The organism is Pseudomaricurvus albidus (assembly GCF_018863235.1).
Lineage (GTDB): Bacteria > Pseudomonadota > Gammaproteobacteria > Pseudomonadales > Cellvibrionaceae > Pseudomaricurvus > Pseudomaricurvus albidus.
This window is the reverse complement of the sequence record NZ_JAHKRS010000013.1, coordinates 56,152-104,472: the sequence shown is the minus strand read 5'-3', so window position 1 is coordinate 104,472 and position 48,321 is coordinate 56,152. Positions and strand designations below refer to the sequence as shown.

The window sequence follows — 48,321 nt, the reverse complement described above, 5'->3', positions numbered from 1 at the left end:
TAATGGATCGGCTGAACAATCGTCCCAGAAAGACAAGGGGCTGTCGATCACCAAACGAATTATTTATGGGGCAGCGAGTGGATTTGCTCGCTGCGTAACGGAATTGCAGTTATTACTTGAAACTGCGAGTTTAAGGATAACTGGGGTATCGATATTGTTAAGGAAGAGGCGCCGAAAAAAGTTGGCATTAATGACAATGTCAGTGGTAGTGGCGATGTGTTGGACTTCAGTGCAATTACCGCTACTGTTCCTGGTGAAGGAAATTTGACAGTCGACCTGTACAGCTCGGTGAAAAAGGGGGCTGGTGATGCAACCAATGGTTGGCTTTATACCGAGCCGACTCCTACGCAACTGGCCAGCACGACAGAATTTTATGGCATCACGGTAAAAGAAAGAACCAACACGGTTAGAAATGCTGTCAATATTGAGCAGATAATGGGTGGAGCGGGAGAGAATACGTATACCTTCCACGATAACTGGGGGCAGACGTTTATTGACAGCAGTTTTGTTGGTCTGGAACGCACCCATAACCTGGTCATTAACGACACCAAGTCCGGCAATAAAAAGGGTACTCTGGATTTTAGCAACGTTACCCATGATCTTACCTTTGAACTGGGAAGCGGTAACCTTCTGGGGACAACCTCAACCGTAACCGTCACGGCCACCTCGGTGGTAAAAATCAAGGTTGGTACGGTCACTAAAGAAGTGACCTTTACCTACAATGTTACGGTAAATAATGTTGCCAATATTATTGGTGGCAAAGGCACCAATACCTACATCATCAAAGACAGCAAAGCACTGCAGGGAAAAATCACAACCCCTGCTGAAGGTAACAATGTACTGGACTACTCCCAGTATAAAAACACCGAAGATGCTATGGTCGATGTCCGCAATAATGCTGCCCTGGCGGCCAGTGGATTACTCAATAGCGACGCTAATAACACGACGCCGATACCGACCGCCGTTAAAGAGAAGCAGCAGTTGTTGCTGGCGCAAAATAAAACGCCGACAGTGGCTGGTGCAGCCAAACCGCCTGAGAGCTTCAAGATTTCCATCGGCGGTGTGGAAACCATTACGATTCAAAACCCCGAGGTCAAAACCGGCATGACCAAGGCGCAGGCGTCTACCCTCCTGCGCGCCGATATTGAAAACGCGTTGAATAACCTGTTTATTAAGAAAACTACGACAGGTAACACCACGCTACCACCTACTCCCGTGGCTAAGTTTTTTACCGTGACAGCGGCGGGTGGAGATGCCACCAATCATGGTTTCCAGATTGAGCTCCTGACGCCGGCGGATTATCCGGAAATGTCTCTGGTGGTGGAAAAGGTTAAGGAAGTGAAAACCTCCGGTGGGGTTTATGCCACCAATGTCACGCTGGTGTCGGAGCCCGATCAAATTACCGTCAATGGTACTACCACTACGATAGTACAGAAGGTGACCTCCAACGGGCCATTGCCTGCAGATCGTTATGTACTGACAACCACGTTGACTCGTACAGAGACGCTACTGACTGAGGTGGCTAAAGGCGTCGCCGCCATCAAAAGTGGCGGTATTGACAAAATTGACCGCCTGATTGGTGTCAATGAGGACGGAACCAGTACCGGCGGCGGTAAACGTCTAATCGTTATGGGCGACTTTGGTGTGTTGGCCAATAGCACCGGCGCCGGTAGTGACCTGTTATTTATCGATAACACGACATTGACGACGCAGGGACGTCATTGGAATGCCGGCGCGGGCGAAGATATTGTTGGCGGCACCAGTCAGGATGACATTCTATACGGCGGTGCCGGCAATGACAGTGTTGGCGGCGGCGCCGGCGATGATGTTCTCAAGGGGGATGCAGGTAACGATCGCCTGACCGGTGGTACGGGTAATGATTCCATGGATGGCGGTGTCGGTGACGATACCCTCGATGGTGGCTGGGGCGACGACCTGCTCTACGGCGGCACCGGTCATGATGTATTGATCGGTGGTGTCGGTGATGACACCCTGATCGGAGGCACAGGCTATGACCAATATGTCTTTACCGATAACTGGGGTAACGACCTGGTTATTGAGTCGAAGGCGTTTGACCTGCTCAAAAACAGTGACGGGAAAACCAAAAATGAGGCGCTGGCAGAGCGTGGCGATGCGCTCGACTTCTCGGCTGTCACTCAGAATATGACTTACCTTTTCAACAGTGGCAGTCTGGTAGCTGGTGCAGGTCTTTTCATTCAGGATCGAATGAGTCTGGCGAATCGGATACTGGGTTCGGGCACGGTCAGTGGGCGCTTTGCAGGAAATGCCAGTACGGTAACCGTTAATGATCAGGGTAATGCCAATGAAGTACAGCGGCTGTTTCTGGGGGGGGCGACCGGCGGCAACTTTACCTTGTCGTTTGATAAGTTCCTCAAGGCCGATGGCAGCTTGGCCGGCTTGCAGACAACGGGCAATATCTCCGCGGCTTCCGGTACTGCTGCGGCCATTAAAACCGAGCTTGAAGCCAAATTGCGACCATTGCTTGGTGACATAATCGGTGATCTGGTTAAGGTAACCAGTGTTGGCTCTGGCACCAGTGCTTACGATATTGAGTTCCTGAAGCCGGCCTATACCAATGTGCCCCTGTTAAAAGTGAATGGGGCTTCGCTTACGTATCCTGACCCTACCCTGGTAGTGAAAAAGCCGGGCAGTAATACTGTCGATGCGGGTAACGTTGTCACTCGGCACACCAACGGGTCTCTCACCCTGGACCTGGGGATGAGAGAGACCGGTACTTTCAGTTTTACATTTAAGTACACGAAAACCGAAAACGGGGTGATCACTCCGAATCAGTCTGTGACTGTGAGTCAGGTGACGACTACAGACCCAACCACAGGGGCACAAACCCAGACGCAGCTAAGTATGGGGGCAACGCCTTTTGATACCGCTGCGGCTATTCAGGCGGCACTGGCAGAGAAAAATATCTCTGCGATCGTCACCCTGGCCAGTGTGGGCAACAAGTTCGATATTGAGATCTTCAATCCGGAAATCAGCGATCTCTCAACTCCCACCCTCAACCATAGTGCATTGAAAGCCAAGCCGGATGTTTGGACCCAGACGCAAGGCTCTTCAGTGCGTGAGGTTAAATCGCTGGTATTGAATAATGCCAAGAGCGGTAATTTCACCCTTAAAGTGGGTAGCTACAGCACCGGGCCAATCACAATCGCAACGACGGAAGAGCAGACGCGATTGAATATTGAGGCGGCACTCAACAGTCTCAAGCGAAGCTTTTTGGGTTCAACCTATACCGTTGAAGTTAAGAAAGTAGCGTATACCGATGATCTGAAAGAGTGGCAGATTACGTTCACAACTCCGGATTCCAGCAATGTTGCCGATATGCTGGTCAATGTGACCAACCTGGAGAATACCACCAGCAAATTAATTACCGGTAGTGTGGTCACACTGGCCGAAGGCAGTAAAAAAGGTGCTGTTAAGGCAGTTGAAACCATTATTGCCGCCAACGCCGATAGCCACTTTATATTTGGCAGTGCCGATCCCGGCAAGATGCTTGTCGCTGCCGCCAACCCGCTTTACTCACCTGGTGAAACGGTTATTGATACCAGTTTGTTGACGGCAAATGGCCATGTGCTGGATCTGGATTTCAGTCATGTGACCGACGAACTCAATTTTAATTTTGAGCAAGTGGGAGCCATTAAAGAGGTCAAAACCCTCAAGCTGGACGCTACAGATAACGGCAGCTTTGCCCTGACTTATGAGGTTAAAGAGAAACAGCGTTTGACCTTGAGTGGCTCACAGTTGCCATCGGGCACCTTCAAGCTCAGTTTCACGGACCCTGTGAGTGGGCAGGTGAAAACGACGGCAGCTATCACCATCGAAAAAAATACTGCCGACGGCACCGTCAATATCACCCGAACTGCCAATAACATAAAGAATGCGCTTAACGCGCTCTCAATTGGGGGAACTCCGGCAGGTAATCTTAATGTTACGGTAACGGGAGCCACGGTTGACGGGTCACCGTTGCCAACAACCGGTGGTACTACCGCAGCTGATGTGGTCTATAAACCCAATACCTGGGATATTGTCTTCAATAATAAACAGTTGATGGGCGTTGAACTGGCCGAGCTCACCGTGTCGGCGACTTCTGCGACGGCAACGGTTACCGAGATGCGCAAAAACCAGCGTCTCACGACCAACAATATTGACATAGTGGCGGGCCAGAAAGCGGGCAATATGCTGGCCATTGAGAATGCGCTCAATGCGATGTTGGGCGAAGGCGCTGTTAAGGTCAAAGAGCCTCGCAAGCTCGTTGTGGGGGATAACCCCGACAGTGGCAAGTATGTTTACAATATTACTTTCAATACGCCTCTGGATGTTGACTTAATCAAAGCCACTGCGCCGGCAGCCGGTCAGCCGGCATTTACTTTTAACTTGCCGACGACAGCCCTGACGACAACCAAAGAAGGTAATGCCGGTCAGACCGCATTAATTGTTGAGCGGGTTCTGCCTCGTTCGGAAGCCTTCAATACCGAATCCTTGCTCTCCGGTGTTGTACAGCAGGTGTATGAGAATGAGGTTTTCGAGAGTTATCGCTTTACCGATGTCGGTGTTAATACGGTTGTCCGTGGCGGTCTTAATGCCAACACGTTTGCCATCTCTGGCAGCGCGACTTTTGGCGGCACGATTGTCGGCGGTACAGGGCTCAAACCGATATCGGCTCATTTGAACCTGGGGGCGATAGATACGCTGGCGGATCTGATGAATCTGAATCCGCCTGACTTGGCGGTGAAAAATACAGTTGATGTGACCGGCGGTGGTTTCGCCAGCCTGATTCAGCCGACCTATATCAACCTTACCGAATCCTCTCTGTCGTCAGTACGGGTAAATACCATCAAGGATGGTCAGTCCGGTAATGAAATTCAGCGCCTTGTTATTCCAACGGCCAAAGCAGGCGCATTTACACTGACCGCTGCCGGTAAAACCACGGCGCCAATTTATCTGGCCTTGCCTACCGTGCAAAAGGTACTGGTCTCAGACGGTGCCAGTGGCAACGTTACTCTTAGTTATAAAAATTCACTGAATGCAGATGTTTCTGTCAGTTTTGATGTCGCCGCCTCACACACAGACGTGGCGCGGGCCATCAATGATAGTCTGAAAACTACATTTACCACTATTACTGAAGATGTGGTTACGGTTACTAAGGATGGTGCAAATTTTGTCGTCACCTTTGTTAATCATAACTATGTTGTTGATCTGAATTTACAGACCCAGCCCACAGCAGGCAGTGTTGGCGTCGTCGATGTAACAACCACTTCGGCGGACAAGGCTGCCGTGGCCAGACGAATTCAGGATGCACTCAACCGTGCTCTGAAAGCCGCGCCGACTGATCCTGATCTGGTCGTTGTTAACCCGGCTAATCTGGCCGGCACTACCGCTTGGGATATTACCTTTAAAGAAGCCAAAGACCAGGATCCGATAACCTTTGCCGATGTGTCTTTGAGTAAAGCCAGTGTCACAGCCAGTGTTACCGCGAGTGGCGCTGTGGTACAGGCCGAGCACACGCTGACATTAACCCATGCCGATAGCAGCAATCCGAAAGATTTTAAGATTACGGTGGATGGTAAAACATCAGAAACCATCGCTGCGACCGCCAGCGCTTCGGCCATTAAAACCGCGTTGCAAAAGTTGATTGATTCAAATGCGTCACTGGCATTGGGTAAGGTTACGGTGACAGAATCTAGTGGTACCTACACCATTAAATTCAGCAATGGCACGGTTAATACAATCACGGCGGCTGATGTCGATGGTCATTCTCTGGGTACTTCAACTTTAGTAAACCAGGGCCAAACCAAAACCCAGCAACAGGATTTAGTTCTCAAAGGTGCGACACAAGGGGTGGTGGGGATTACCTACAACCTCAAAAACAGTGCCGGTACTGCGCTAACCGATACTGTCTATGTCGATTTGAGCCAGGCCGTAGTTACGGGTGTATTCAATCGTGCTTCGTTTGCGACTTTGCTAAAGAGTGCTCTTGATGCTTCACTGACCGCCAAACTGGGTTCGCCAGCATCAGTGCTGGTAACCGATGCTACCTCAAAGTTTACGATCGCTTTTCAAAGTGATGTGACTGCGACTAACCAGATTGAATCGGTAGCCGTTACGTCTTACGGGCTGAAATCAAAACTTGAACTGCCCACCGCTGTGCAGACATTTGCTGTTGGCAGTCTGCCGGTGATTATCGATCGTGTTGATCAGACTAAAACCAATCCGGTTTATAGTTTCAGCATGCCGGTACCTCCAACAGGCGGCTCCCTGTCGGGCAGCTTCTATATCAATTACGCCGGCAAGTCGACGGCTGAGATCCCCTACAGCGCAACACCTGCTACCCAGATAAACGCTATAAAAGCGGCCTTGACTGCCGCAGGTTTGCCTTTTGTTAATGTCACCGGGCTGGGTACATCAGCCAGCCCATATCTGATTGAAATGCAAGCCAAGCTCGGTGAAAGAGATAAGACGCTGACAGTCAATGGCACTAAGTTGCTGGTTACTCCGGCTGCAATCAGTCATGCAGGATTAGTGACCATTAAAGATGGCAAAACCACGCAAGTGAATGAGCAGCAGCTCATTACCCGGGTCGACCCCACCGTGAAGACCTTTAAGCTAACGATCAATGGAGTGAAGACTCGAGATATTTTCTTTGCCCAGACAGCAGCGCAAACGGCGAATAATATTTCGACGGCTATCAATAGCATGGTGGGTCTCGGCAAGGTGAGTGTTGTGGCCGGTACACAGCCGGACACCTGGGTGGTTGAATTTATTGATGCCACGCCTTTGTCGGATGCCGATACCTTGATTGCCGGCAGTGATGTGCCGTTGATGACAAGCTTCGTCAAAGATGATTACACCCAAAAAGTACTGACGGGTTTGAAGTCGGGCTTTACCGGCAAGGTTCAAAATATTCAGAATGTCACCTACGGTGCGGGCCTCAATGTAGTTGTCGATGGCAATTACACCCCGAATGGATTGGGGCTCAACCTTGGCAGCAATCTGTTTGAGGTGGGCGGCAATATTATTTCCGATCAGTTTGGCGGCGGGGTATTGGGTACCTTTGTCACCGCTGCAACAGGTAGCGCACTGAGCGGTGAGTTTTCTTTGCAGCCCGATGTCACTTTTGCGCCGGGTGCGCACATTCTTGCTGGTGGCCTGGGCGCCGACACCTATAAGTTTGGTGGCTACTGGGGCTTGGCGGCAGTGGTCGAGCAGCCGGACATAGAAATATACGGCACCAATGCCCAGTTCTTCGATACGCTGGATATGTCCGGCGCCGGTTACGGTAAAAAAGGCCAGGTAGCTGGCCGTGCGATCAAGAATACCGTCAACTATGACATCTTCGAATTAACTACCGATAATATTGACCAGTGGCGTCAGTGGCTGGATGGCACAGGACTTGAAACGCCTCCCCTTTCTGCCGGTACCAATCTGATTATTGTTCGGGATGAAATTTTCAGCCAGTACAGCGGTTCTTCCATTGCTGAAGGATTGGCGTTAGGCGGTAGTGTGGTCGTGGCGACCGGTATTGAAAATATTGTCGGCGGTGGTGGCGATAATATTTTTACTTTTCACGGCAATGCGCGCATCAAGGGTGTTATTTCCTCCGAAGGTGACATCACACTCAATTACGCAGATTACAGCACCGGATTTGATTTTACTTTTGATAATGACGCTAACTTTACCGGCGAAGGGGTTACTGTTGATGGTAATGCCGGTATTGCCTACAAGCTGTTTGGTGAAGATCAGGTGGATGTCCCGGTTTGGGGGACAATTGATTTACCGGTCGTAAAATTTGGCAGTGCAACCTCGGTGCAGGGTGAGCGCTGGAATGGTCTCTCCGGAATACTTAATGACGCGGTTGATTCTTCTTCCCAGTGGAAATTATCCAACAACGCGGTAGCGGGTTACACCAAAGTTATTGGTTCGGTTGGTAACGATACCTTTGTCGGTAATGATAACGACAATATCTTTGTTATCGGTAATGGCGGTTATGACAAAATTACCGGTGGTGAATCTGATGAGCAAGGCAATACCATCAGCTTTGAAGGTCAGACGGGTGATTACAAAATCGTTTTGTCCGGTAATAAGGTTTATCAGGACCTGGGCAATGAACGCCAGACGTTGGATTTAGCGGGCAGCGCCGGTGATACCATTACCCTGGCAATGGCTGGCGACAGTGTGCTGGCTGATTTCTCTGTCGATGTGACTCTGGGCGCAACGCTGGCCGATAGTGCTGTTGCGATTGCCGTGGCGCTTAATAACGAACTGGGTGCGGGTAGTGTGAGTGCCCGGGTTGAAGATGGGCTGGTGGTGGTCGAGTTCTTGCAGCTTGATCGCTATCACAACCTGACGCAGATGAGCGTGACCGATGGCGCTGCGCTGACGGCGGCCAGCGATGTCGGCGAAGTACAGGCGCCGGCGAGTGGTATTAACTACATCCACCGCCTGACGTTTGGCAATTTGCTGATGGGTGGTACTTATTTCCTGACTTTTGATGACCCTAATAATCCAGGCGAGACTTTACCCATCACCCTGGAAGCTTCCCGTGATGTGAATACGTTAGCCAGTGAGCTGCAACAGGCACTGTCAGATGCCGGCGTTGGGGCTGTGGTAACCGTTAACGACGCGTCGATTTATCAACTGGATATTGAAATAACCAATCCGGCCGAAACTGCACTGACTAATGTCGTTTTTGATTACGCTGGTTTGGTGCATGGTAGCCACGCGGCAACTCAGGCCGATGGCGCAGTTGCTATTGCAGAGTTCAGTGATATTCAGAACCTGGAAAGTGGCGAGGGTGATGACTGGCTGGAAGATGATGGTCGCGATATAACCGTGACATCGCTGGTGGATTGGGCGGCAACCCCAGCGCCTACCAATTCTGTTTATGAAATTGATTTTGGTACGACAACTCTGGCCGAGGGTGAAGAGGTTGCGATTTCGGTTATTGACCCTGAGGATTCCAATCATCAGGAGCGACTGTCGACATCGTTTGAACTGGGTGCAGACGATGCAGCCACGGCGACGAATATTGCTGATGCCCTGAATGAAATTGAAGGTCTGAGTGTTACCGTCACTGTTGTCAGTACAGGTGTCTTTGAAGTTACCTTCAATACACCGGCCAGTGAAGTTAAAGACCTGCGTATTTCTCCCAAGACGACGACATTCTATTTCCACGAAAAGTTTGGCAATGATGTGGTTTTCGCATCTGGTGGTGGCGACACCCTGGATTTCAGCGACGTTGAATCAGAGATTACGGTATCCGGGGAATTAACGGATTCGCTGGGCACTTATACTGAATACTCCTATACCGATGAGGCGGGAACCCGTCATTCGGTTAAAGCCTATGGCGACTTTGAGGTGGAGGGTGTTGAAAAACCTTCGTTCCTGGAAAGCGTTTGGACTGGGCTGACCAGTGCCGCCGGTTTTGGTGAATTACAAACCAGCAGTACGGCAGAAGGTAGTGGTGATTTAGATCTGACCGATAACGCTGCTGCCGAGATTGATTATCTGGTGGCGCAGGCGAAAGCTGCCTGGGAAGCTGTCTTGCCGGAAGGCTCAACAACACCCCTGGATGATATTGAGGTTGTTGTCGGTGCATCCGATTTGGGTGCCGGGGTACTGGCAACCACGGTTTATGCTGCGGGCAAGCATACCATTACCCTGGATGCCGATGCGGCCGGCGTCAGCTGGTTTGTCGATGCCGATGTGACTTCAACCGCTGACGATGCTCTGCTGGCTGATAGTATTGACCTGTTCACCGTATTAATTCATGAGATGGGCCATGCCATGGGCATGGAGCATCCAGATTTTGCTGCTCCGGATGTGATGGGTGAGGATCTCACGGCGGGAGTCCGTCTGTTGCCGACCTCGGATCACTTCAAATTATTGTCTGACCAGACCAAATTAAGCGTCGGCTTGGGCCAGTTTGGTAGCTGGGCTGCGAATATGGGTGACAAGATTAAAGACTACCTGAGTGATTCCACTCAAGTGCCTTTCACTAATCTGTCACTGGCTGATCTTCTGGGTGGTGGTATTGATACAGTGACTACCACGATCAGCGAAGAGATCCGTGGTTTTGCTGATAGGGTCGATCTCTTTTTCACAGGTAATACCGAAGCCACAACCAATGATTTATTGACGGCGCTGCGCGATGCCAATTACGACGTCACCATTGCTTCATCGTCCAACCTGAAAGAATACAGTGTTGCCCTTTCCCTGGCTGGTTTTAATCAGTTGGTCGATCTTGATCTCAACAATTTACTGGATCTTGAAATTGGCGGTTTGGATTTTGACTTGCCTATTGATATTGATCAGTCGCAACCGTTGGTGATCGATGGTGGTATTGACCTGCTGTTCAATTTTGGCGTCGATAACGATGGTGATTTCTATATTAAGGATCCGGGCCTTGATGCCCACTTTAATTTTGGCGAGGAATATATCGATCTCGTTGACATTAACGTAGGCACAGATGATCCAGGCACGGCAAGCTTTGTTGTCAGTGGTGATCACGAGGGCACTTTTGGCAGTACCGAAGCTGGCAAGTTGATGGTCGGTGACAGTTTCTATGTTGTCGGTGCCGATGGCGTTGACCAGATTTATAACGTGACCGATATCAGCTACGACGGTGTAACTGATACGACGACCATTACAGTCTGGGAAGATATTACTGTTGAGATGCTTCCGAAAGATGGTGTTCAGGGACACTTGATCAAGAGCTATGACTTTGGTGTCAACGTAGGCCCCCTCGGTGTTGATGTTAATGATTCGGTTATTTCGCTAGGCGCATCAGTTGGGCTCGGGTTTGATGGCAACCTGACTTACACCGATATGATCAGTGATGCTTCGGGTTCATTGATCAGTATGCCCAAGCTGGATGGTGATGCTCACTATGAAGTATTGCTGCCGATGTCGCTGTCCGGTGCCTTGGAGGGTTTTTCCAATACCACCGGTTATGTTGCCGCTTCCAGTAGTACCTTACCTGACAATGCCAGTCTGGCTCAGTTCTTTGCCAGTATTCCTTCTGCCGTAACCTTCAATAACCTGGAGGAAGTGTTCTCTCTGGGTGGGCTGTCACTGGATTTGATTATCGGTGGTGTCGACGAATTACTGAAAGATGTGGTGGGTACTGATACCGAAGTGTTGGGCCAGCAGTCCGGTAATACTATCACTTTCTTTGATGAGCGCTGGTCGAATACGTCGACTGTTCCTGCATCTACCTATAACGCCGTTGAAACCGACGGCGTGCAAAATAGCCGCTATGTGATTCTCGAAGATGGCAAGGGCCTGACTCTGAAGCAATGGAATGATGGTGCCGCCGATGTCTGGGGTGTAACCCGCTACATTGATAGTGTTTACAGTCTGGATATTTATGAGCATACCAGTTGGGAAGAAATCGGCAGCTACGATACCACCGAGGTTGCCCACGAGGAGCTGGCCTCTGGCGAAGTGACCGGTGCCAAAATAATTGATAGCAGTAGTGGTATTACGCTGCGTACCGGGCAGGAATTTAATCGCTATAACATTCAAGATGGCATGCTCTACGATGAGCTGCCGTTTGTCGGTGTCAGTATTGCGGACATTCTTGGCGATGGTGCCGTAAGTTTTGCTGAGGGCCTGAGTAACGCGGTTTCCACGGTTCGTGAAGCTTCAAAAAATATCCAGGAACTGGAGCAGAAGCTCAATGAAGAGTTGCGGGCGGTCCTGCAACCACTGGGTATTGCTGATGATGCTCAACTGGTCAGTATGAGCTATCAAAATTCGGCTTTCGATTTTGATTTGAATATTGATGCATTTATTGAGAAAGCCTTCGACCTTGATCTGGATATTGATGATCTTGATCTCGAGGGATGGTTGGGATTGGGCGAAGACGCTTTGCAAGCGATCAATGTTGAGGCTGATGCGCAGATTTTGTTAAGAGCTGAAGCCGGCCTGGATCTCGGGTTTGGCTTTGATCTGAGTGATGTCCGCCAGCCAGTTTTCTTTATTGATGAGCAGACCGGTATTCATGCGTCGGTAAAAGGCAGTGCCACCGATATGGGAGTGGCACTGGGCTTTGATATCGCTGGTGCCAACATTGGTCTGGTAGGCAAGAATGGTTCTGCTCTGATCGACATGGGCTTTTATGCCAATCTGGCCAACCCGCTGGGTGACAGTGATGGCGATGGCTATCTGGAACTCAATGAGTTGCGCGATGGCTTCCAGGCTAAAGCCTATGGCAGTGCGGGTATTAACTTACCGCTGTTCTTCCCCATTGAGGCCTTACCTTTAGGTGGTACTGATAAAGATCTCAATTCCGATGGCATTGCCGATAACGTGCTGCACGCCAAGGCCAACTTTACAGTCGACCAAAACGCCAACTTTGCTCACACATTTAATTACAGCCTGCCCAAGTTCAATATGAACTTTAATGTGGTCGCGGCGTTGCTGGAATTACTTAATGACCCGGGCACCATGCTCGATGGTCTGGAAGGTTTCTTTGGTGCCATCGATGAAGTCGCCGATGGCATTGATAATATGGAATTGCCGCTAATTGGCGGCGCGCCGTTTGATGATCTGGCCAACAGCTTGCGCAGTATCGGCGACAATGTGCTGGGTGAAAAGAGCGGGGCTGATTACCTCAATGGTCTGGGTAAAAAACTGCAGGATCTGGACGCCAGTGGCGGTAAAGTCTTTGAAGCCCTGCTCAACGAAATTCGTCAGGCCCTGTTTGACGGCTTGAGCGTTCTTGACGGTGATATGTTTGCTTTCGTTGTTGCCGATAAAGGTGAAGACGGTGCAATTCGTTACGACGACAATGGCAAAATTGTTACCCGTAAACCGACCAGTGCCGATGACATTGAATTAATTCTGTCACCGAACGGTTTGCTGTCTTTCGATATCAAGTTTGGCGGCACCCTGGTTGATGGCGAACTGCCGATTGATTTCTCAGCTGGTCTGCCAGGATTGGGGCTGGATGTTGATGCAGCACTGCGCGCCCAGATTGACTACCTGATGGGTATTGGTCTGGGTATCGGTAATATGGGGCTGGGGAATACGGTTGATATGGGGGTATTCCTCAATACTGCCGGTATTAACAGCAAGGGCGAAGAAATCGCGCTGGATGTAGATGCCACGTTAACGCCGGGTTCGACCGCTGAAGGTACGCTGGGTTTCCTCAAGGTTGAGGCAACCGATGTGAATACCAAAGGCGGCAGTGGTCTGCATGGCCACTTGGGCTTTGATATCAAAGATATCGGCGGCACTGCCGGTACTGTCGGTGGTGACGGACGTCTGGAAATTGGTGAAAAAATCGAGCTGGCAATTAATGCCAATGCTTACGCCGAAGCGGATATTTTTGTCAAAGTTGCTACTTCTGCAGCCGATGTATTGCCCGCGATCGATACCACCGTTCGTTACTATCAGGATTTGGCCAGCGGCACCTTGTCGACTAAATCCGGTGCCAGTATTTCCTTTGGTGATCCGCAGGTGACGTTGTCGAATGTTCGCCTCGATGTCGGCTCGGTATTTGAAAGTTTCCTCGGTGACACCTTTGAAACCATCTGGCAAATTGTCGGGCCGTTGAAGCCAGTGGTGGAGTTATTGAACACCACGGTCGATATGGGCGTTGCCAAGCTCAAGTTTATTGATATCGCTTATCTGCGCTTGCCTGCCGAACAGGTAGACACCGCCAAGAAAGTGATTGCGGCACTGGATGCGACGATTAAATTCCTTGAACAGGCCAGTATGCTGAAAACGGCTGGCTATATTAGCTTTGGTGATTTTAATCTCACCGGGGGTTATGCCTCCGATACCAGTGCGCCGGTATCGCAAAATAATGTTAAAGGTTCACAGGCTAATTACAGCAACCTGACCGAAGAGCAGAAAAAAGCACTTCAAGGCCCGGATCAGCAGGGCCTTGATGGCGGTAAGTCCAGTGCTTCGCGCACAGGGCCGAATACGGCGACCTTTGGTAATCCTCCAGGTCAGAAAAATTTCCGTATTCCTTTGTTAGAAGATCCGATGAGCGTGTTGCAGTTCCTCACCGGTCGTGGCGAAGTCGACCTGTTCTGGTATGACCTGCCAGATTTGTCACTGTTCTTCGAATACCAGAAAACCTTCCCGGTGTATCCGGGCTTTAACGTCGGTTTCTTTGGTGAAATCGGCGCCTATACCAATTTCGATTTCGGTTTTGATACCCGCGGTTTCCGTCAGTGGATGGAAACGGACTTTGATGCAGCTGAAACCTGGCGTTTGTTCAATGGTTTCTATCTGGATGATCACGGTCAGGAAAACACCGCCACAGATCAGGCTGAAATCCAACTGCGTGCAGCGATTGGTGTTGTCGCCAGTCTTGGTGTGGGTGGATTGGTTGAAGCTGGTGTCAAAGGTGGTATCGAGGCACTGATCAACTTCGATCTCAATGATATGGAGACGAAATTCCTCGATGACCTGCCGGTTGGTGACGGCAAACTGTATGGCAGTGAATTGATTGAGCGGATCACTCATGGTCCGCAGTGTTTGTTTGATATGAGTGGCCAGCTCAATCTCTTCCTTGAAGCTTTCCTCTGGATCGGTGTCGATCTGGGGGTAAGCAAACTGACCTTGTTTGAAGCCCGCAACCGCTTTGTTAACCAGGTGCTGGCCAAGTTTGATCTGGAATGTATCCACCAGGCGCCTGAAGACGTGGCGCATCTGAATGATTCGACCGGTGAATTGACGCTGCGTTATGCCGGCAGAGATTCTGATGGCGAACACAATTATCTGGTGGATGTGATGGCACCAGATACGGAAATCAGTTTGCAGAAACTGGTTGAAGAGGGTTTTGTTAATACCGAGTACTACACTAAGGCAGAAGAAAAAGCCTTGCGCGACCGCATCCGCGCACTGCGTGAAAACAATCCGGATGACGATATTATTATTGTCAGTACCGGCATGCGTGCTGAAGTATTCCTGGCAGGCGATGTCAATAGTCTGCGTATTGTGGGTACTGCAGGAACTGATCGCTACAGCCTCAAGCGTCTCAATGGCCGAATCAGTTCTGTCGTTGTCGACATGAAAGGTGGTGACGACTTCATCGAAATGATTGCCGATGAAAACACGGTGGGTGCCCTGGAAAGCCTGACGGTTATTGGTGGTGGTGGCGATGATGTCATTAATGTTGGTAATGCCTATTTGGGTGAATCAGGTATTTATGAAATACGGGGTAACGCCGGCGATGACCAGCTCGAGCTCAATGGCACCAATGGCCTTTATGCCGGCCTGACGATTTACGGCGGCGATGGTGACGACGTCATCATGACCGGAGACGGTAACGACACTGTTTACGGTGACGCAGGATTTGATTTTATCGCTACCTATGGGGGGGACGATACGATCCATGGTGGCGATGAAGTATTGGCTTACTTTACCGCTCCAGATGGTAATCAGTATTTGTCACCGGTTTATCAGGCCGATGGTTCACCATTTGACTATTACAACGAAGCGGGCATGCCCGTTGATGAATATGGTGTTGAAATTGATCTGACCGCTGAAAATTCTATTTTCCGCTCACAGTTTGGTGACTATATTCACGCCGGTCTCGGTAGCAATACAGTCTATGGCGGAACCGGGAACGATGAGATTTTTGTCGGTGGCACTGATGATCAGGGCAATCCGCTGCCTCAGGGCGATAACCATATTTATGGCCAGGCGGGCGATGACATCATCGACGCCGGTACCGGTTCCGTTAATGTCGATGCCGGTGAAGGTGATGACAGTATTGTCTGGAAGTATGCGCCGCTGGCAGCGGGTTCCACGCTCAATATGCTGGGGGGTGAAGGCTTCGATACCTTTGATGTCACGATTGATGACAACGCCAGTACCGTTGAGTTGGAAAAAGCCTTTAATGATGCATCAACGTCTTCACGATTGACGATTAACCAGACGCTGGAAAGTGTAGTTCTCGATCAGGTAGAAGCTCTGGTGCTGGATACCAAACGCGAGAGTGACGATATCATCATCGGCGATTTGATGGATACGTCGCTGCAGAGTGTCGATATTACACTGGGGCAGCGAAAAGCTGTCGAGTGGCAAGTCGAACGTGATGTGGATGGCCATCATCAGGTGTACCCGGATGGCTACTCTGGCATCCTCGACGAGGACGGCAACTTTATTACGGATGTCCGTCGTGCCAACTACTTCTACCGTTACGACTTGCAGGACGGCGGTAGCTATCTGTTCAATGATGATGGCTCTCCGCGCCTGATTGACATTACCAGTGCAGCGGATCTGAGTGACGCAACAGCGCAAAACGAAACCCAGAAAATCTGGCTGGCTGACGGTCTGGATGAAGTCACGGTCTTCTACGGTTACGACAGCAGTTTGGCGCAGAGTAACCGTTCGGACAGTAACAGTGCGACGCTGAGTGCGGATATGACGGCGGCTGAAGTGAAAGCCGCGCTGGAATCCATTACCGCGATTGGTGAAGTGCTTGTCACTGGTGCCGGCACCGAAACCAATCCATGGATTGTGTCACTGGTTTCTGCGACGACCGATATCAGTAATAACTTCCGCCGTCTGGCCACGCATTATGCGGTGCAGGATTATGTGGGGTCACTGACTCAGCGCAATGACAGTCGCGGCGCCGAGTATGTTTATCGTCTCGATATCAATGGCGCCGATTACTATTCAGATGCCGACAAGACCCCGGCTGTTACTACCATTGCCGATGTGGTTACTACCGTTGATCATAACAGCGCCCAAATGCTGTCGATGACCGCTCTCGAAGGTCATGGCATGGTCTGGTACGGCGACGAGGGGATTGCCCTGTCTGCCGGTGTCACTGTGGACGGCAGTGGTAATCCTGTGCCGGGGATGAGCAGCGCAGAAGTGGAGCGCCGCCTGGAGCTGTTGTCGGGTATTACCGATGTGACGGTGACCGGTGAAGGTACCAGCGAGAATCCCTGGTTAATCACGCTGATAGATGCTGCTACCGATGTTAATGGCGATTACGCGGTCTTTGAGTTGATCGCCGGTGGTGCTCAGCTTACTGATGTGGTGATCACCCGTACCCAGGCTGATGCGACTCAGGTGGTACCGCTGCTGAACGATCGTCAGTTGCTGGCATTATCGAATAGCACTGTGTTGGTTGAATTCTCCTATAACGGTGACAGCATACAGGCGGCCTATGACGGGACAGCTGCGTCTGTCGAAAGTGCATTATTAAGCCTTGCCGGTGTTCGTGAGGTGGCGGTTAGTGCCAGTGATGACGGCTGGCTGGTGCAGATGCTGGATGCTGATGCCGGAGCGGACGGTTACCACCTGCTCAGCAGTACAACGCTGGAGGAGGAAGCGGTACCGCTCGCCATTACTGCAATCACCACTACCCATGGGAACGATACCCAGTTTGTAGGTTTCGATACTGGTCGTGCGGTGGTCTGGTACGGGCAGCAAAGTGTGGAGTTGACTGCTGGCATGAGCGATGCGGATGTCATTGCTGCATTCGATACGATTACCGCGCTTAATGACACGGTTATTTCTGTTATTGATGGCGATGGCACGGCATCAGCACCGTGGCAAATCCGCCTGACGCCCGCCGATGACGGTGAGCGTACCTATGAAATCATCAAGCTTTCCGAGATCACTGCCATTGCCACGCCGGTAGCGTTGCAGGCTGCGGTTGACAACACCGCTATGCGGATTCAGTCACTGGAGTGGAGTGAGGCGGAGGCGACAATCTGGTATGGCGACCAGGGGGTCGACCTGAGTGAACTTACCGCCAGTGGCATCAAAGCCGCACTGGAATCACTGGATAGTGTTGGTGAAGTTCTTGTCCAGGGCAATGGCTCTGCCAGTGATCCCTGGCAGATCTATCTGTTGCAAGCCGATTTGAATGACGCCGGTGACTATCAGTTAGTGCGTGCTGAGGCGGACAGCCAAAGCGGCACCCCGGTTCAATCCGGTAGTGACATTTACACCCGCACACTGCGTACTGCATTGGTTGCGACCCAACAGTTATCACTCGAGGATTGGCAGGATCATGCCTACTTCAGCTACAACGGTGAGTCCGTGGTGCTGACGAAAGCGATGGTGGCCGCAGAGGTAGAGTTCTGGCTGGAGTCTCTTGAGGGCATTGACGATGTCGAAGTCAGTGGCGTTGGTAGTGAGGATGAGCCGTGGAGTGTCAGTTTTATTGCCGCTGATACCGATCCAGGTGGCGATCTCTATGTCATGGAGCGTACCTTCCATATTCAGCAGATGAGCGTCGAAAGCGACATGCTGAGTATTGCTGACTATGGTATTCAGACGTTGCCGGCTGACCAGCTGACCCATGGTGCCGTACTGGTCTTTAACGGTGCTTCAGTGAGCTTGTCAGCCAGTGACGCCATCGCTACCGCCGCTGAGCTGCAGTCCGCGTTGAATAATTTAACGGGACTGGAATCTGCTGTGGTTGCTGATCTGGGCGGTGGTGTTTTGCAGGTGACCTTGCCAGCCGGTGCGCCGGACGAATTGATCTATTTCAATAACGGCAGCGGTTCGCAAAACTCCGTGACAGCGCAGGACGTAACGGCGTCCATGCGCCTGCCGTTTGCGATTGACAGTGTCACCTTCAGCCTGACCGGGCAGACTGATATCACAATCAATAGTGCTGATTTCTCGGCGGCAACATTTAAAGATCTGTTTGCCAACACTTGGGGTGTGGTTGCCAGTGTTGATGATGTCGTGGTGACAGAAGGGGCGGGTAGTCAGCCCTGGGAGATTGAGCTGCTGGATTATGCCGGGGGTGATCCGGTAACCATGAGTTTTGGGCTCACGGCGGCATCTCTGGAAAGTAATTCGGCGTCCAGCTACAAAACAGTCGAGCGTCGTGACAATAGCGACAATTGGAATATTCAGCTCGATGGCAACGGCAATCATGCACTGGTTTCTGCCTTTGCCAATAGCGGCACAGTCGCCGCGTATCTGTCGGCGTTCCAGACCATTGAACGCAATATGCCGCGCATGATTGAAAAACCCACCTGGAGTGTGCCCGAAGGTGGCGGTGAAGCGGTTCTTGATGGGGGGACTGACTGGTTCGAAGATCCCACCTATGTGACCGATAAGGCCAATGACAGTGTTTTGATTAAAGGTGGCAGCAGCAGCGATCATTTTGTTGTGGGCCATCAATTACTCGACACCGGTGCCTCCGATCTGCAGAAAGATACCTCGACGGTTGAAGTTACTCACCAGCGTGTAGATAGCCTGGGTAATCTCAGTGATAACAAGGTGGTTATCACGATTCGCGGTGTCGACCTGATCGATGAGATCGATCCCAATACCGGTCTGCCACTGGATTCGACCGATACGGATTACGACCGTATCGAAGTGGATGCAGCCGGTGGTGATGACTGGGTAATTGCGGGACTGACTCCAAACCAGGAATTAATCCTGGGCAAGGATATCCTGTCCGACCAGATCCTCAGCGCACGTGCAGTGGATAACCTGAAGCTCACAGGAGGTACAGGTAATGACCGTATTGTTGGTACCTCACGTGATGATGTGATCAATTCAGGCGAGGGCAGTGACGTTGTCACGGGTGCCGGTGGCACCGACCGCTTTATCGATGTGGACGTGGATGGCGACATTGATACATTGATCGAAGAGCGGGATCTGAATTTCAGCCTGTCGGATGGTGAGTTGCATATCACCGGTTCCGAGCAATCACTGCTCGACCCTGAGCAGATGTTGCCAGTTGATGAGCGAGAAACGGAAGTCGGCCAGTTTGAAGTCTTTGCCCTGTTTGGTGGCAGCAGCGGCAACCAGTTTGCTGTGCGTGATTTCACCAAGGTGGCGTATCTCGACGGTACCGAAGGCAGTGATACCTATGTGACCACCCTGAGTGGTGTTGTCTCGGGTCAGTCCAATGTTCATGTGCTCGATAGCGGCACTGGCGCAACGGATTCGGACAGCCTGGAGATTCGTGGTGGTGATGTGGATGACACCATGCACATGAATGTCGATGCCAGCATGCAGACACTGCAACGCCTGGTGGCCCGAAACTTCGACCTTAGCTACGGCGGTGTGTCGGTCGAGGTAACTGCCGGTGATGACGCCAGCTCGTTGCGCAATAAAATCCTGGCCGGGAACATGGGCATCCGCGATGTCCGCGTCACCGGCACCGGTTCTGCAGCCTCGCCGTGGTTGATTGAGTTGCTTGATGCCGATACGGATGCTGAAGGCAACAACCTGTTGTTTGAAGTCTCTGATGCCGCTGCGGCATCCACAGGTGTAGTGCGCGCATTCGTTGAGCGTTTTGATGACGATAGCATTGCGGCAGCCTTGCTTGCCGGCAAACCGGATGTTGATGGTCTGTTTGAGCGTGCAGCCAATGAGATTCAGGTCTTCAGCCTGATGCCTGGTGAGACTGGCGACTATACATTGAGCTACAACGGTAAACCGACGCAAACCCTGACAGAAACTTCCAACAAAGCAGACATTGAACTTGCGCTTGAGGCCCTTGATGGTATTCGTTCTGCGACGGTAACCGGTAGTGGAACCAGCACTGACCCGTGGTATGTGTTGCTGAATGATGCCGATGTTGATGAGCAGGGCAACTATTTCTTGCTGGAGAGCGACAACGCAACATTGATTAATGCACCGGTGGATATCGCTGACGCCATTGCCAGTACCCGTCCGTCAATCTCGCTGGCGAATCCAGCCGAGTACCAGCGGGTTTACTACAACAGCAGTACCGAGAATATCGTCGTCTATGGTGGCGAAGGTAACGATACCTTTGTTTCTGATGCGACAATGGGTGCGCTGTCTGTTTATGGTGAACAAGGCAACGATAACTTCCTGGTTGGCCGGGTGATTGACACCACGTTTGTCGATGACGGACACGGTAACCAGATAGAAGTGGTTAATGGTGTAAACGGCATTACTGCCGGTGTTAATTATAATGCGGCATTCTATGGTGGGGATGGTGATGACTACTTTGAAGTCAATCACAACATCGGTGAGCTCAATCTGTACGGTGAGCGTGGCGATGACACTTTCTTCCTGAAGGCCCACCTGCAAACGGGCGTCAATGGTCTCGAAGATCTGGGCGGTGGTGAGATCAGTGCCGGTGCCGGTGATGAAAACAACAACGTTCAGGAAGATGATACCGATGTCCTGATCAACTATGTGAAGAACAATCGTGTTTCTATTTACGGCGGTTCCGGTTTCGACACACTGGTGTTGTCAGGAACCCGCTTGCAGGACACTTTTTATATCTTCACAGACGAGAACAGCAAACAGTATATCTATGGCGCGGGTCTGAAGGTTGAAGGGGTTAGCGGCGTCGAACGACTGGCGTTGATCACCGGTGCGGGTGACGATGTCGTCAACCTGCATGGTCTGGATGAAAATATCAGTCTGGTGCTAAGCCTGGGCTCAGGTGCCGATCAGGTTAACCTGGGGGGTGCCGAACAGGACTTTTATGTGACCTATCCGGAAAGCAATGCGGTCTATACCGTAGAGCAGCAGGTGCTTGAAGATCAGTACCTGTCGCAACTGTTTAATTACAATGATGTGCTGCTGAACAAGCGCAATATGACCACCACTGAACGCAAGGACGCCTGGGCCGAGTTCTACAAAAAGTGGATCAACAGCGATGCAGAAACCAATATCAGTGATGATCACTGGCGTTTACTGGAAGCCAACTTTGCCGTTGCCTTGAAACTCTATGCCCAGGGTTTTGAGCGTGCGCGCAATAACCCGGTAGCCAATGCGGCGCTTTATTCCCTGGTCGACGTTACATTTGGTGGAATGGATTTCAAGATATTCCAGCGCAACAGTGACGTCGTTGATGCCTACTATGCCAACACCAATGCCCTGGAGGCGATGCTCAATCACTCGGGGCAGAGCTGGTCAGGGGGCAATAGCGATGGCGATTATGAACAGGAATTCCTGTTGGGGAATGGCAGTGCACCTTCCCTGCCTGACGATTTTGATTTCGAAGTTCTGAGTGCGATTGGTGACACGGGCGGTATCTGGACCGGTGACCGCAGTCTCGATGAAATACTGTATAAGAACTTCATGCGTGAGGTGGTGGCCCGGACCATTTGGGGTGATTTTATCCATACTGACCAGATCTATGACAGTACGGTCAATGGTACCAATCGTCTCGATGATTGGGGCTACGATCCGGATTTCTACAAAGGTGATATTTACGCGGCACAGATGCCAGCCGATGAATTTCAAACCTGGTTCCTGTGGTGGGGGACTACCCACTACACCAATATGCCCCACATTGAAGGTGAAGAGGGAGTCTGGTCTGCAGAGGATCGCCCGGGCACACCCGGTAAGGACATGTTCTGGGACCTGATGGCGCTCTTCTATAACGTCGAAGCCGTTAAAAACAAAGACATTAACCTGACTCAGGATTACCAGGCCGTAGCGGTGGATGGTGTCGCATCCTATAAGTTCGAAGGTTTACCCGAGCGCACCGTTAAAAAAATCCTGCCTGAAAATTACGATATGTCCCGTATCGCCGGTCTTGTGAAAATTGCCGGTGGTGCAGGTGAGGATACCATTACGGTTAATGCTCGTGACAATACCGGTCTCGATGTGAGTCTGGTGAAACAGGAGCAGGAAAAGGTCAGTTTCAGTTTCGATACTTCAGCACTGACGGGTACTATTCCTCAGGGGCTGAATCACGATGACCTGCAAGCAGCCCTGCTGCGCGCTCACAAAGATATCCAGGTGGGTGTACTCGACGACTTGTTGGCAGGGGAGCTGGATGAAGCCGATATTGTCCTGTCGCAGGATGCCATTACCAATGAGTTTTATGCGATTGATTATCTGACCGATTTGTATGTCGCGCAGCAGGCCTTGCAGACTTCGGGTAATCTTGACAGCCAATCCAAACTTGATTTTAACGATCGTCTGAATGGCTTTACCCTGCGTGGCTTGCAATTGGTCGGAGAAAACGTCATCAGTAGCTATGATTTCTCCATGGCTGCACTGGAACAGCTGTTGCTTGATCCAGAGCTCGACGCCATTACCGGCAGTGAAAATGTTCGTGCCGCACTGGAAGCTTTGCGTGATTACCTCAACTTGTCCGGTGTTCGCAGTGAGCTAAAAATCGACGGTTTCGATATTGGTACAGATTCCGCGCTCAAGGTTTATAAGCAAACAACACTGGATACCAGTATTCGCACTGTGACTTATAAATACAGTCAGGATATCTGGGATAACGCCGTCTACGATGATGCCTACGACTGGAACAGTGGTGCAGGTGCTTATACCGGGCGCCTCGATGCCTATGGCGAATTCGAAGAGGGCGTTAATGCGCTGACCCGAAATGACAATGGCTATGGCCCAGTGCCACCGGATAGTGGCAAAACGGATTACGACACGCCGGTTGCGCCGATTACCCGTGAGCTGATTGAAATTATTTACACCGTAGGTGATACCTCGGGTGTTGAGGGGGTTAATTATAAGAGAGGTTCCATCGGCGGTATTGGCAGCACTCTTGCCGGCAAGGAAGTCGCCCTGAACAAAGCGTACATTGCTGAAGTCGACAACCTGGATCACTCTTATTACACCTACTCCTATTATGGTGTGGGCAGCAATCACGAAGTGGTACTGGAGAGCGTGGCGATCCGTCGACTGAATCAAGCCAGTGAGGACGTTTTCAGATCCGATCTGCTGGAAGGGGGAACCTACCTCAACAGCGATAACTGGAAGGCCTATGTGGCGGCAGCGGGGCTGAGTGAAATGGCCTTTACTGACGCCAACGTTCAGTCTTTGATCGAAAGCCTTGATGGCGGTCAAGCGTTACGCACTGACGTAGAAGCTCCACTGATTGATGGCTTGATTATTGAGAAAAATATAGACGGCACCGATCGTGAGCATGTTCTGGATGTAGAAGCGATACTGGACGACAGTGGTTTTTATCTGCCCGAGTCGGTCATGGTTAACCTCACTACAGACTATGTGGTTACCGTCAACAAAGAGTACGTCACCGGTAAGGGTGACGTTGAGAAAATCATCAGCTTTGACACTCTGCAAGGCCTGGGGCAATACGGCCTGCGCATGGCTGGCATGGAGGTGATTGACCTTAATCTCAACGCCGCCGCCTCCAGCGATGACAGTCAGCTGGTTGCTGATACGGTGACTGTGGAAAGTGTTCATCACCTGGATGACATTACCATCAATACCGGTGCCGGTGACGATCAGGTGTATATGTCGGCGGCCACTGCAGACGCGGTGGTCATCAATACCGGTGCCGGCGACGACACCATCAATATTGCCGCTACCGGCGCGATGGCTGATATCAATGCCGGTGCCGATGACGATATCATCCGTGTTAATTACGATCGCTACGGTCAGCAGACGTTTGCCAATGGCATTGGTGGAATGCTGAATTTGCACGGTCAGTTTGGCAGCGACTTCTACTATGTGGCCCTGGCGGGTGAAGGATCATCGATCATTAACATTGATGACCAGTCGGTTGGTGATCTGAACGCCATTAATGCGTTGTCTGTTTATGGCACCAATGATGTCGACAATTTCCTTTTCCGTCCAAAATCCATCAATGCGATGGAGACGGACGCAGACGGCAATCGGGTGACTAACGGTACCGTTGAGCGGGTTAATTACGGCAGCGATCTGAATGGTGGTATTACGGTTTACGGTCGCGATGGTGATGATAACTTTGTCTTTGATGATACCAGCGCCGTGTTGGCTGTATTTGGTGATGGCGGTGATGACAGCTTCCAGGTTGGACAGATCTTCAACTCGCCTCGCGATGGCGACGCCGGTTTAGCGCCGGAAGACTATTACGATACAACGCGAATTACCCAGGGCTTTATCAGTAATGGCATCAGCTACGCTGCCAGTCTGCATGGTGGCATTGGTGAGGACAGCTTCACGATTTATCGTAATGTGGCTGAAATCTCCCTGTATGGTGATGCCGACAATGATACCTTCCTGATCCGCAGTTTTGTGCTGGTTGATCCCAATGATCCAAATGCTCCGTTCACCAATATCAATGGTGGTCAGGGGGCAGACTTCATCAGTTACGCCATGAATGCGCCGGTTAATATTGCCGGTGGTGATGGTCTCGATACCGTCACGATTCTGGGTACTGAAATGGGTGATGACTTTGTCATTACCGCCAGTGGCGTTTACGGTGCCGGTCGTTTCACTAATTTTGATGGTATCGAAAAACTGGTGATTGACGGTCTGGAAGGCAACGATACCTTCTTTGTGCACAGTACCGATGAAGGTGTGCAGGTGAATCTGGTGGGTGGTCTGGGCAGTGATACCTTTGAAACTGCCGGAGGCAATAACGGTGAACCGGTGGCGGTCGTTGCCGATGATCTGTTGGGCCACAGTGGTGGTATCGAGAACGTAATTACCAGTAATGATTCGCGTCTGGATGGCATTAACCAGATGTTAATGGCCAATGTTCAGGACGATGACGAGGCGGGCATTATTATCCGTCCCGTAGCGGGCTCGTTGCGTGCCTATGAAGATGACGATGGTGCAATTCTGGCTGATCCCAACGCGATCAATACCTACGAAGTGGTGCTGACGCGTCCGCCAAAAGATGTGGTGCGGGTAACGGCTACGGCGACACTGCCGGAGGAGGCAGTACAGCTGGCTGGCGGTGAAGGCGTCACCCTCAATGGCAACGCAAATGCGACCACGCTGTTGTTTGACCGCAGTAACTGGTTCATCGCACAGACGATTACGGTTGACGCCATTGATGATCTGTTGGCTGAAGGCAATGGTGCGGTTGAAATCCGTCACAGTGTGATGGAGGGGCTCAGTGATGAGGATGGTGGCGAATACGATCGCCTGATCGCCAGCCGCATGGTTGTTGAAGTTATCGATAATGACGCACCGTCGGTTGTGATCAGTCAGAACAATGACCAGCCACTGGTGGCTGAAGATATTGTTGAACTGAATGAAGATTCTTACCGCGTGGTATTGAGCAAGCAACCCACAGATGATGTCACCATCACCGTGAGTGCTGATGGTCAGTTGCAGTTGCGTAAAGCCGGTGACCCTACCTATGAAGACTCGGTGGTATTGACCTTTACACCTGCAGACTGGAATCAGGTTCAGACTGTCGAGTTCAAAGCAGTGGCTGATGACCTGGTCGAAGGAACTCACTTCGGTCGTATGTCTCATGACGTCAGCAGTGCCGGCAGTGACTACGATGGAATGAACATGGGGGTGGTGGATGTCACCATCGCCGATGGTGATCATCCGACCCTGTTGTTGCTTGAGCGTCATCAGATCGACATGGATGGCAATGACAGTACATTAGACGACGTCATTGTGTCCTACAGTTTGCAGGATGGCTCCAGTACGCGTGTTGCCGAGCAGGCAGAATTCGGTGTGCTGGCCCAGGGTGAAGTGGCTGGTGTCACTGATGGCACAAACTTCACCGGTAGTGTCGGTATTGCCGAGATTGATGAATTGCAGGGCAACGATGCCTGGTTCTATGCCCAGGATCTTTCTCTGGCTCGCTGGAGTATGGCACTGAACCCATCTATTTCCAGCTCCGAAGCCGTACCGCACCTGACCGTCAATGCAACCGGTGACGGCAGCCGCGATTACTACGAGGTGTTGATCACTGAAGAAATGCTCACGGCAGCAGGTGGTAGCCTGACGCTGGTGGCGGATATTGATCACGGCTACGAGTCTGGCGACAGTGTCTGGTGGCAGAGCCAGTTAAGTCTTGCCCGTGTAGACGGCAACGATACGCTGGAACTGACCCGTACCGGGTTTGGCAATGGCAGCACGGATCCTGGAAGCAGTACCGCTAATGACGCGCATCTGTCTCGAGTGATTACCGAGGCAGGTCGCTATATCATTGCTGTCGATGGACGTACCAATGGTGTTTCGGCGTTTGGTACCGGAGTACCGGAAGGCGCTGACTACCAGTTGCACCTGAGCTTGCCACAACAGACCGTAGCCGACTTCAAGTTTATCCCGGCACCGGTGTTGGAGAATGAAAGTCAATCTTCAGACTCCAGTACGGGTCAATCACTCAGTGGTGGCAGCAACACCGGTTGGTACGACACGCCGAATGCCAATATTGGTAATGCGGAATTTGGCGGCAATATTGATGGCAGCCTGGCGCATCTCACGGTTGAAGGTATTGGTTCCGGCAGCAAGGACTATTACACCTTTAACGTAACTGAGGACATGATCAGCGGTGAGGTGGGCACCATTAACACGGCCCAGTCTGCTGCTGGCAGCACCGCAGGCTGGTACACCAGCGCAACGGTCGATTTTCCGGATACCGTGACCGTCAATGATCGCTGGATAGTGAACGTTAATGGCCAGGACTATAGCGTTACGGCGACCAGCGCCGCTGGCAGTGAGCTGGCAACTAAATTGGCCACTCAGCTGAAAAATGCTTCGACAGGTTTGGACGCAAACTTCTTTACGGTGACGTCAAGCGGAACTGGTGTACAGATCGATAATGCGGAACTGGGCTTTAAGATTTCTGTTTTGCACGAGACGGAGATCAGTCAGTCGCAGACCGATCAGGTCCAGAAAGAAACCGCCATTGTTCTCGAGGCCCCGGCTGGAGGAGTGAGTGCAGGACAGATCTGGGCAGTAACCATCGACGGAGCTGAGTACACCTATAGTAGTGACAGCGACAAGCTCAACGATGCCGGTAATGGCCTGGTAGCCGCAGTCAAAGCGGTATTGGGTGATGATTACCGGATCAGCTTCAGCAACGGCAGCGATACCCTGACGGTTATTGAAGGTTCAGGTTCGGTCAGTGTCAGTTACAGCGGTACCCGTGTGGCTGACGATACCAGTGCCACGTTTGTGCCTGAAAGCTATTTCACCATTGATACCGCTGTGGATTATGAGCAGACCTGGTCCATCTCTCTGGGTAGCACCGGGGCATACACTGCGAGCTATACCACACCAGCTGAAAGTACAGGTTCACCGGGCACACCGGCCTTGCCAACCAAGGCAGAAATTGCGGAGGCTTTGGCAGCGGATCTTCAGGATAATATGGGCAGCACGCTGGCGGGTTTCTACAGCGTTGAGTATGTTGCGGGTGAAGATGGCTTTACCATTACCAAGATCAGTACCTCCGGTACCAATGCGGCAGTCAATACCAGTCTGACGGGCCTGACTGAGACGGCGCAGAACTATTATGAACAGCGCCTGACTTTAGACGATACTCTGGTAACGGGTGAGCAGTGGCAAGTAAGCGATGGTGATACCATTACGGCCAGTGGTACAACACTGGCTGCACTCGACACAGCTCTTTCCGCTGAGTTTGATGAGGTGTTTGTCGACAGTAATGAGCTGGTGATCCGTCACAGCAGTAACCCTCAATTAACCGCCAATATTGTCGCGACTGACGTCAGTGTTGAAACTTCTAATTCAACCGCTGATGTTACCCTGTATCGTCAGTCGATTGATCTCAGCAATTACAGTTTTGCTGACGATAGCTGGGCCCTGACGATTGGCAGTGACACGCAGACAATTACCGCCGAGACAGATCTGGCAACGGCAGCCAGTGCGCTCAATGCGCTCTTTGCCACCATTACAATCACCGCAGAGGGTTCTGATCTTGTGATGGTTGCTGCGGATGAAAGCCAGCTGACATCCAGCTTGCTGATTACCAGCACCGAAGCTCTGGCGGCAGCCCAAACGGATACCCAGGATCGATGGGATAAATATGTTCTGGATCTGTCTGCCGATGCGTCTCCGGCAGTGGGCGATACCTGGACGGTTACTGTCAACGGCGTGGACTACACCCATGCGGTGACTCAGGCGGATATTGATTCTGATGATCCAATCAATGAAGTCGTCGCCGACCATTTGATGGCGTTGCTGAATGCCGCAGGCCTGACCAGCAGTGCAACAGCCGCTGGTGCACGCCTGGTGATTGATAGTGGTATCGATGATGCCGTCATCAAGAACGCTCGCCTGACGTTTGTGCAGGGGTTGTTTGACATTGACTATGGCCGTTCCTTTACGGACAGCTACTCTTATACCAGCAGCACCTCCAGTAGCTGGACAACCGGAACCTTTGGACTGGGTGACTATAGCGAGTTTACCCAGACGTTCATCAACACGACTCATTACAGTTCGACTTATAAGCCGTACCTGAAGGTGTTTGATGCAGCAGGTAACCCGGTAGCTGTAACGACCGATTACTCGGACCGGCTGGATACCGGCAGTAATCAGTTACAGGATCCCATGTTACTGATGCTGTTGGATGAAGCGGGAACCTACACCATCGAAGTGGGTTATCAGTTCGAATATGAAATTTTCGAAACTGAGGTTACCAATTTTAATGAAGAGCGTTATGGCCTCTTTGGAATCCTTGAGGGAAGCTACAGCAGCTCAACCACGTCGACAACAGATCTGGGCAGTGGTGGCTACGAGATTGGAATCAGCGAAAACTACCAGCTGAATATCTCGCTCGACGGTCACGCTCTGGACGCGGACTTTGTTGATCTGGTGGGTATGACATTGACTGTGCTCAATGACGATCCGCTTGCCGATGTTCAAAGTGCGGTGATAGCCGGTTACGATGTATTAACCGATACGTTCACACTGGAATCCGGTCTTACTCTGGAGGCTGGTGACCGCTATGAGATCACTTACCGGATCGCTGACGTGTACAGCGCTTACACCAGTGCCAACAATACAGCCTGGCAAAATGATCAGTATCTGATGGTGTTGTCCGGCCAACCTGATGATGATGTCACGGTCGCTATCGGTGGTACCGAAACCCGCACCTATAATGGCGAGCGAGTGTTCTCCGATGATGCCGAGCATTACGAAATTCAGGTGAGCACCGGCAAAGATAATGTGGTGTTTGACACGACTACCTGGAGTTCACTGCAATCGGTGGATGTGGCGGCTCTCAACGACCTCATTGTCGATGGTGGTGATGTCAAAGTCTTTGCTCCAGGAACCGAACGGGTCAATCAGATTCGCGGTCCACTGTTTATCAACGGTGGTGAACAAATAGGTGCTGATTACGTACTTAACGATCCGGTGATGTTACCTGGTGAAACCAATCTGTTCCCGGCCGAAGGTGAGATAACCGTAGTGTCGCCGAACCAGGTTGCCAACCCGGATGCGGAATACTGGGACCCTGTCAGCAAGGCTTTTGCCGATGGCTTCGATGCGCGTATCGCAGATAATCCGTATGAGATGTCCATCATGCGCGACGGCGCCTTACTGGCAACCGTTGATATTGAAGCGATCAGCCCTGACCTGACCACCCTGACGCTGGCGACTCTGCCAGAGGGTGTGGTCCTGCAGAGCGGCGATGAGTACTTTATTCGCCCGGTCAATCTCAATACCCGGGTTGAGGAAGCGGTGCAGGTTGATGTTCTCAATCTCTATAACGCCGGCAGCCCTGCAGAAGAGTCCATGACCCTGACCCATAATCACATCGGTGGTCTGGGTATGGGTGATGATGTGATGATTGCGGGCACCGAAATTGTCGGCGGTATTCACTACGAAAACCTTGAATCACTCAATATTGAGCTGGGTTCAGGTGTCGATAATGTCACCATCGAGTCGACCCATGCCGGTAATACCCTGATTGATACCGGACTGGGTAACGATGTCATTGATGTTAAAACCGTGGCGGGTGTGACGGTTCTGCGTACCGCTGACGGTGATGACACCATCACTGTCAGCAGCGATCAACAGTTGGTGGATGAAATCGCCAACCTGCTGGTTGTCGATATGGGTGGCAATGGCAACGATGTGCTGAATGTTGATGACAGTGGCGACCTTGAAGACAACAGCCTGACTCTGACAGATACCAGCCTGACCGGTCTGGATATGCCATCGTTGGCAGAAATCCAGACGCTGCAGGTGCGTGCGGTTGCCGGCACTTACAGTATCGACTTCGGCAGCTATGGCGCCTTGACGGTTGATTATGGTCTTGACGCGGCTGCAATGACGACGCTGCTCAATAACCACTTTGGTGTGAGCACTGGGGTGAGTGTTGAGCTGGAGGTTTCGGCCAGCGGTTACGGTTATCAGATGACCTTCGGGGCTGAGCTGGCTGGGCTCGACATTGACACCATGCAGGTGGATACCACCGGCCTGGTTGGTGATGACAATACGTCGGTGGATGCCCGGGTCGCTGTTGTTCGTGAAGGTGCAGCGGTACCTACCAGCGGCAATGTTCAGGTGCTGACGGTTACCGCGACCAGCGGTAATGTTGAGCTCGAAGTTCTTGGGCAGGCTGTTGTTATTGCCTGGGACGCGAGCGAGACAGAATTCCTGACTGCGTTGCAACCGGTATTGAATGCCAACAACAGCAATGGTGGTTTGCCACACACGGATAATGTCCAGGTGGCGCGCGTCGGCAGTGATTGGCTCATCAGTTTCCGTGGCGAGTATGCGGATGCGGTTATGAGCGCGGTCTCCGGTGCAGAGATTGCCACCCGCATGGATGGCATCAACTATTACGGTGTTGACCAGCTCAATATCGATACCGGCTCCGGCGCAGACCAGATCAATGTTCAGGCCACAGCGGCGGCGACGGTTACCACGATCAATACCCACGCCGGTGATGACCGTCTCGAAGTCACCAGTGATGCGGTAGCAGACCTGAGTAATCAGGAAGTGGCCCACGGTAATCTTGATGGTATTGCCGGTGAGCTCAATCTCGATGCCGGTGCTGGTGCTAACAGACTCTATGTCAGTGATTACGACAGCACTGACGCTGATACCTCTGTTGAACTGACCGCTACCAGTATCAGTGGTTTGGCTCCGGCATTGATCAACTATGCGGCGACCGGTGGCAACTTCGATAATGATCTGGTGATCTGGAGTGGTCAGGGTGATGACCGGATTACCGTCAGCAGTGTCTACAACGAAGGCGTTACCATCACTACGCTTTACAGCAACAGCGGTAATGACACTATCCTGGTGACAGCGACCGATGATCTGCTTAATCCTGCGCACGCAGTACTGGCGCCGGTGTGGGGCAGTGAGGCGAGACGACTCTCGATCCATACGCAAGACGGTAACGACCGGATCGATGCTACGGCCGCGACTCTGGCCATTCGCGTCAATGCCGGTAATGGTGACGATGTGGTGCTGGGCAGCCAGGGCGACGACATTCTCTATGGCAATGCCGGTCATGACCGCATCGATGGCCAGGGTGGCAACGATGTGATCTACGGTGAAGCCGGTTTCGATACTCTCGATGGCGGCGATGGCGATGACCATATCCTCGGTGGTGATGATATGGATCTGATCCGTGGTAATGCGGGTAACGATCTTATTGAGGCTGGCGCAGGAGATGACATTGTCTTTGGCGACAATGGTGAGGCTCAGGATGAGCTGGGCACTAATCTTCTGGCCAGTCAGCTGGATAGTCTGCAGACAATCATCACGCTGGAACTGTTGGTCTCCGGTGATGACACCATTGACGGTGGTTTGGGAGCCGACCGGATCCTGGCGGGGCTGGGCGACGATACGGTAACCGATCTCGATGGCAACAACATTATCCTCGGTGACTTGGGGGATATTGCTTATCTGGCCGGTGTTTTGACCCGTATTCGTTCACGCGAAAGCCAGGGTGGTGATGACCGCATTACCGTTGGTAGTGCCGGAGATTACAACCAGCTGCTGGGTGGTCAGGGCGCCGATACCATTCGTGTACTGGCTGGTGACAGTCTGGTGTTGGGTGATAACGCGACGGCCAACTGGCAATCTGGCGTGCTGGTCCAAGTTAACAGCGATAACGTCAATCTGGGCGGAGATGACAACATCACCATTGATGCCGGTAACAGCGTCATTGTCGCCGGGCAGGGGGCTGATACCATCAGCTCGGGTGCTGGCGCGGGTGATCAGCTGGTGTTCGGCGATAACGGACGTGCGCAGTGGAGTGCCTCAGGAGTAAGCCAGCAGTTCGTTACTACGGCTCTGGGTCAGGGCGGTGATGATGACATTACTTTGAACAGCGGTAACAACACGGTTTTGGCAGGTTACGGCAACGATGTGATCAATACCGGCGACGGTGACGACGACATCATTGGCGATAACGGTCAGATCGACTTCGATGCCAGTGGCAACGTCAGCCTGATGCAAACCACCGATACGGACAGCAGCACAGCCGGCAATGACAGCATTGAAGCGGGAGATGGTTTCAATCGAGTTCTGGCCGGTCTGGGACAGGACAGCGTGACCGCCGGTGTGGGCGTTGACCATATTCTGGGGGACAGCGGCGAGCTGCAATACACGGACGACGTCCTGTTGCGCGCGACGTCTACCGTGACTAGTGAAGGTGGCGATGACCAGATCAGCGACAGCGGCAACGACGCGGTCATTGTGGGTGGTCAGGGCAATGACACCATCGCCGTGGGCAATGGCAACCACACGCTGCTGGGTGACAACGGTGAACTCTTGTGGAGCACCGCCGGTATAGCCCTGCAGTTCCGCACCACCGCGTTCGATCAGGGCGGTGACGATACCATCACCACTGGAGCGCTGGGCAACAACACCGTACTGGCGGGTAAAGGCAATGATGTGATCAATACCGGCGACGGCAACGATGACATCATTGGCGATAACGGTCAGATCGACTTCGATGCCAGTGGCAACGTCAGCCTGATGCAAACCACCGATACGGACAGCAGCACGGCCGGCAATGACAGTATTGATGCTGCAGATGGTTTCAATCGGGTTCTGGCCGGTCTGGGACAGGACAGCGTGACCACCGGTGTGGGCGTTGACCATATTCTGGGGGATAGCGGCGAGCTGCAATACACGGACGACGTCCTGTTGCGCGCGACCTCTACCGTGACCCCTGAAGGTGGCGATGACCAGATCAGTGACAGCGGCAACGACGCGGTCATTGTGGGTGGTCAGGGCAATGACACCATCGCCGTGGGCAATGGCAACCACACGCTGCTGGGTGACAACGGTGAACTCTTGTGGAGCACCGCCGGTGTAGCCGTGCAGTTCCGCACCACTGCGTTGGATCAGGGCGGTGACGATACCATCACCACAGGAGTGCTGGGCAACAACACCGTACTGGCGGGTAAAGGCAATGATGTGATCAATACCGGCGACGGCAATGACGACATCATTGGCGATAACGGCCAGATCGATTTCGATGCCAGTGGCAACGTCAGCCTGATGCAAACCACCGATACGGACAGCAGCACGGCCGGCAACGACACCGTGGACGCGGGAGATGGTTTCAATCGTATCCTGGGTGGCCTGGGGCAGGACAGCATCAGCACCGGCAACGGTACTGCACATGTATTCGGGGACAATGGCGAACTCTTCTATGTGGATGAGGTTCTGGTGCGTGCTACCAGTACCACAATCGGTAGTGGTGATGACGACAATGTAACTCTGGGTGATACCGATGCCGTGGTCGTACTGGGCGACGGTAATGATCAGCTGTCAGGTGGCGCTGGTGACAAGCAGGTTCTGGCTGACAATGGTGAGATTCTCTGGAGTAGCACCGGTGTCTTGCAGCAGATCCGTACAACCGCTCCTGAATTGGGCGGCGATGACATGGTGCAGCTGGGTGCAGGTGATAACACTGTGTTGGCCGGTTACGGCATTGACAGTGTGACCACCGGTGCGGGTGCCGATACGCTGGTGGGCGACAATGGTCAGATTGATTACGACAGTAATGGTCTGGTCAGCCTGATGCAGAGCACTGACCCTGACAGCAGTACCGCAGGTAATGATCAGCTGGACGCGGGTGATGGTAACAACCGCCTGCTGGGCGGTCTGGGGCAGGACAATTTATCGTCTGGCAACGGCAGCGCGCAGGTGCTGGCGGATAACGGCGAGTTTGCTTATGTCGACGGTGTACTGGTCCGTTTGTCCTTTCGTCAGCCGGGCGAAGGTGGCTACGATCAGGTCACTCTGGGTAATGGCCCCGCAGCGGTGATTGGCGGTGACGGGGACGATCAGATCTATGGTGGCGACGGCGACAAGATTATCCTGGCTGATAACGGTGAAATCCTCTGGCGCACCGACGGAAGTCTGCGGCAGGTGCGCAGCACCGAGCCGACACTGGGTGGCAACGATCTGGTGCAGATGTCGGGCGGCAACAACACCATCGTGTCTGGCCGTGGTGATGATCAGGTTGACACGGGTGATGGTATTGATGATGTGATTGCCGATAACGGACGCATCGATTACGACCGCAACGGTAATCTGGTTACCATGTTAACCACCGATGACAACGACAGCACGGCGGGTGATGATCGTCTCAATACCGGTGGTGGTGATGACCGTATCATGGCCGGTTTCGGTGATGACGAGGTCAACAGTGGTGCTGGCGATGATATCGTGATGGGCGATCAGGGTATTTTTATCTATGCCAATAATGCTTTCCTGTTTGCGTCCACCCTTTCAGCCCCCCAGGGCGGTGATGACACTCTGAGTTTGGGTGACGGTAATGACCGTGCCTTTGGCGGTGGCGGTGATGATCGCATCGAGGGTGGCCGGGGTAACGATATCCTGTTGGGTGACTTTGCCGATATGGGCTACGACAGGGCGGGTAACTTCTACGTCGATACATCGGGCCTGGGTCTGGGAGGCGATGATTATCTCGATGGCGGTGATGACTACGACTGGATGATCGGCGGTGCGGGCGCTGATTTCTTTAACGGCCTGTTCACAACAGATCTGTTACTCGGTAACTATGGTCGTATCACGCTGGATCCCGCTCTTGGTGGTGCACGGGTATCGGCGGTGCCTGACAAGCTGGACTTGATTGGTGGTAACCAGTCGGGTTTGTATGACAGCAGAGCTTTGGCTTCCGGGTATTCTATGGATTCCCTGTCCATGATTTATTTGGCGAACATGAGGCTTCTGGACGGTCAGACGGATACAGCTTTGTCTTTGGTTCCTGTTTCTCGCAGCGGGGGTGAAAGCCTGAAAGACTTAAGCGATGAACAGTTGATGCAGTTTTTGAACAACTTGCCTACGCCCACTCACAGTAGCGGTGAATGTATCGTGACTGATTCAGCTGAATCTGAGGGTGCAGAAGCGTGTCCGCAACCTGCTTCTGATGATGTCACTGATCCGGCTCCCCAACCGGCTCAGCCCGTCGAGGGCGGCGATACTGATTCAGAACTGCAGGCGGTGTCTGAAGATGAAGACAGTGCTATGATTTCCCCGGCCATGATCAATGCTGCGCTACTGGCTGCGGTACAGCGGCGCGGATGGCATTACCGTTCTGCTGGAGAAACTGAAATGCTGCAACATTGGCAGGATCGTAATCGGACATCCCTGGATCGTTCACGGCTTCTCAACTGGCGATCAGGTGAATCGGCTTCAGGGCAGCCAGACGTTATTCAAAAGGACTGTGATTCCAGTAATCGGACTCATTAGAAGAGAGACCGGTTTACAAGAACGTGTTCGTTAACGACACAAGCGCCAGGGATGGCAGATACATTTAACTTTAACCATTAGGGTGAAACATGAGCGACAAGCAAGATAATACAGCGACCAGCACAACGACCAATAGCGCGGCTAACTCGGGTGGCGGCAGCGGTGTGCCTAAACTGAAGTGGGACGACAGCAAAATGCGTAGTACTTACGCCAATGTCTGTAATGTCTCCAGCACTCGTGAGGAAGTGACTCTGTTGTTTGGTACAAACTCCACCTGGCACAGCGGTCAGAAAGAAGTCGCTATTACCTTGTCGGATCGTATTATCCTCAACCCTCACGCAGCCAAGCGTCTGAGTGTTTTGTTGAGCAAGGTGGTGGAAGAATATGAAACCCGCTTTGGCTCTGTGGCTGATGCGTAAACGCTGTGGATGCTGAAGTCTCTGCGCCGGAATCTCCGGCGCAACAATCACCGACACAACAACCTGTCCGCCTGACTCTCGAACAGCTCAACCAATATGCACAGCAAGGGCAAGGCTATGATGCCTGGTTGCAGAACTTGCTGGCAGACATGCCGGAGTTTACGGCCACCCTGATTGCGGTTCAGAATCAGCAGGGCAGTTTGCAGCCCATTGCTTTGTGGCCACGACAACAATCTCACCTCGAACGTTTGGGCGATCTGGTCGATGAGTGCTGTGAGCAGCAGCGACCATTACTTCTGTCCACACCATCGGGTTCAGAGTATGGTCTCGCCTACCCCTTGTTTGTCGATTCGAGGTTGGTGGCTGTTTTTGCAGGCTACGTGTCGGCGAAGGAGGAAGATCTTGATGGCATCATGGGCAGTGTCGAAAAGCACGTGCTCTGGATTGAAAGTCGTTTTCATCGCGATGCCTATCTTCAGTTGCAAGAGAATCTTCAGCGTCAGCAAACCGTGATTGATGGTTACGTTGCTGTTGGCAAGGGAGAGGCAATTAAGCAGTCTGCGCTGCAATGGGTGGACTCTTTGGCCCGCGGATTTGACTGTGACAGAGTCTCTCTGGGTTCGGTCAGGCATGGGTTGGTGACGCTGGATGTGATTTCCGGCAGTAGTGAGTTTGCGCTCAATAACGTAACCGCAAAGCAAATCACCCAAGCCATGCAGGAAGCCTGTGATCAACGGCGAATCATTGCGTGGCCCGTCGTGGGTGACCAGGATGCTGCTGAGGGCATGCCGCCGGAGCCCGGTGGTATCGGTCTGCAGGCGGAAAAACTTTCCCTGGCTCAGCGCAACGCTTCTGTCCTGAGTGTGCCGGTTTACCATCAGGATGCACTGGATGCGGTATTAACCTTTGAAAGACCTGCACAAGCCCCCTTTACATCGCTTGATATTGAGCGTGTCGAAGCCAACCTGGCTCTGGTTGGCGTTGCTTTTTATCATCGCAAACAGGCTGAGTTATCTTTTTGGGGCAGCTGTAAACACCACCTTAAATTGCAATTGGAACGGCTATTGGCGCCTGGATACGTTAAGCGAAAGTTGTTCTTTATCAGTTTGACTGCACTGGTGCTGTTTTTTGCCCTGGCTCGCGGGGACTACCAGATTAACGCCGATGCTGTGCTTGAACCGCGTCAGATTCGTGTGGTGTCAGCGCCATTTAACGGTTACCTGAAGTCTGCCAGTGCCCGGGCTGGAGATCGGGTAGAAGCGGGTCAGACGTTGGCAGCCATGGAAGATAATGAGTTGCGACTCGAAAAGATCAAGGCCATTAGCCTGCTGTCGCAAAACAACAAGCAATATACGGAAGCTTTGGCAGAGCGCAATCGCGCCCAGGCCCAGATTTATGCGGCACAAATGGAGCAGGCCAAGGCGCAGCTGGCCTCGGCTGAACGAAAACTGGATCGCTCTCAACTTAAAGCGCCATTCGATGCGCTGGTCGTCAGCGGCGACCTGAGTCAGCGTATCGGCGGCTCGGTGTCGCAAGGCGAAGAGTTGTTGCGGCTTTCTCCGATGACCGATTATCGGTTGATTCTTTATGTCAATGAGTACCGTATAGGCGATGTACAGGTGGGGCAGCGAGGCAGGGTGGTCTTGTCCTCCATGCCAGACCAGAGTTTCGATTTCGATGTTGAAACGCTGACACCGGTTACCGAAGTGCAAGATGGCTCAACGGTCTTCCGTGTTGAAGCCCGTCTGCCTGAGACCAGCGATCAATTTCGTCCGGGATTGGTGGGGATCGCCAAGGTCTCCGCCGGACGTCGGCATCTGATCGATATCTGGACCATGGATCTGCGCAAATGGCTGTCCTTAAAACTGTGGTCATTCTGGGGTTGATCAGCCGATGTCAGTAAAGTGGGAAAAACAATAAGCGATGTCTCTGTTCAGCAAAAACTGGTATCTGGTTGAATCCCTGAAGCCGCGCTTAAAGCCGCAGGTAGAAATCACCCCGCAGATGCAGCGTGGGGAACGCAATTATGCCCTGCGTGACCCGGTGTCGGGCTCGATCCAGCTCTACAGTGAGCAGGCCTATACCGTCCTCGGACTGATGGACGGTCAGCGTACGCTGAATGACATCTGGCTACTGGTTGGAGATCAATTGCAGGACGAGCTGCCCAGTCAGGAAGACATGATTTCCCTGGTGGGGTCGCTGTACCAGATGGACATGCTCTATCTGGATGTGCCAGCCAATGCCCGGGACTTGTTTCAGCGTCGCAATACCAAGCAGGAAAAAAAGCGCCTGCAGAAACTCTACTCACCGTTATCCGTTCAGATTCCACTGTGGGATCCGACTCGGTTTTTGGACCGATTTTGTCCGTTGATGGATCGGCTGATGGGGAAGTGGCTGTTGGCGCTTTATCTGCTGTTGGTTCTGACCGGTCTGGTGATTACTGCGCAGAATTTTGACGCGCTCACGAGCAACGCCGCAGACCGGATTCTCGCAGCGGATAACCTGTTTTTGTTGTGGGTGTTGTATCCACTCATCAAAATGATTCATGAGCTTGGGCATGCCTACACGGTGCGGCGTTTCGGGGGGCAGGTTCATGAGGTCGGGGTGATGTTTTTGGTCTTCTTCCCCATGCCCTATGTCAATGCCTCGGAATCGGCGGCCTTTGCCAACAAGTATCAGCGCATGACGGTGGCTGCAGCGGGATTGATTGTGGAGCTGTCAATCGCCGCCGTGGCTGTGATTTTGTGGAGTATGGCCAGTGACGGTTTAGTGAAGTCGGTGTTCTATAACATCGCTTTTATGGCCGGGGTATCGACACTGCTGTTTAACGGTAATCCGCTGCTGAAATTTGATGCTTACTATGTGTTGTCGGATTATCTGGAAATCCCCAACCTGGCAAAAAAATCGGTCAGTTACTGGGGGTATCTGGTCAAGCGCTACATTTTTCGTTTTAGGGAGCTGGAAAATCCAGCCCAGGATACCCGCGAGCGTTACTGGTTGTTCTTTTACAACCTGTTTTCATTTTTCTATCGTATTTTTATTTCTGTTGCCATCATTCTGTTTATTGGCAGTCAGTATTTTATTGTGGGTGTGATACTCGGCATCTGGACTCTGGTCAGTAGCTGGGTGATTCCTTTTATCAAAACCGTCAGCAAGCCGTTTACTGAGCCTCAGTTTGCTTTTCAGGGGCTTAATCCCAAATGGGTCATGACACTCCTGGTGTTTGGTGTCTGGGTGCTGGTGTTTGTATTGCCTCTGCCCTACAGCTATACCGCCGAAGGTGTCTCCTGGACACAACCCCATGAACGTCTCTACGCTGGTGAGTCCGGCTTTGTGGAGAAGCTCCAGCTTCCAGAGGATGATCAGGTCCAGGCCGGACAGGAATTGATTTCGTTGACCAATTACGACTTGCTGGATCGTCGCGCTGCAGTAACGGCCCAGCTGAATGAGGCGCGAGCCAGGGTGCGGTCCGACTATCAGGATCGAGCCCGCTCCAGTTTGGGCCAGGCAGAGGTGACACGGTTTCATGATGAGCTCGCCGACATCGAGGCTGCACTTGAAGAAACCTCTGTTCGGGCACGCGCCAATGGCCGTGTGGTGGTACAGGATCCTGAAAGTCTGCCTCAGCGTTATCTGCAACGCGGTGAGGTCATCGGTTATGTATTGAACCCCTCGCGTCCCTTGACGGTTAGGGTGGCGGTTGCCGAGACGGCCGCAGAACGTGTTTTGGGGCGGGTGCGCAGCGTGAGCCTGCGGCCTGCCTCTGATCGCGCTGATGAAGTCACCGCCTGGATGAGATCCATCGTGCCACGGGTAAGCAAGGAAATTCCCAGTCCGGTGCTGTCTACGGTTGGTGGTGGCAAGATTATCCTTGATCCCTCCAGTGAAGACTCTCTGCAGGCGATGGAAAATTATGTACAGATCGAAGTCGAAGTGGCTGATCTGCCAATGACGAAAGTCTTTGAGCGTTATTACGTTCGGTTTGACCTGCCCCCGGAACCTCTGGCCAAGCGCCTTTACCGGGAATTGCGGCAGGTGTTTATCAAAGAGTTCGATGTTTAGGATGACAGGAACCGTGTCAAATCGTTCTCGATGGCCTGTGCGCCATGCTGTGTCTGTTGCACTGCGACCTGAGCGGGATGCTTATACCCTGTCCTGGCTCGATCGTCTGTGGCGTAGTGTGTACGAACGGTGTCTCTGGCCGTGGCAGAAAGTGTGGTTCTCACCGGGTCGGCTGGCGCGGGTAATTATTGCCAAATCAGAAAACTTGCAATCGTTAAGCGAAGTGGATTTTCAACAGCACCTGCGTTGTGTTGAGCAGCGACTGGTGCGAGAGGGCATCAATCGGGAAACCCTGACTTTGGCGTTTGCGGCTGTTCGGGAAGCGGCGGGTCGCAGCCTTGGAATGCGTCACCATCATACACAGATACGCGCTTCGCTGATTATGTTGCGGGGCATGGTGGCGGAGATGGCAACCGGTGAAGGCAAGACGCTCGCTTGTACCCTGGCTTCTGCCACAGCAGCTCTGGCGGGCATCAAAGTTCATGTCGTGACCACCAACGACTATCTGGCAGAGCGGGACTGTGAAGAAATGCTTCCCCTGTTCCGCTATCTGGGATTATCCGCCGGGGCACTGACCAATGAGCTGGAGTTGCCTGAGCGGCAGCAGGTTTATCAGTTCGATATCCTGTATACCGCCAATAACGAGCTGGTGTTCGACTACCTGAAAGATATGCTGGTGCTGGGAGAGCGACGCGATTCTGTTGATGTCTATCGTGACAGTCTGGTCTCGGGGGCAGCGGCAGTCACTGCGAGGCTGATGCATCAGGGGCTGGTGTTTGCCATCGTCGATGAGGCCGACAGCGTGTTTATCGATGAATCCCGCACGCCGCTGGTGATTTCCGGTGGCGAATTACCACAAGCGGATTCAGAAGAGTTTCTCCGTCGTATCATGGCACTGGCGAAAACCCTGATCGAGGGTCAGCATTTTCGCATGATATGGCAGCAGCGTCGTCTTTACCTGCTGCCGGAGGGGAAAGAAGCCCTGGAGAACATGACGGGCGCCGAAGATGCGGGTTTGAGTTGGATTGAGCGAGCTCGCAGTGAAGAGTTGTTGCAGCAGGCCTTGTCGGCACTGCATCTTTTCCTGCGTGACAAACACTATATTGTCGGTATCGATCCCAAGGACGAAGGGAATGAAAGCGGCGAGGCCAAGCGCAAGGTGATGATTGTTGATGATTACACCGGGCGACTGGCAGCAGATCGTTCCTGGGAAGGTGGCTTGCACCAGCTGATTGAAATCAAGGAAAACTGCGAGCTGACCTCGCCTCAAAAGACGCTGGCCAAAATCAGTTACCAGCAATTCTTCCGCAAGTACTTTTATCTGTCGGGCATGACGGGCACAGCGAAGGAAGTGAAGAGCGAATTTTATACTGTCTATGGCCTGTTGGTTTGCAAGGTGCCACTGCTGCGTAAAAGTCTCAGGCGGTTGTCGCGGTATCGGGTCTTCCCGACGATGGAGGCCAAGGAACAGGCTATCGTCAAGGCCGTCAGGGACGCTGTTGCTGACAATCGGGCTGTTTTGGTGGGCACTGCCACGGTGGATCAATCCGAGCGACTGGCAGAGCGACTGCGAGAGGCCGGCGTGGCGTTTGAATTATTGACCGCCAAGCAGGACGCTGACGAAGCAGGTGTGGTGGCCAGGGCCGGGGAGCCGGGGCGGGTAACCCTGGCAACGTCCATGGCCGGGCGCGGGACCGACATCAAACTGGCGCCAAAGACCCGAGAGGCCGGTGGCCTGCATGTGATCATTTCTGAGTTGCAGGATGCCAGCCGCATCGATCGTCAGCTGGAGGGGCGCAGCGCCCGTCAAGGCGATCCGGGCAGTGTTGAGTATGTCCTGTCGTTCGAGGATCCTTTGGTTAAGGTTTATGGGCTCGATCTCTATCGCTGGTTGAGGCCAGTATTCACCCTTCCCTATGTCGGGCATTGGGCGGGACGCAGGCTCCAGCGCTATTGCCAGTGGTGCCTGGAGCGCAAGCATGCTCGCGAAAGGCGGATGACCCAGAAGACCGATGAGCGGGAAAAGAAGATGTTGGCGTTTTTAGGGGATGGCAAGTGGGGGTGAGACCAGAGATAATGAATTGGATGTCAAATTGCGAGGGTAAGGGATGAACGCGGTGCGCGTATTCAGGCTGGTTATGCTGGCTGCTGTCTGTTTGGCAGCCCCGGGGTGGGCGCAGACGCCAGCGGAAGATTTTCTGCCATCTGTGGGTTGCATGATTGAGCCGAGTGTACGTATTGAAGTATCCAGTCCGGTTGAGGGGGTGTTGGATAAGCGACCTTTCAAACTGGGGCAATCGGTGAAGAAGGGGCAGTTGCTGTTCTCTTTGCGATCGGATGTGGAGAAAGCGTCAGTGGAACTGGCCAATATACGGGCGGAGTTTGCCTTGCGGCACTATCAGCGCAATGACAATCTGTATCAGGATGAGTTGATCTCTGTTCACGAGCGCGATGAGTTCCAGACCGATTATCAAGTGGCCTTAAAAGAGCTGGAGCAGGCCAAAGCCATATTGGGGCTGCGTTCGGTATCCAGTCCCATTGATGGTGTGGTGGTCGATTACTTTGTGGAGTCTGGCGAGTTCGTAATGACAGAGCCTGTGATGGCCCTTGCGGCACTCGACCCCTTGAAAGTGGAGGTGGTTATGCCCTACAGTTCGCTGGGGAGCGTGAGCGATAAAGATGTGTTGCAGGTTTTTCCGGTGGAGCCGGTTAGTGGCAAATACAGCGCCAAAGTCACCCTAATTGACCCCGTCATCGACGCTGCCAGTGGAACCTATCGGATTCGGGCTCTTATTGATAACCCTCAAAGACGCCTTCCGGCAGGGGTTGAGTGTAAAGTAGCTGTAATGAAGTGAGTGAAAATAAAGGCGCTCGCTGTGTATGTTGCTTATATAAAAGAAGCAATACGTGAAGGCACACATATAAAAGAAGAAAGAAACCCTTTCTTCTTGTTTTCCGGTATAGCCTTTTAGAGCAGTATTGAAGCGTTTAGCGTGGTAAAAGCGAGTACAGATTGGCCGTGCTTGCCTCTTACGGGGTCTTTTGGGTCATAAGTGGCCAGGGCTACCGCATTTCCCTCCCGGGTTATTTTTTGTTGGGGGCGGCTAATTTATATGCAAATTAGTTGTTGACTCTCCCTTGTCAGGTCTATAGAATTCCGCTTCCTTTTTTGACTCTGTCTAAAAGGAAAAAGTGTGTGGAATCGCCATTAAACGCGGTTCTTGTTCTTTATAGATTTTTGGAGTTTGGTTCACATGCAGAATCAACGCATTCGGATTCGCCTTAAGGCTTTCGATCACAAACTAATCGATACTTCTACCCAGGAGATCGTTGAGACCGCTAAGCGTACAGGTGCCCAGGTGCGCGGCCCAATTCCGCTGCCGACTCGCAAAGAGCGTTTCACCGTTCTGGTTTCTCCGCACGTCAACAAAGACGCGCGTGACCAGTACGAAATCCGCACACATAAGCGTTTGCTTGATATTGTTGAGCCAACTGAGAAGACCGTTGATGCACTGATGAAGCTGGATTTGGCTGCAGGTGTTGAGGTTCAGATCAGCTTGGGCTGATCTGTGTAGGTAAGAGAAAAGTTCAAGTTTAAATACAATTTGTGCCGATACCTGACATAAGTCAGGTTGTGTAACGCTCTGAAATGGGCGGCCATAGCGGGTAAAAGCCCCGTACACTGAGAGGTTAAAGAAATGACGATTGGAATTATCGGTCGTAAAAGCGGTATGACCCGCGTTTTCACCGAAGAAGGTGTTTCCCTTCCTGTATCTGTGATTGAGGTTAGTCCCAATCGCATCACCCAGGTTAAGAGCGAAGAAACCGACGGTTACAATGCTGTACAAGTAACCGCAGGGTCTCGTCGGACCTCCCGTGTGACCAAGTCTCAGGCTGGTCATTTTGCCAAAGCATCCACTGAAGCCGGTCACGGCGTTTGGGAATTGCGCAACGATGAAGGCGAAGCTTTCGAAGTTGGTGGCGAAATCACTGTCGCTGCATTTGAAGCTGGACAGCTTGTCGATGTAACCGGCAAATCAAAAGGTAAAGGCTTTGCCGGTGGCGTTAAGCGTTGGAATTTCCACATGCAAGACGCAACTCACGGTAACTCACTGTCTCACCGTGCTCCTGGCTCAATTGGCCAGTGTCAGACTCCAGGTCGCGTATTCAAAGGCAAGAAAATGGCCGGACACATGGGTGCTGAGCGTGTAACCGTTCAAAACCTTGAAATTGTTCGTGTCGATGCTGAACGCAATCTGTTGCTGGTTAAAGGTGCGATCCCCGGTGCTCCCGGTGGTGATGTAATCGTGCGCCCAGCTGTTAAGCAGCGCAACGCCTAAGTTTCCGAGGGTTTCGACGATGGATTTGAATATTGCAACTCCCGAAGGCGCTAAAGGTACTGTTACTGTATCTGACGTTGCATTCGGTAAAGAGTTTAATCAAGACCTGGTTCACCAGGCGGTAACTGCGTATTTGGCAGCTGCTCGCCAGGGTACCAAGGCACAGAAAAACCGCGCTGCGGTATCTGGCGGTGGTAAAAAGCCATGGCGTCAGAAAGGTACTGGCCGTGCTCGTGCTGGTACTATTCGCAGCCCATTGTGGCGTACCGGTGGCGTAACTTTCGCTGCTCAGCCACGTGACCATGCTCAGAAGCTGAACAAAAAGATGTACCGCGCTGCTCTGCGTTGCATTCTTTCTGAGCTGACCCGTCAAGAGCGCCTGGTAGTTGTGGAGTCTTTCGATATCGATGCTCCCAAAACCAAGTCTCTGGTTCAGCAATTGGCTCAGTACGACCTGAAAGACGCTTTGATCGTGTCTGAACAAGTTAGCGAAAATCTGTACCTGGCTTCACGTAACCTGCACAAGGTTGATGTTCGTGATGTTCAGGGTGTAGATCCTGTTAGCCTGATTCGCTTTGACAAGGTTGTGATGACTGTTTCAGCTCTGAAAAAGTTTGAGGAGATCCTGGGATGAGTCAAGAACGCCTGTACAAAGTATTGTTGGGTCCAGTGATTTCTGAGAAAGCTGCTAACGCTGGTGATGCCAGTAACCAAGTGGTTTTCAAAGTACTTCGCGATGGCACCAAGCAAGAAGTTAAAGCAGCAGTTGAAAAACTGTTTAATGTGAAGGTTGAAGAGGTTCGTACTCTTCTGGTCAAGGGTAAAACCAAGCGCACCCGTCACGGACTGGGCAAGCGTAGTGACTGGAAAAAAGCGTACGTTCGTCTGGCCGAAGGTCAAGAAATTGACTTCGCGGTAGCGGAATAAGGGGATAGTTGCGATGCCTATTGTAAAACGTAAACCAACATCTCCGGGTCGCCGCTTCGTTGTAAGTGTTGTCAATCCGGACCTGCACAAAGGTGCTCCTTACGCTCCACTTCTGGAAAAGAAGAGCAAGAGCGGCGGTCGTAACAACAACGGTCGTATTACCACTCGTCACGTTGGCGGTGGTCACAAGCAGCACTATCGTGTTATCGACTTTAAACGTAATAAGGACGGCATTCCTGCAAAGGTTGAGCGTCTGGAATACGATCCAAACCGCAGCGCTAACATCGCTCTGGTTTGCTACTTGGACGGTGAGCGTCGCTACATCATTGCACCTAAGGGTGTAAAAGCTGGCGACATGATCGAGTCTGGTGAAGCTGCGGCTATTAAGCCTGGTAACACCTTGCCGATCCGCAACATCCCTGTGGGTAGTGTGATTCACTGTATTGAATTGAAGCCAGGTAAAGGTGCTCAGGTAGCACGTTCCGCCGGTACTTCAGCTCAATTGGTGGCGCGTGATGGCCGTTATGCGACTTTGCGTCTGCGTAGTGGTGAAATGCGTAAAGTACTCAGTGAGTGTCGTGCAACTTTGGGCGAAGTGTCCAACAGTGAGCACAGCCTGCGTTCTCTGGGTAAAGCTGGTGCTTCTCGTTGGCGCGGTGTGCGACCAACTGTTCGCGGTGTCGCGATGAACCCTGTAGATCACCCGCATGGTGGTGGTGAAGGTCGTACTTCTGGTGGCCGTCATCCAGTTTCTCCATGGGGTACGCCTACTAAGGGTGCTAAGACCCGTAAGAACAAGCGCACCGATAAGATGATTGTACGCCGTCGCGGTAAGAAATAAGCGACTGGCTAAACACTAGCTGAAGAGGAAAGTGCAGTGCCACGTTCACTGAAAAAAGGTCCTTTCATCGATCTTCATTTAATTAAGAAGGTTGAGGCAGCGATCGAAAAAAATGACCGTCGTCCTATTAAGACTTGGTCTCGCCGTTCCATGATCATGCCAGAAATGGTCGGCTTGACTCTCGCTGTACACAACGGTCGTCAACATGTCCCCGTCCTGGTAAACGAAGAGATGGTTGGGCATAAATTGGGCGAGTTTGCTGCGACACGCACATATCGCGGTCACATTGCAGACAAGAAAGCCAAGAAGCGCTAAGAGGTCTAACGATGGAAGTATCAGCAAAATTACGCGGTGCTCAACTGTCGGCACAAAAAGCGCGTCTAGTCGTCGATCAGATTCGTGGTAAACACGTTGAAGAGGCGCTGGACATCTTAGCTTTCAGTCCGAAGAAGGGTGCAGCGATTGTTAAGAAGGTGCTGGAGTCTGCTATTGCAAACGCCGAGCACAATGAGGGTGCTGATGTTGATGAGTTGACTGTGTCAACCGTCTTCGTTGATGAGGGTCTGACGATGAAACGTATCAGACCACGTGCTAAAGGTCGTGCAGATCGCATCCTTAAGCGCACTTGTCACATCACCGTTAAAGTAGCCGATCAGTAAGAGACAGACGTTATGGGTCAGAAAGTACATCCGACAGGTATTCGTCTGGGCATCGTCAAGAAGCATACCTCTACATGGTATGCGGGCAGCGATGAATACGCAGACAAGCTCTACACCGACCTGAAAGTACGCGAGTACATTGAAAAGAAATTGGCGCACGCGTCAGTCAGTCGAGTAGAAATTGAGCGTCCGGCTAACACCGCACGCGTTACCATTCACACTGCCCGTCCGGGTATTGTGATTGGTAAAAAAGGTGAAGATGTGGAAAAACTGCGCGCTGAAGTTAGCAAGCAGATGGGTGTTCCCGTTCACATCAACATCGAAGAAATCCGCAAACCTGATCTGGATGCGGCTCTGGTAGCGCAAAGCGTTGCTCAGCAACTTGAGCGTCGCGTTATGTTCCGTCGTGCTATGAAGCGTGCGGTACAGAATGCTATGCGTCAGGGCGCAGAAGGGATCAAAATCCAGGTTAGCGGTCGACTGGGTGGTGCAGAAATCGCACGCACCGAATGGTACCGCGAAGGCCGCGTGCCTCTGCACACTTTGCGTGCCGATATCGATTACGCCACAGCTGAAGGTTCAACCACCTACGGTATTATTGGCGTGAAAGTTTGGATCTTCAAAGGTGAAGTAATTGGCGGCCTAGACGCTGTCGAAGAAAAACCAAAGAAGAAAAAAGGCTCTAAGTAAGGGGTACGCAAGATGCTGCAACCGAAGCGTAC

The 48,321-nt window shown here is 52.2% G+C and carries 16 protein-coding genes (1 of these 16 only partly in view); all 16 read left to right on the top strand.

The annotated features are described in order from the left end of the window. A partial coding sequence (locus KOI40_RS17280; protein ID WP_216098799.1) for a hypothetical protein occupies positions 1–268 on the top strand: 268 nt, incomplete at its 5' end. Continuing rightward, positions 265–36,351 carry a hypothetical protein gene (locus KOI40_RS17275; RefSeq protein WP_216098798.1) on the top strand — a complete coding sequence of 12,029 codons (36,087 nt, stop codon included), beginning with the start codon at positions 265–267 and terminating at the stop codon, positions 36,349–36,351. The genes KOI40_RS17280 and KOI40_RS17275, both read left to right, overlap by 4 nt. Before the next feature lie 89 nt (positions 36,352–36,440). Continuing rightward, on the top strand, positions 36,441–36,770 hold the full coding sequence (locus KOI40_RS17270) for a DUF3467 domain-containing protein (RefSeq protein ID WP_216098797.1): 330 nt from the start codon (positions 36,441–36,443) through the stop codon (positions 36,768–36,770). A 5-nt stretch (positions 36,771–36,775) separates the two neighbouring features. Continuing rightward, positions 36,776–38,656, top strand: a complete 1,881-nt coding sequence (locus KOI40_RS18945) for an efflux RND transporter periplasmic adaptor subunit (RefSeq protein WP_216098796.1) — start codon at positions 36,776–36,778, stop codon at positions 38,654–38,656. A gap of 37 nt (positions 38,657–38,693) precedes the next feature. After that, positions 38,694–40,832, top strand: a complete 2,139-nt coding sequence (locus tag KOI40_RS17260) for a hypothetical protein (protein ID WP_216098795.1) — start codon at positions 38,694–38,696, stop codon at positions 40,830–40,832. A 13-nt stretch (positions 40,833–40,845) separates the two neighbouring features. Continuing rightward, on the top strand, positions 40,846–42,897 hold the full coding sequence (locus KOI40_RS17255) for a preprotein translocase subunit SecA (RefSeq protein WP_216098794.1): 2,052 nt from the start codon (positions 40,846–40,848) through the stop codon (positions 42,895–42,897). A gap of 43 nt (positions 42,898–42,940) precedes the next feature. After that, on the top strand, positions 42,941–43,687 hold the full coding sequence (locus KOI40_RS17250) for an efflux RND transporter periplasmic adaptor subunit (RefSeq protein WP_216098793.1): 747 nt from the start codon (positions 42,941–42,943) through the stop codon (positions 43,685–43,687). A gap of 399 nt (positions 43,688–44,086) precedes the next feature. Further along, positions 44,087–44,398: a 30S ribosomal protein S10 gene (rpsJ, locus tag KOI40_RS17245; protein WP_167000055.1), complete on the top strand. Its 312-nt coding sequence runs from the start codon at positions 44,087–44,089 to the stop codon at positions 44,396–44,398. A 132-nt stretch (positions 44,399–44,530) separates the two neighbouring features. Continuing rightward, positions 44,531–45,172: a 50S ribosomal protein L3 gene (gene rplC / locus KOI40_RS17240; RefSeq protein ID WP_216098792.1), complete on the top strand. Its 642-nt coding sequence runs from the start codon at positions 44,531–44,533 to the stop codon at positions 45,170–45,172. Between the two features lie 19 nt (positions 45,173–45,191). Further along, positions 45,192–45,806, top strand: a complete 615-nt coding sequence (rplD, locus tag KOI40_RS17235) for a 50S ribosomal protein L4 (protein ID WP_216098791.1) — start codon at positions 45,192–45,194, stop codon at positions 45,804–45,806. After that, positions 45,803–46,099 carry a 50S ribosomal protein L23 gene (rplW, locus tag KOI40_RS17230; RefSeq protein ID WP_216098790.1) on the top strand — a complete coding sequence of 99 codons (297 nt, stop codon included), beginning with the start codon at positions 45,803–45,805 and terminating at the stop codon, positions 46,097–46,099. The genes rplD and rplW overlap by 4 nt, the downstream gene beginning before the upstream one ends. 13 nt (positions 46,100–46,112) lie before the next feature. Continuing rightward, entirely contained in the window at positions 46,113–46,940 is an 828-nt protein-coding gene (gene rplB / locus KOI40_RS17225) for a 50S ribosomal protein L2 (protein ID WP_216098789.1), read from the top strand. A gap of 36 nt (positions 46,941–46,976) precedes the next feature. After that, positions 46,977–47,255, top strand: a complete 279-nt coding sequence (gene rpsS, locus KOI40_RS17220; RefSeq protein WP_216098788.1) for a 30S ribosomal protein S19 — start codon at positions 46,977–46,979, stop codon at positions 47,253–47,255. An 11-nt stretch (positions 47,256–47,266) separates the two neighbouring features. Then, entirely contained in the window at positions 47,267–47,599 is a 333-nt protein-coding gene (gene rplV, locus KOI40_RS17215) for a 50S ribosomal protein L22 (protein ID WP_167186912.1), read from the top strand. 12 nt (positions 47,600–47,611) lie between these two features. Further along, on the top strand, positions 47,612–48,289 hold the full coding sequence (gene rpsC, locus KOI40_RS17210; RefSeq protein ID WP_216098787.1) for a 30S ribosomal protein S3: 678 nt from the start codon (positions 47,612–47,614) through the stop codon (positions 48,287–48,289). A gap of 12 nt (positions 48,290–48,301) precedes the next feature. Beyond that, positions 48,302–48,321: the beginning of a 50S ribosomal protein L16 gene (gene rplP, locus KOI40_RS17205; protein ID WP_167186919.1), read on the top strand. It continues 394 nt past the right edge of the window; the window shows 20 of its 414 coding nt (coding positions 1–20); its start codon is at positions 48,302–48,304; the stop codon falls past the right edge of the window.

Bases quoted from the DNA above. Each gene is read 5' to 3' on its own strand.
- KOI40_RS17270 (WP_216098797.1), top strand. From the start codon at position 36,441: ATGAGCGACAAGCAAGATAATACAGCGACCAGCACAACGACCAATAGC.
- rpsJ (WP_167000055.1), top strand. From the start codon at position 44,087: ATGCAGAATCAACGCATTCGGATTCGCCTTAAGGCTTTCGATCACAAA.
- rplW (WP_216098790.1), top strand. From the start codon at position 45,803: ATGAGTCAAGAACGCCTGTACAAAGTATTGTTGGGTCCAGTGATTTCT.
- KOI40_RS17260 (WP_216098795.1), top strand. From the start codon at position 38,694: ATGTCTCTGTTCAGCAAAAACTGGTATCTGGTTGAATCCCTGAAGCCG.
- rplC (WP_216098792.1), top strand. From the start codon at position 44,531: ATGACGATTGGAATTATCGGTCGTAAAAGCGGTATGACCCGCGTTTTC.
- KOI40_RS17250 (WP_216098793.1), top strand. From the start codon at position 42,941: ATGAACGCGGTGCGCGTATTCAGGCTGGTTATGCTGGCTGCTGTCTGT.
- rplB (WP_216098789.1), top strand. From the start codon at position 46,113: ATGCCTATTGTAAAACGTAAACCAACATCTCCGGGTCGCCGCTTCGTT.
- rplV (WP_167186912.1), top strand. From the start codon at position 47,267: ATGGAAGTATCAGCAAAATTACGCGGTGCTCAACTGTCGGCACAAAAA.
- rplD (WP_216098791.1), top strand. From the start codon at position 45,192: ATGGATTTGAATATTGCAACTCCCGAAGGCGCTAAAGGTACTGTTACT.
- rpsC (WP_216098787.1), top strand. From the start codon at position 47,612: ATGGGTCAGAAAGTACATCCGACAGGTATTCGTCTGGGCATCGTCAAG.